The organism is Paraburkholderia rhynchosiae (genome assembly GCF_002879865.1).
GTDB lineage: Bacteria > Pseudomonadota > Gammaproteobacteria > Burkholderiales > Burkholderiaceae > Paraburkholderia > Paraburkholderia rhynchosiae.
On record NZ_PNXY01000011.1, the window covers coordinates 172420 to 229545 of the forward strand.

The 57126-nt window shown below is 61.1% G+C and carries 51 protein-coding genes, 1 tRNA gene and 2 pseudogenes (1 of these 54 only partly in view); 15 read left to right on the plus strand and 39 right to left on the minus strand.

Annotated features, from left to right (window positions below):
* Positions 1-129: 129 nt before the first annotated feature.
* Together C0Z16_RS17505 and C0Z16_RS17510 are read left to right on the plus strand one after the other, a co-directional pair.
* Complete coding sequence (locus C0Z16_RS17505; RefSeq protein WP_102633437.1) at positions 130-1839, plus strand: ShlB/FhaC/HecB family hemolysin secretion/activation protein; 1710 nt, start codon at positions 130-132, stop codon at positions 1837-1839.
* A gap of 257 nt (positions 1840-2096) precedes the next feature.
* Entirely contained in the window at positions 2097-2582 is a 486-nt protein-coding gene (locus tag C0Z16_RS17510) for a DUF2147 domain-containing protein (protein WP_102633370.1), read from the plus strand.
* Positions 2583-2695: 113 nt separating this feature from the next.
* On the opposite strand, the gene C0Z16_RS17515 is transcribed toward C0Z16_RS17510, so the two are convergent.
* From C0Z16_RS17515 to typA, 6 genes are all read right to left on the minus strand, one after another.
* The gene (locus C0Z16_RS17515) at positions 2696-3151 is read right to left on the minus strand and encodes a transposase (RefSeq protein WP_102633371.1); all 456 of its coding nucleotides are present in this window, start codon (positions 3149-3151) and stop codon (positions 2696-2698) included.
* A gap of 173 nt (positions 3152-3324) precedes the next feature.
* Positions 3325-4422 (minus strand): cell division protein ZapE, encoded by a 1098-nt coding sequence (zapE, locus tag C0Z16_RS17520; RefSeq protein WP_102633372.1) that lies wholly within the window; start codon positions 4420-4422, stop codon positions 3325-3327.
* 95 nt (positions 4423-4517) lie between these two features.
* Entirely contained in the window at positions 4518-5948 is a 1431-nt protein-coding gene (gene lpdA / locus C0Z16_RS17525; protein ID WP_102633373.1) for a dihydrolipoyl dehydrogenase, read from the minus strand.
* Between the two features lie 148 nt (positions 5949-6096).
* On the minus strand, positions 6097-7374 hold the full coding sequence (odhB, locus tag C0Z16_RS17530) for a 2-oxoglutarate dehydrogenase complex dihydrolipoyllysine-residue succinyltransferase (RefSeq protein ID WP_102633374.1): 1278 nt from the start codon (positions 7372-7374) through the stop codon (positions 6097-6099).
* A gap of 143 nt (positions 7375-7517) precedes the next feature.
* Positions 7518-10379, minus strand: a complete 2862-nt coding sequence (locus C0Z16_RS17535) for a 2-oxoglutarate dehydrogenase E1 component (protein WP_102633375.1) — start codon at positions 10377-10379, stop codon at positions 7518-7520.
* Between the two features lie 383 nt (positions 10380-10762).
* Positions 10763-12589 (minus strand): translational GTPase TypA, encoded by a 1827-nt coding sequence (gene typA, locus C0Z16_RS17540; RefSeq protein WP_102633376.1) that lies wholly within the window; start codon positions 12587-12589, stop codon positions 10763-10765.
* Between the two features lie 331 nt (positions 12590-12920).
* On the opposite strand from typA, the gene C0Z16_RS17545 reads away from it, so the two are divergent.
* The 4 genes from C0Z16_RS17545 to C0Z16_RS17560 all read left to right on the plus strand — a co-directional run bounded on the left by C0Z16_RS17545 (position 12921) and on the right by C0Z16_RS17560 (position 17991).
* Positions 12921-13436: a MarR family winged helix-turn-helix transcriptional regulator gene (locus C0Z16_RS17545; RefSeq protein WP_102633377.1), complete on the plus strand. Its 516-nt coding sequence runs from the start codon at positions 12921-12923 to the stop codon at positions 13434-13436.
* A gap of 49 nt (positions 13437-13485) precedes the next feature.
* Positions 13486-15054, plus strand: a complete 1569-nt coding sequence (locus C0Z16_RS17550; protein WP_102633378.1) for an efflux transporter outer membrane subunit — start codon at positions 13486-13488, stop codon at positions 15052-15054.
* An 89-nt stretch (positions 15055-15143) separates the two neighbouring features.
* The gene (locus tag C0Z16_RS17555; protein ID WP_102633379.1) at positions 15144-16397 is read left to right on the plus strand and encodes an EmrA/EmrK family multidrug efflux transporter periplasmic adaptor subunit; all 1254 of its coding nucleotides are present in this window, start codon (positions 15144-15146) and stop codon (positions 16395-16397) included.
* A gap of 31 nt (positions 16398-16428) precedes the next feature.
* Entirely contained in the window at positions 16429-17991 is a 1563-nt protein-coding gene (locus C0Z16_RS17560; RefSeq protein WP_102633380.1) for a DHA2 family efflux MFS transporter permease subunit, read from the plus strand.
* Between the two features lie 105 nt (positions 17992-18096).
* Here the strand turns inward: C0Z16_RS17560 and C0Z16_RS17565 are convergent, their stop codons facing one another.
* From C0Z16_RS17565 to C0Z16_RS17580, 4 genes are all read right to left on the minus strand, one after another.
* Positions 18097-18828 carry an enoyl-CoA hydratase gene (locus tag C0Z16_RS17565; RefSeq protein WP_102633381.1) on the minus strand — a complete coding sequence of 244 codons (732 nt, stop codon included), beginning with the start codon at positions 18826-18828 and terminating at the stop codon, positions 18097-18099.
* Between the two features lie 16 nt (positions 18829-18844).
* Positions 18845-20005, minus strand: coding sequence for an acyl-CoA dehydrogenase family protein (locus C0Z16_RS17570; RefSeq protein WP_102633382.1), 1161 nt, complete (start codon positions 20003-20005; stop codon positions 18845-18847).
* A 78-nt stretch (positions 20006-20083) separates the two neighbouring features.
* Positions 20084-21295: an acyl-CoA dehydrogenase family protein gene (locus C0Z16_RS17575; protein WP_102633383.1), complete on the minus strand. Its 1212-nt coding sequence runs from the start codon at positions 21293-21295 to the stop codon at positions 20084-20086.
* A 23-nt stretch (positions 21296-21318) separates the two neighbouring features.
* Complete coding sequence (locus tag C0Z16_RS17580; RefSeq protein WP_102633438.1) at positions 21319-23235, minus strand: AMP-binding protein; 1917 nt, start codon at positions 23233-23235, stop codon at positions 21319-21321.
* 358 nt (positions 23236-23593) lie between these two features.
* Between C0Z16_RS17580 and bktB the strand changes: the two genes are divergently transcribed.
* Positions 23594-24775: a beta-ketothiolase BktB gene (gene bktB / locus C0Z16_RS17585; protein ID WP_102633384.1), complete on the plus strand. Its 1182-nt coding sequence runs from the start codon at positions 23594-23596 to the stop codon at positions 24773-24775.
* 154 nt (positions 24776-24929) lie between these two features.
* Here bktB and C0Z16_RS17590 read toward each other — a convergent pair whose 3' ends face one another.
* Both C0Z16_RS17590 and C0Z16_RS17595 read right to left on the minus strand, forming a co-directional pair.
* Entirely contained in the window at positions 24930-25322 is a 393-nt protein-coding gene (locus tag C0Z16_RS17590; protein WP_244201260.1) for a carboxymuconolactone decarboxylase family protein, read from the minus strand.
* A 42-nt stretch (positions 25323-25364) separates the two neighbouring features.
* Positions 25365-26366 (minus strand): NAD(P)H-dependent flavin oxidoreductase, encoded by a 1002-nt coding sequence (locus C0Z16_RS17595; RefSeq protein WP_102633385.1) that lies wholly within the window; start codon positions 26364-26366, stop codon positions 25365-25367.
* A gap of 261 nt (positions 26367-26627) precedes the next feature.
* On the opposite strand from C0Z16_RS17595, the gene folE reads away from it, so the two are divergent.
* The gene (folE, locus tag C0Z16_RS17600; protein ID WP_102633386.1) at positions 26628-27260 is read left to right on the plus strand and encodes a GTP cyclohydrolase I FolE; all 633 of its coding nucleotides are present in this window, start codon (positions 26628-26630) and stop codon (positions 27258-27260) included.
* A gap of 75 nt (positions 27261-27335) precedes the next feature.
* Here the strand turns inward: folE and C0Z16_RS17605 are convergent, their stop codons facing one another.
* From C0Z16_RS17605 to C0Z16_RS17630, 5 genes are all read right to left on the minus strand, one after another.
* Positions 27336-27899 (minus strand): nuclear transport factor 2 family protein, encoded by a 564-nt coding sequence (locus C0Z16_RS17605; protein WP_102633387.1) that lies wholly within the window; start codon positions 27897-27899, stop codon positions 27336-27338.
* A gap of 9 nt (positions 27900-27908) precedes the next feature.
* Positions 27909-28214 carry a hypothetical protein gene (locus C0Z16_RS17610; RefSeq protein ID WP_102633388.1) on the minus strand — a complete coding sequence of 102 codons (306 nt, stop codon included), beginning with the start codon at positions 28212-28214 and terminating at the stop codon, positions 27909-27911.
* Between the two features lie 637 nt (positions 28215-28851).
* Entirely contained in the window at positions 28852-29640 is a 789-nt protein-coding gene (locus tag C0Z16_RS17620) for an SDR family NAD(P)-dependent oxidoreductase (RefSeq protein ID WP_102633390.1), read from the minus strand.
* A gap of 259 nt (positions 29641-29899) precedes the next feature.
* Complete coding sequence (locus C0Z16_RS17625) at positions 29900-30799, minus strand: LysR family transcriptional regulator (protein ID WP_102633391.1); 900 nt, start codon at positions 30797-30799, stop codon at positions 29900-29902.
* Between the two features lie 170 nt (positions 30800-30969).
* Positions 30970-31353, minus strand: a complete 384-nt coding sequence (locus C0Z16_RS17630; protein WP_102633392.1) for a hypothetical protein — start codon at positions 31351-31353, stop codon at positions 30970-30972.
* Between the two features lie 245 nt (positions 31354-31598).
* Here C0Z16_RS17630 and C0Z16_RS17635 point away from each other — a divergent pair, with 245 nt between their 5' ends.
* The 3 genes from C0Z16_RS17635 (at position 31599) to C0Z16_RS17645 (ending at position 32999) form a co-directional block, all read left to right on the plus strand.
* Positions 31599-32042 carry an Hsp20/alpha crystallin family protein gene (locus tag C0Z16_RS17635; protein ID WP_102633393.1) on the plus strand — a complete coding sequence of 148 codons (444 nt, stop codon included), beginning with the start codon at positions 31599-31601 and terminating at the stop codon, positions 32040-32042.
* A 270-nt stretch (positions 32043-32312) separates the two neighbouring features.
* Positions 32313-32876, plus strand: coding sequence for an Hsp20/alpha crystallin family protein (locus C0Z16_RS17640; protein WP_102633394.1), 564 nt, complete (start codon positions 32313-32315; stop codon positions 32874-32876).
* 47 nt (positions 32877-32923) lie between these two features.
* Positions 32924-32999: transfer RNA gene (locus tag C0Z16_RS17645), tRNA-Lys, on the plus strand.
* 41 nt (positions 33000-33040) lie between these two features.
* Here C0Z16_RS17645 and C0Z16_RS17650 read toward each other — a convergent pair.
* The 5 genes from C0Z16_RS17650 to C0Z16_RS17670 form a co-directional block, all read right to left on the minus strand.
* Positions 33041-33421 (minus strand): hypothetical protein, encoded by a 381-nt coding sequence (locus tag C0Z16_RS17650; RefSeq protein WP_244201261.1) that lies wholly within the window; start codon positions 33419-33421, stop codon positions 33041-33043.
* A complete protein-coding gene (locus tag C0Z16_RS17655) occupies positions 33418-33786 on the minus strand; it encodes a hypothetical protein (RefSeq protein WP_244201262.1) in 369 nt (122 codons plus the stop codon). The genes C0Z16_RS17650 and C0Z16_RS17655 overlap by 4 nt, the downstream gene beginning before the upstream one ends.
* Positions 33783-35003 (minus strand): NRAMP family divalent metal transporter, encoded by a 1221-nt coding sequence (locus C0Z16_RS17660; RefSeq protein ID WP_102633440.1) that lies wholly within the window; start codon positions 35001-35003, stop codon positions 33783-33785. The genes C0Z16_RS17655 and C0Z16_RS17660 overlap by 4 nt, the downstream gene beginning before the upstream one ends.
* 253 nt (positions 35004-35256) lie before the next feature.
* A complete protein-coding gene (locus tag C0Z16_RS17665; protein ID WP_102633396.1) occupies positions 35257-35931 on the minus strand; it encodes a response regulator in 675 nt (224 codons plus the stop codon).
* Between the two features lie 10 nt (positions 35932-35941).
* Complete coding sequence (locus C0Z16_RS17670; protein ID WP_102633397.1) at positions 35942-37312, minus strand: sensor histidine kinase; 1371 nt, start codon at positions 37310-37312, stop codon at positions 35942-35944.
* Between the two features lie 565 nt (positions 37313-37877).
* Here C0Z16_RS17670 and C0Z16_RS17675 point away from each other — a divergent pair.
* Positions 37878-38999, plus strand: a complete 1122-nt coding sequence (locus tag C0Z16_RS17675) for a YncE family protein (protein ID WP_102633398.1) — start codon at positions 37878-37880, stop codon at positions 38997-38999.
* Between the two features lie 346 nt (positions 39000-39345).
* Here the strand turns inward: C0Z16_RS17675 and C0Z16_RS17680 are convergent, their stop codons facing one another.
* From C0Z16_RS17680 to C0Z16_RS17735, 12 genes are all read right to left on the minus strand, one after another.
* Positions 39346-39819, minus strand: a complete 474-nt coding sequence (locus C0Z16_RS17680) for a VOC family protein (protein ID WP_102633399.1) — start codon at positions 39817-39819, stop codon at positions 39346-39348.
* A 138-nt stretch (positions 39820-39957) separates the two neighbouring features.
* Positions 39958-40167 carry a DUF2905 domain-containing protein gene (locus C0Z16_RS17685; protein ID WP_102633400.1) on the minus strand — a complete coding sequence of 70 codons (210 nt, stop codon included), beginning with the start codon at positions 40165-40167 and terminating at the stop codon, positions 39958-39960.
* Positions 40168-40305: 138 nt separating this feature from the next.
* Positions 40306-41967 (minus strand): cation acetate symporter, encoded by a 1662-nt coding sequence (locus tag C0Z16_RS17690; protein ID WP_102633401.1) that lies wholly within the window; start codon positions 41965-41967, stop codon positions 40306-40308.
* Positions 41964-42269: a DUF485 domain-containing protein gene (locus C0Z16_RS17695; RefSeq protein ID WP_102633402.1), complete on the minus strand. Its 306-nt coding sequence runs from the start codon at positions 42267-42269 to the stop codon at positions 41964-41966. Before C0Z16_RS17695 ends, C0Z16_RS17690 begins: the two co-directional genes overlap by 4 nt.
* 476 nt (positions 42270-42745) lie before the next feature.
* Positions 42746-43009 carry a hypothetical protein gene (locus C0Z16_RS17700; protein ID WP_102633403.1) on the minus strand — a complete coding sequence of 88 codons (264 nt, stop codon included), beginning with the start codon at positions 43007-43009 and terminating at the stop codon, positions 42746-42748.
* A gap of 116 nt (positions 43010-43125) precedes the next feature.
* Entirely contained in the window at positions 43126-43965 is an 840-nt protein-coding gene (locus C0Z16_RS17705; protein ID WP_102633404.1) for an IclR family transcriptional regulator, read from the minus strand.
* A 71-nt stretch (positions 43966-44036) separates the two neighbouring features.
* Positions 44037-45578, minus strand: coding sequence for an AMP-binding protein (locus C0Z16_RS17710; protein ID WP_102633405.1), 1542 nt, complete (start codon positions 45576-45578; stop codon positions 44037-44039).
* Positions 45579-45604: 26 nt separating this feature from the next.
* Positions 45605-47386 carry an ABC transporter permease subunit gene (locus C0Z16_RS17715; RefSeq protein ID WP_102633406.1) on the minus strand — a complete coding sequence of 594 codons (1782 nt, stop codon included), beginning with the start codon at positions 47384-47386 and terminating at the stop codon, positions 45605-45607.
* An 11-nt stretch (positions 47387-47397) separates the two neighbouring features.
* Positions 47398-48486 (minus strand): ABC transporter ATP-binding protein, encoded by a 1089-nt coding sequence (locus tag C0Z16_RS17720; protein ID WP_102633407.1) that lies wholly within the window; start codon positions 48484-48486, stop codon positions 47398-47400.
* Positions 48487-48496: 10 nt separating this feature from the next.
* The gene (locus C0Z16_RS17725) at positions 48497-49558 is read right to left on the minus strand and encodes an ABC transporter substrate-binding protein (protein WP_102633408.1); all 1062 of its coding nucleotides are present in this window, start codon (positions 49556-49558) and stop codon (positions 48497-48499) included.
* A 65-nt stretch (positions 49559-49623) separates the two neighbouring features.
* On the minus strand, positions 49624-50385 hold the full coding sequence (locus C0Z16_RS17730) for an enoyl-CoA hydratase/isomerase family protein (protein ID WP_102633409.1): 762 nt from the start codon (positions 50383-50385) through the stop codon (positions 49624-49626).
* Between the two features lie 413 nt (positions 50386-50798).
* Positions 50799-51104: an NIPSNAP family protein gene (locus tag C0Z16_RS17735; protein WP_102633410.1), complete on the minus strand. Its 306-nt coding sequence runs from the start codon at positions 51102-51104 to the stop codon at positions 50799-50801.
* A gap of 211 nt (positions 51105-51315) precedes the next feature.
* Between C0Z16_RS17735 and C0Z16_RS17740 the strand changes: the two genes are divergently transcribed.
* Positions 51316-52080 carry a glycosyltransferase family 2 protein gene (locus tag C0Z16_RS17740; RefSeq protein ID WP_102633441.1) on the plus strand — a complete coding sequence of 255 codons (765 nt, stop codon included), beginning with the start codon at positions 51316-51318 and terminating at the stop codon, positions 52078-52080.
* 181 nt (positions 52081-52261) lie between these two features.
* Here the strand turns inward: C0Z16_RS17740 and C0Z16_RS38755 are convergent, their stop codons facing one another.
* The 3 genes and pseudogenes from C0Z16_RS38755 to C0Z16_RS17760 form a co-directional block, all read right to left on the minus strand.
* Complete coding sequence (locus tag C0Z16_RS38755; RefSeq protein WP_244201263.1) at positions 52262-52840, minus strand: carbonic anhydrase; 579 nt, start codon at positions 52838-52840, stop codon at positions 52262-52264.
* Between the two features lie 320 nt (positions 52841-53160).
* Positions 53161-53265 (minus strand): annotated as a pseudogene (locus C0Z16_RS38760) (aliphatic nitrilase); the annotation flags it as partial.
* A gap of 64 nt (positions 53266-53329) precedes the next feature.
* Positions 53330-54133, minus strand: a complete 804-nt coding sequence (locus tag C0Z16_RS17760; RefSeq protein WP_102633442.1) for a transglutaminase-like domain-containing protein — start codon at positions 54131-54133, stop codon at positions 53330-53332.
* Between the two features lie 223 nt (positions 54134-54356).
* Between C0Z16_RS17760 and C0Z16_RS37780 the strand changes: the two genes are divergently transcribed.
* A complete protein-coding gene (locus C0Z16_RS37780) occupies positions 54357-54608 on the plus strand; it encodes a hypothetical protein (protein ID WP_158244497.1) in 252 nt (83 codons plus the stop codon).
* 1059 nt (positions 54609-55667) lie between these two features.
* On the opposite strand, the gene C0Z16_RS17765 is transcribed toward C0Z16_RS37780, so the two are convergent.
* On the minus strand, positions 55668-56126 hold the full coding sequence (locus C0Z16_RS17765; RefSeq protein ID WP_102633411.1) for a YybH family protein: 459 nt from the start codon (positions 56124-56126) through the stop codon (positions 55668-55670).
* Between the two features lie 311 nt (positions 56127-56437).
* Between C0Z16_RS17765 and C0Z16_RS37430 the strand changes: the two are divergent.
* Positions 56438-56614 (plus strand): annotated as a pseudogene (locus C0Z16_RS37430) (IS5/IS1182 family transposase); the annotation flags it as partial.
* Positions 56615-56866: 252 nt separating this feature from the next.
* Here the strand turns inward: C0Z16_RS37430 and C0Z16_RS17775 are convergent.
* Positions 56867-57126: the end of a WD40/YVTN/BNR-like repeat-containing protein gene (locus C0Z16_RS17775; RefSeq protein ID WP_102633413.1), read on the minus strand. The gene runs 907 nt beyond the window's last position; only the last 260 of its 1167 coding nucleotides appear in the window; its start codon lies off the right edge, out of view; the stop codon is at positions 56867-56869.

The window sequence follows — 57126 nt, forward strand, 5'->3', positions numbered from 1 at the left end:
GTGACGTAATACATGCCGGGATGGCACGATGCGGCCGGCCACACACAAGCGAGCGCGGTCCAGCGGCCCGGCCAGGCCACGCAAGGGCACACGCTCGTAAAAACAAGAACGGCATACGAGGACAATCCGATGAAACTCGGGTACCGCAGCACATGGACGCTGGTGCTCGCCGTGCTTGCGGCGAGCGCAATGCAGCCGCCAGCGCACGCGCAGTCGCGCCCCGGGAGCGCGGCGGCAGGCGGCAATCCGCTGGAGTCGCTACCGCAAATCAAGCCGCCCGATAAAGGCCCCAACGTCACGGTGCAAGTCGCACCGCAGGCACCTCAACTCCAGCAACTTCTCGCCCGCCATCTCACGCCAACGCGCGTCCAGGTGGAAGGCGTAAAGTCCATTCCTTTCGACGACGTTGCGCAGCGCTTCACGCCGCTTGTCGGCAAAGACTCGACGATCGGCGAGCTGATCCAGGTGGCCAACGGCGTGACGAAGCTCTACCAGGACCGTGGCTTCGCGCTCTCTTTCGCGTTCATCCCGGCGCAAACATTCGAGGACGGCGTCGTGCGCGTGACGGTAGTGGAAGGCTATGTCTCCGGGGTCAAGGTGACGGGCAACGCCGGCGCAGTGGAAGACAGGATTCGCGCGATCGCCGATCACATCACCGCCGACCGGCCGCTGCGACGCGCCACTTTCGAGCGCTATATCAACGTGCTGGGGCTATTGCCTGGCGTGAAAGTCGCGGCAAACGTGCCGCCGCCGCAGAATACCGACGGCGCGACCACGCTCGAACTCAACGTGGACCGCAAGCCTTTCGACGTGAGCAGCGGCATCGACTTCAATCATCCCGGCGTGCAAGGTTTGCTGACCGCGACCGAGAATGGCCTCACGGCGCTCGGTGAACAACTGAGCGTGTCGGCGCTGCTGCCGAAGGGCCGCGACCACGTCACCTATCTTGCCGCGCATGCCTCCGTGCCGATCGGCAGCAACGGACTGATTTCCAGGATCGACGCGTCGCACTACCGCGGCAATCCAGTCGACAATCCGGGCTTGCCACCGTACGTCGAGCGCACAGTCATCAATGACAAGATTGGCGGCTCACTCGCCTACCCGATTCTGTTGAGCAATACCCAGAGCGTGATCGGCACGGCTTCTGTCTATGCATCGCACGACGAGGACCGCTATCACAATCAGCAGAACGGCGCGCAGATCGGTCTGCGCTCGCAAGTGCGCGTAATGCAATTGCAAGCGGACTACACCAGTGTGCAAACCGGCCAGGTGCGCCGCGCGAGCCTGAATGTGGCGAAGGCGTTCGATATTCTGGGCGCGTCGAAATCCGGCGATTCGAACCTGGCTGGCGCGCCCGTCAGCAATCCGGCTTCGGTCAACTTCGTGCGCACCGGTGCAAGCTTTTCGCAAACCAACGAGTGGCCACTGAGGATCGGCACCGCTATCTCTCTGACCGCACAGTACAGCCCGGTCTCACTGCCGACCTCCGAACAGATCTCCTTCGGTGCCCAGCGTTTCGCGCAAGGTTATCAGCCGGGCGAAGCGTCCGGCGATTCCGGCTGGGGCGCAATGTTCGAAATCAATCGCCCCTTCACGCCAGGTTTCACGTATCTGCACACGTTCACGCCGTATATTTCCTTCGACATGGCGCGCGTCTATCTGCATGCTGGCACGCCCTCCCCGTCGAGACTTTCGTCCGTTGCATTAGGCTTTCGCATCAGCGACGGCAGGTATTACAGCCTGGATCTCTCGGTCGCGAAGGCGGTCGGGGACGCGCCGGTCGAAAGCGCGTCGCGCAGTCCGCGCATCAACGCAACCTTCTCGTATCAGCTCAATTGATTCTCAAAGTGCCGCGGCCTGATTAGAGGTTCCACTATCAAACAGTGCGCGCGTTTTCACGCACACTAGGCATTCTGCCCTGACATACGACGCGGCCGGACGAGAGCCCGCACGAGAGCCGCGGCGGGCCCTCGCGTTGGGAGCCGTGCGAAGGAGAACCGGACAGCACCACGCGACATCACCGGCCTTATGCCTCAAGGGACGTCAATAACGCCGCGCGACCATGATCGCGCCGTCTTTTACCAAGGAGGAAGACAATGATGCAGTTCACCCAACATGCTCGCGCGATCGCGCTTCGCACAGCGAAACATGCGGCGCTCGCCGGCATCCTCGTGACCAGCGCCCTTACCGCAATGGCGCAAACCGATACGCCGGTCGGCACCTGGCAAACCATCGACGATCACACCGGCCAGCCGAAAGCACTCGTGCAGATCGCGCAGGACGGCAACGGCATGCTCAGCGGAAAAGTGATCAAAGGTCTGGGTCCGAACGACCAGCCGGATCGCCGCTGCACCGCGTGCACCGACGCACGCAAGGACCAGCCGATTCTCGGCATGACCATTATCAGCGACATGAAAAAGGACGGCGACGCGTGGGATCATGGGCAGATCCTCGACCCGGAAAACGGCAAGCTCTACAAGTGCAAGATGCACCTGGAAGACGGCGGCAACAAGCTGGTGGTGCGCGGCTATATCGGCGTAGCGCTGCTAGGCCGCTCGCAGACGTGGGTTCGTCAGCAATAAGTGCAGCCAGGCATTCCGGCCCGCCAGCCGCAGTAACTGCGACCAAAAATGAAACGGCCGACGAGGTTATCGTTCGGCCGTTTTTTCTACGGGATGTTGCGTGATTTGAGTCGTCATGCAGCGTGTTTGAAAGGCGGCGTAAAAGCAAACGGAGAAGACGGCAAGGATTGGGCCGGTGCCGGGGCATACACCACAGGCACTACGGGAGCCGACGGCTTCTCTGCTGCAACGACGCTTTTGGGGTCTGCACTCACATGCGTGCGCATGCGTGCTTCCATCATTGCGCAAAGTTCTTCGCTCGCCGCGCCGAACAGTTGCTCCATGACGCGCTTCAGTACGCCGGATTCGTACCACGCCTTGAAGCGGCGATGACAGGTTTGATAGGACGGGTATTTGCGCGGCATGGCGGACCATGTAGCGCCGCTGTACATCACCCACAGCACGCCGTTGAGGACGGAACGTGTATTGGCAAGCGGGCGGCCACGCAATTCCGCGCGCGGACGCAGTTCAGGCAGTAACGGCGCAATGCGTTGCCACTCTTCGTCGTTGATGTCACGGTATGGGTTCATCGGTTTCTCCTTTGTCAGATGCTTGACAAAGATAGCCAGTCGCCCAAAGCCGCAACATCAGAGCAATCCGAATCCTGAAAATACGCCCATCGACCTTGTCCGTTCGGCCGAGGCCGCGTGATCTATCGCAAAAGCCTCGCCGGCCGCCTGCATGCGCTCCCCGACCCGCTCGCTCAGGTCAGCGATGTATCGACGATCCGGCGCGGCGCATCCAGATACTCCTTCGATTGCATTTCGACGATACGCGACACCGTACGCGTGAATTCGTTGGCCATCGGACCATCCACATAGAGTTGCTCGGATGGCACCGCGGCCGACATCAGCAGCTTGACTTTATGGTCGTAGAACACGTCGATCAGCCACGTAAAGCGGCGCGCTTCCGACGCCATGCGCGCCGACATCTGCGGCACGGCGGACAGGATCACAGCATGGAAACGGCTCGCCAGCTCCAGATAGTCGTTCTGCGAACGCGGGCCGCCGCACAACGTCGCAAAATCGAACCACACGACGCCGTCCGCGCGACGCAGCGCTTTCAACTCGCGCTTTTCAATGTGCAGAATCGGGCTCTCATCGGGCACCGCGGCGAGCCTCGCGAACGCGTCGCGCAGCGCCTTGTCGGCGGCCGCGCCGAGCGGCGTGTGATACACCTCGACCTGCGCCAACGTGCGCTGCCGGTAGTCGATGCCCGCATCGACATTGACCACGTCGAGCTGGTCCTTGATCAGCTCGATTGCCGGCAGCATGCGATCGCGATGCAGGCCGTCCGGATACAACGTGTCCGGATCGTAGTTCGACGTCATCACAAACTGCACGCCGTTCTCGAAGAGTTTGTCGAGCAGGCGGTAGAGGATCATCGCGTCGGCAATGTCCGATACGTGGAATTCGTCGAAACAGATCAGCCGGTAGCGCTTCGCAATGCGGCGCGCGAGTTCGTCGAGCGGATCGGCCGTACCCTTCAGCTCTTCCAGCTCTCGATGCACCTCGCGCATGAATTCGTGGAAGTGCAGCCGCGTTTTGCGCTGCACCGGCACGATCATGTAGAAGCTGTCCATCAGGAAGCTCTTGCCCCGCCCTACGCCGCCCCACATGTATACGCCGCGCGGCGGGTCCGGGCGATTGATCAGCTTCTTGAACGCATTCGAGCGACGCGATTTGTACTCGACCCACTCTTCGTAACACCGCTGCAGACGGTCGACCGCCGCGCGCTGCGCCGGGTCGGATTGATAACCCCGCGTCTGCAGTTCTTTTTCGTAGTATTCGGTGACGTTCATGGTGTTGCTGCAAAAAGAAAGGCGGGTGGGAGTGAACCCGCCCGCCTTGTGATGCCAGAATTGCCGGAGTTACGTGCAGTCAGGCGTGCGCGCGATTACATGTTCAGCGCGCGCTTGTCCACGGCCAGTGCCGCTTCGCGCATGACTTCCGACAGCGACGGGTGCGGATGGCAAATGCGGCCCAGGTCTTCCGACGCCGCCTTGAATTCCATCGCCACCACGGCTTCCGCGATCAGGTCCGATGCGTTCGCCGAGATGATGTGCACGCCCAGCAGTTCGTCGGTCTTCGCGTCGGCGATCATCTTGACGAAACCATCCGCCTTGTTGATGCCGAGCGCGCGGCCGTTCGCCATGAATGGGAACTGGCCCGTCTTGACTTCGCGGCCTTCCGCCTTCAATTGCTGTTCCGTCTTGCCGACCCATGCGATTTCCGGTTCGGTGTAGATCACCCACGGAATGCAGTTGTAGTCGATATGCGGCTTCTGACCGTCGATGATCTCGGCAACCAGCACGCCTTCGTCTTCGGCCTTGTGCGCGAGCATCGGGCCGCGCACCACGTCGCCGATCGCGTACACGTTCGGCACGGCCGTCGCGCAATGATCGTCCACGTCGATGAAGCCGCGCTCGTTGGCCTTCAGGCCGATCGCTTCGAGACCGAGGTTGTCGGTGTTGGGCACGCGGCCGATCGACACGATCAGGCGATCGGATTCGAGCTTTTGCGCGTTGCCGTCCTTGTCCGTGTAATTGATCGTGACGCTGTTGTCCGTGGTCGTCACTTCGCCGACCTTGACGCCAACCTGGATGTCGAGACCCTGCTTCTTGAACTGCTTGGCGGCCTCTTTCGAGAGCGCCTGGTCAGCCGCGCCGAGGAATTCCGGCAGCGCTTCGAGCACGGTCACTTCCGCGCCCAGACGGCGCCACACCGAGCCCAATTCCAGACCGATCACGCCTGCGCCGATCACGGCCAGCTTCTTCGGTGCCGTGTCGAAAGCGAGTGCGCCTTCGTTGTCGGCGACGATCTTGTTGTCGACCGGAATGTTCGGCAGATGACGCGCCTTCGAACCGGTTGCAATGATCACGTTCTTTGCCGTGACCACATCCGTTTCGCCCTCGCCGCTCACTTCGATCTGCACGCCGGCGTCCGTCTTGCCGGTGAACTTGCCGTGACCCTTGAGCCACGTGATCTTGTTCTTGCGGAACAGGAATTCAATGCCCTTCGTCATCTTTTCGACGATGCCGTCTTTGCGGGCCATCATCTTCGAGATATCGACCTTCACGTTTTCCACGAAAATGCCGTGGTCGGCCAGGTGATGCGAGGCGTTTTCAAATTCTTCCGACGACGCGAGCAACGCCTTCGACGGAATGCAACCCACGTTCAAACAGGTGCCGCCGAGCTTCAGCGTGCCGGCCGGGTTCTTCCATTTTTCGATACATGCGACGGTCTTGCCGAGCTGCGCTGCACGGATGGCGGCGATATAACCGCCAGGGCCCGCGCCGATCACGACGACGTCAAATTCTTTGGACATGACAATCCTTTTTTTTTGACGGAACGGCGCGGCCACGCTTCGTGGCGCGTCGGTCCTGTACTGCGGAATGCGAAAGACGTGATGCCTGCCTGATCTCTATATGGCGCCGGCTCGCGCGATGGCAAGCCGGCACCGCCGAAGCGGCGTTTTACAGGTCGAGCAGCAGGCGCGCCGGGTCTTCCAGCGCGTCCTTCATGGCAACCAGCGACAGCACGGCTTCACGGCCGTCGATGATCCGGTGGTCGTACGAGAGCGCCAGATAGTTCATCGGACGGATCACGATCTGGCCGTTTTCGACCACAGCGCGTTCCTTCGTGGCGTGCACGCCCAGAATCGCGGACTGCGGCGGGTTGATGATCGGCGTGGACAGCATCGAACCGAACACACCGCCGTTCGAGATGGAGAACGTACCGCCGGTCATTTCCTCGATCGACAGCTTGCCGTCTTTCGCCTTCTGGCCGAATTCGGCGATCTTCTTCTCGATTTCGGCGAGGCTCAGCTGATCCGCGTTACGCAGGATCGGCACCACCAGACCGCGCGGCGAACCGACAGCGATACCGATGTCGAAATAGCCGTGATAGACGATGTCGTTACCGTCGATCGACGCGTTCACCAGCGGGAACTTCTTCAGCGCGTGAACGGCCGCCTTCACGAAGAAGGACATGAAGCCGAGCTTCACGCCATGTTCCTTCTCGAACTTGTCCTTGTACTTGTTGCGCAGGTCCATCACCGGCGCCATGTTCACTTCGTTGAACGTGGTCAGGATGGCGTTGGTTTGCTGCGACTCGAGCAGGCGCTCCGCAATACGTGCACGCAGACGCGACATCGGCACGCGTTGTTCCGGACGGTCCTTCAGCCATTGGTCGGCCGAAGCCGGACTCCTGACGTCCGGCAACGACGGCTTGGCAGCCTTCGGTGCTGCAGCCGGTGCGGGTGCAGCCTTCGCTGCCGGGGCGCCTGCGGTTAGCACGTCGCCCTTGGTGATGCGGCCGTCGCGGCCCGTGCCGGCGACGTCGCCCGAGGACAGGCCCTTCTCCGCCATCAGCTTGCCGGCAGCCGGCGAAGCAGCGGTATGCGCACCCGTTGCGGATGCAGCTTGAGCAGCCGGTGCCGCGGCCGGCGCCGGAGCGGCGGCGACAGGCGCCGGCTTCACTTCGGCTTCGACAGCGGCGGCGCCTGCCGTGCCTTCGGTGTCGATCTTGGCGATCACCTGTTCAGCGGTGACGGTGTCGCCGTCGTTCGCGATGACTTGCGCGAGCACGCCGGCCGAGGGTGCCGGCACTTCGAGCACGACCTTGTCGGTCTCGATTTCAATGAGAATTTCGTCTTGAGCAACAGCCTCGCCGGGCTTCTTCTTCCACTGCAGCATCGTGGCTTCCGAAACCGACTCGGAAAGCTGGGGGACCTTGACTTCAACAATAGCCATTATGAATATCCTGAATACGTATCGGGTGACGGCGCGGTGAACGACGACCGCCTGCGAACCATGATTGCCGCGCCTGAACCTTGACGGGTCACGGAACGCGGCACGGGAAAGCGCATCGCGCTTTCCCGGTTCGTCTGTTCTGTTTATTTAGCGATCGACGCGCTCTTGAGGCGGCCGAAAGCGCCTTCGATCAGCGCCTTCTGCTGCTCGTAGTGCTTCGCGTAGTAGCCGACTGCCGGCGAAGCCGAAGCCGGACGGCCGCTGTATGCCAGCTTCTGTCCTTCCTTCATGCCTTCCTTCAGATGGTGCTCGATGTAGAACCACGGGCCCTGATTCTGCGGCTCGTCCTGCACCCAGACCACTTCCGTCGCGTTGTCGTACTTCTTCATTTCCGCTTCGAACTGCTTATGCGCGAACGGATAGAGCTGTTCGATACGGATGATGGCGACGTCGTTCGACTTCGATTCGCGGCGATGCGCGAGCAGGTCGTAGTACACGCGACCCGAGCATGCCACCACGCGCTTGACCTTCTTCGCGTCGATGGCCTCGTCGATTTCGCCGAGGATCGGCTGGAACGCACCCTTCGCCAGCTCCGACAGATCGGACACGGCTTCCTTATGGCGCAGCAGCGACTTCGGCGTCGCGACGATCAGCGGCTTGCGGAACAGGCGGATCATCTGACGGCGCAGCAGGTGGAAAATCTGCGCCGGCGTGGTCGGCTGAACGACCTGCATGTTGTGGTCTGCGCACAGTTGCAGGAAACGTTCGATACGCGCCGACGAGTGCTCCGGACCCTGGCCTTCATAGCCATGCGGCAGCAGCATCGTCAGGCCAGAAACGCGGCCCCACTTCACTTCGCCCGACGAGATGAACTGGTCGATCACGACTTGCGCGCCGTTCACGAAGTCGCCGAACTGCGCTTCCCATGCGACGAACGTGTTCGGTTCAGCCGTCGAGTAACCGTATTCGAAGCCGAGCACCGCTTCTTCCGACAACACGGAGTCGATCACGGAGAACTTCGCCTGACCTTCGGCGATGTTCTGCAGCGGCACGTACGTGCCGTCGTTCCAGCGCTCGCGGTTCTGATCGTGCAGCACCGCGTGACGGTGCGTGAACGTGCCGCGCCCCGAGTCCTGACCGGTCAGGCGCACTGCATAGCCCGATGCGACCAGCGACGCGAATGCAAGGTGTTCGCCCATGCCCCAGTCGAGCTTCGCTTCGCCACGGCCCATCGCGCGACGGTCGTTGATGACGCGCTCGACCAGCGGGTGAACCTTGAAGTTTTCCGGGATCGTGGTGATGCGCTCAGCAAGGCGCTTCAGTTCGGCGAGCGGCACGGCCGTGTCAGCCGCGTCTGTCCACTTGCGGTTCAGGAACGGCACCCAGTCCACCGCGTACTTGCTCTTGTAGTTCGAGAGCACCGGGTCGACCGTGTGATGGCCTTCGTCCATCGCCTTGCGGTACGCCTTGACGAACTCCTCGCCTTGTTCGGCGGTGATAACGCCTTGTTGCACCAGCTTTTCCGCGTACAGCGCGCGGGTGCCGGGGTGCTTCGCGATCGTCTTGTACATCAGCGGCTGCGTGACAGCCGGCGTGTCCTGCTCGTTGTGGCCCAGCTTGCGGAAGCAGACGATGTCGACGACGACGTCCTTGTGGAACTGCATCCGGAAGTCGATAGCCAGTTGCGTGGCGAGAACGACCGCTTCGGGATCGTCGCCGTTCACGTGCAGCACCGGCGCTTCGATCATCTTGACGACGTCCGAGCAGTACAACGTGGAGCGCGAGTCGCGCGGGTCCGACGTGGTGAAACCGATCTGGTTGTTGATGACGATGTGCAGCGTGCCGTGGGTGCCGTAACCGCGCGTTTGCGCGAGGTTCAGTGTTTCCATCACGACACCCTGGCCGGCAAAAGCCGCGTCGCCGTGGATCTGCACCGGCAGCACTTGCAGGCCGCTGTCGTCGCCGCGACGGTCCATACGCGCCTTCGCGGAACCTTCGACCACCGGATTGACGATTTCGAGGTGGGACGGGTTGAACGCGAGCGACAGGTGAACCGGGCCGCCTTCGGTCGAGACGTCCGACGAGAAACCCTTGTGATACTTCACGTCGCCGGCCGGCAGGTCGTCGACGTGCTTGCCTTCAAATTCGGCAAACAGGTCAGCCGGCATCTTGCCGAGCGTATTGACCAGCACGTTCAGACGGCCGCGGTGAGCCATGCCGATGACGATCTCCTGCACGCCGCGGGCGCCGCCGTGACGCACGACCTCGTCCATCGACGCGATGAAGCTTTCGCCGCCTTCCAGCGAGAAGCGCTTCTGACCGACGTACTTGGTATGGAGGAAGCGCTCGAGGCCTTCTGCGGCCGTCAGGCGATTCAGGATGTGCTTTTTCTTCTCGTTCGAGAAATTCGGCGTGGAGCGGATCGACTCCAGCTTTTCCTTCCACCAGCGCTTCTGTTCCGGATCGCTGATGTACATGTACTCGGCGCCGATCGTGCCGCAGTACGTGTCACGCAATGCCTTGACGATCTCGCGCAGCGACGCGCGCTCGAATCCGAAATACAGATTCGTGGCGCTGAACTCCTGGTCCATGTCGGCTTCGGTGAAGTCGTAGAACGCGGGTTCGAGTTCGGGGATAGCGGGACGTTCGCGGCGCTTCAGGGGATCGAGATTGGCCCATTGCGAGCCGAGGAAGCGATATGCGCCGATGAGGGACTGCACATAGACTTGCTTTCGCGCGGTAGCGAGGTCTTCGCCGCCGGTTGCCGTGCGCGGGATGAAGGCGTTGGCCTTGGCCCGTTGTGCAAACGATTCGACGATCGGGCCATGGGCCACGTCGTTGGCATTGCTGCCATCCGATGCAGGAACGTTCTGCAACGCGTCAAAATAGCTGCGCCAGTTCTCGGGCACTGACGCCGGATTGTCGAGATACGCTTCGTACATTTCTTCCACGTACGGAGCATTGCCGCCGAACAGATAAGAGTTCGACTGGAATTGCTTCATCATTTTTACGCTCACCTTTCTTCGAGTTTCTCGAGAAATAGCGGGTTACAGAACCTTCCGCGACACGGCCTGACCGTTTAGCGGATTGCGCGAATCAAGTCTTGCTTGGAAGGACCTAAAACTGGCACCCGGGGAGCATATCACAGAACCGATAGTCCAGATAGCAGACCGATTGCCGCTCGGGCCCGCAGCGACGGGCTTTCGCGGCGATTGCCGCGCGCACCGACAGCCTTCTGCAATAAACGGGGACAAACGCGCATCAACGAATCACGAATCTGCGGCAACTGCATATAACGCGATCGCGGCGCGCAAAAATGGAAAAAGCCACCCCGGAAGGTGGCTTTTCCTAACAGCTAAAGCGAAACGGCGAAAAGCGATGCGCCCGCTTAATCCACTGCGCCCTTACGGCTCGCGCTGCGGCGCTCGTGTTCCTTCAGGTAGCGCTTGCGCAGACGGATGGATTGCGGCGTGACTTCGACGAGCTCGTCCTCGTCGATGAATTCGACCGCGTATTCCAGCGACATCTGGATCGGCGGCACAAGGCGCACCGCTTCGTCGGTACCCGACGAACGCACGTTGGTAAGCTGCTTACCCTTGATCGGGTTCACGACCAGGTCATTGTCACGGCTATGAATGCCGATGATCATGCCTTCGTACAGCGGCTCGCCCGGCGACACGAACATACGGCCGCGATCCTGCAGCTTCCACAGTGCATAAGCGACGGCCGCGCCATCGTCCTGCGAAATAAGTACGCCGTTGCGACGCTCGCCGACCGCGCCTTCCTTGACCGGCTGATACGAGTCGAACGTGTGGCTCATCAGGCCCGTGCCGCGCGTGAGCGTGAGGAATTCCGACTGGAAGCCGATCAGGCCACGCGCCGAAATGCGGTACTCGAGACGCGTGCGGCCACGGCCGTCCGACGCCATGTCGAGCATTTCGCCCTTGCGGCGGCCCAACTCTTCCATCACGCCGCCCTGATGCGCGTCTTCCATGTCGACGGTCAGGTTTTCGTACGGCTCGTGCTTCACACCGTCGATTTCCTGCATCACGACGCGCGGACGCGACACGGCCAGCTCGTAGCCTTCGCGGCGCATGTTTTCCACGAGAATGGTCAGGTGCAGTTCACCGCGGCCCGCTACTTCAAACGTGGTTTCGTCGCCGGTTTCTTTCACGCGCAGCGCGACGTTGTGATTCAGTTCCTTCATCAGGCGGTCACGAATCTGACGGCTCGTGACGAACTTGCCTTCGCGGCCGGCCAGCGGCGACGAATTGACGAGGAAGTTCATGGTCAGCGTCGGTTCGTCGACAGTGATCATGGGCAGCGCTTCCGGCTGTTCCGGCGAGCAAATGGTCACGCCGATACCGATTTCTTCGATGCCGTTGATCAGCACGATGTCGCCGGCTTCGGCGGATTCTACCTGCACCCGCTCAAGGCCCTTGAACGACAGCACCTGGTTGATCTTGCGGTTCAGAATCGCGCCGTCCGGCCCCGAACGCACCGCGACGGCCATGCCCGGCTTGATGCGGCCGCGCGTGATACGGCCGACGCCAATACGGCCGACATACGACGAGTAGTCGAGCGAGGTGATCTGCAATTGCAGCGGGCCTTCCGGATCCGCTGCACGCACCGGCACATGCTGGAGCACGGCTTCGAACAGCGGGCGCATGTCGCCTTCGCGCACGTCGGGGCTCAGGCCGGCATAGCCGTTCAGGCCCGATGCGTAGACGATCGGGAAGTCGAGTTGCTCGTCGGTCGCGCCCAGCTTGTCGAACAGGTCGAACGTCTGGTTGATCACCCAGTCGATGCGCGCGCCCGGACGGTCCACCTTGTTGATCACGACGATCGGCTTCAGACCGAGCGCCAGTGCCTTCTTGGTCACGAAGCGCGTTTGCGGCATAGGGCCTTCGACGGCGTCGACCAGCAGCAGCACGGAATCGACCATCGACAGCACGCGCTCGACTTCACCGCCGAAATCGGCGTGGCCCGGCGTGTCGACGATGTTGATGTGGGTGCCTTCGTATTCGACCGCGCAATTCTTCGAGAGAATCGTGATGCCACGTTCTTTTTCGATGTCGTTCGAGTCCATGACGCGCTCGGCGACTTGCTGGTTGTCACGGAACGTGGCTGTCTGGCGGAGGAGCTGGTCGACGAGCGTAGTCTTGCCGTGGTCGACGTGGGCAATGATGGCGATATTGCGTAGGGCGCGGGTCATAGGAAACCTGGAGACAGTTGAGTGCGCCGCTTGCTCATGCCGCTTACCTTCACGAGGACAAAACCACGACAAGCCCAAAGCGCACTTTTGGGAACCCAACATTATAGCACGCGCCGGTGACGCCTTCTGGGTATTCCCGTATATCCGACGCCACCACACTGCATCCCGGGATGCAAAAGCTCGTCACGGACTTCCATCGACCCTACGTGAAAACGGGCCGATTCTCGCTTGAGTAAGGAAAATTCCTTGCCTAAGCTGTAATAACGCTTGCCCAGTCAATCATCCGGCTCTTATAATCCTGCTTAGTCAACCATTGCATCGCACGAGAAACATGACGGAGCCGACCTCAACTCCCGCGCCGGAGCTCAGCGAGTACCAGCTAGGCGAAAGCGTCGGCTATCTCCTCGCCCGTGTGAAATCGACCATGTCCAACCTGGTCACCCAGCGCAGCATGGCCGAACTCGGCATCACGAGCCAGCAGGGCAGCATCCTGTTTATGGTGGCGAGCGGCAAATGCCTGCTGGCGGCCGAACTGGCCCGCGAATACGGCATAGACGCCAGTGCGGTCACACGCCTGATCGACCGCCTGGAGAAGCGTGGTCTGCTCACGCGAGTGCGCAGCAACGAAGACCGGCGGGCCGTGCGCCTCGCGCTCACGCCGGAAGGCCATGCCATCGCGGCGAAGATGCCGAAGATTTTCAACGGTGTGCTGGATAGTCTGCTGAGCGGCTTCACCCCGGAAGAAGTGGGGTTTCTGAAGAGCATGCTGCGTCGCGCGTTGATCAATTCCGGCGAACACACGGGATTGACTCGTGATGCGGCAAGCAACTCCGACAGCAAACCGTAAGAAATTGCTTGCAGCGTCCATCATTACCTTCCACTCAAAGAGCCGAGCAATGAAATCCCTTTCCCTGTCCGCGCCTGGGCTTTCGAGCCGGGCCGCTGTCGCCGCTGCGGTGGCAGCGCTCGCCCTCTCGGGATGCGCGAACTACTTCGGCGTCAAAAGCGACAAGCAGATCGCGTCGCCGGGCCAGTACGAGTCCACGCAGAGTCTGGCCGGCCAGGGCGGCCAGTGGCCGTCGCTCGATTGGGCCAACCAGTTTGGCGATCCCCAATTGCCGAGGCTGATTTCAGAAGCGCTGGAAGGCAGCCCGTCCATCGCACAGGCGCAGGCGCGCCTCGCGAAGGCGTCGTCGTATATCGAGAGTTCGCGCTCGGCGCTTTATCCGAAAGTCACCGGCAGCTATTCGTGGACGCGCGAGCTGTTCTCCGGCAACGCGCTCTACCCGCCTCCGTTTGGCGGTACCTGGTATAGCGAAAACAACGTGCTCGCGAGCGCGTCGTGGGATCTCGACCTGTGGGGCAAGAACCGTCAGCGCCTCGGCCAGGCCGTGTCGCAGGAAAAGGCAGCCGAGGCCGACATGCAGCAGGCGCGTGTCACGCTCGCGGCTTCAGTGGCCAGCACCTATAACCAGCTTGCCCAGCTTTACGCGTTGCGCGACATCGCCGCGCGTGAGATCGCCAACCGCCAGGATATTGGCCGCATCACGAATGGCCGCGTCGCTGCCGGCCTCGACACCAACGTCGAGCGCCAGACCGCGAACGGCAATATTGCGACGAGTCAGGCGAGCTTGACAGACCTCGACGGCCAGATCACCGTGGTGCGCTATCAGTTGGGCGCGCTGCTCGGCAAGGGCCCGGATCGTGGCCTGCAGATCGCTCAACCGGCGCTGACCACCGGCGACACGGTCGCGCTGCCGGGCAATCTGCCGGCCGACCTGGTCGCGCGCCGCGCGGACATCGTCGCAGCGCGCTGGCAGGTCGAAGCGGCGATGCACGACGTGAAGGAGGCGAAGGCCGAGTTCTTCCCGGACGTGAACCTCGCGGCCGGCTTCGGCTTCGACGCGTTCGGCTGGGGGCGCTTCCTGAAAGCCGGCAGCCGTCAGATGCAATTCGGCCCGGCGGTTCACCTGCCGATCTTCGACGCGGGCGCGCTGCGCTCCCAGTTGAAGGGCCGTTATGCCGACTTCGATCTGGACGTGGCGAACTACAATCAGACGCTGATCAACGCTTTGTCGGATGTGGCCACGCAGGTGTCGTCGATCCGCTCGATCGACCAGCAATCGGGCGACGCACAACGCGCGCTCGACGCGTCGACGAAAGCCTATCAACTGGCCGTGATCCGCTACAAGGCAGGTCTGTCGCCGCAATTGCAGGTGTTGACCGCCGACCAGAACCGCCTCGCGGCCGAGCAGACGGTCACGACGCTGAAGATGCGCCGCCGCGACATGCAGATCGGACTCGTCAAGGCGCTCGGCGGCGGTTTCGACGCGACGCAGACCGGCCTCGTGGTGCCGACCGATGCGCCGGCACCAGCCGCCGCGGCAGGAGCCGCCCCGGCATCGGGCGCGACCGCGACTGCGGCTGCGGCTGCGGCTGCGGCTGCGGCTGCGGCTGCCAACTGATCGTGCCGAACGCAACTGAGCCGACTGCAGCAGACCACACACGAACATCCGAATAAACGACGACGTTAGAAAGAACCCGGAGCACATCAATGAGCACCCCCCAGCAGCCCGCGGCTAACAATCAACCGGCACAGCCAGCCAAGCCGGCACAACCGGCGAACAACGGCAAACGCAAGCGCATGATGACGCTGCTCGTCATCGTGATCCTGATCGCCGCGATCGCTTACGGCCTCTACTATTTCCTCGTGGCGCGCTTCCACGAAGACACCGACGACGCCTACGTGAACGGCAACGTCGTGCAGATCACGCCGCAAGTCACCGGCACGGTCGTCGCGGTGAACGCGGACGACACGCAAACCGTCAAGGCCGGCGACCCGCTCGTCGTGCTTGATCCGGCGGACGCCCGTGTGGCGCTCGAGCAGGCCGAAGCGAATCTCGCGCAAACGGTGCGTCAGGTGCGCGGCCTGTTCGCCGACGACAACCAGTATCAGGCCCAGGTGGCGCAGCGCCAGGCCGATTTGTCGCGTGCTCAGGACGACCTGAAGCGCCGTCTGACGGTCGCGCAAACCGGCGCGGTATCGCAGGAAGAAATTTCGCACGCACGCGACGCCGTGAAGAGCGCGCAAGCCGCCGTCGACGCCGCCCAGCAGCAACTGGCGTCGAACCGCGCGCTGACCGCGAACACCACGATCGCCAATCACCCGAACGTGCAGGCTTCCGCCGCGAAGGTCCGCGACGCGTATCTGAACAATGCGCGTAACAACCTGCCCGCGCCGGTCACCGGCTACGTCGCGAAACGCTCGGTGCAGGTCGGCCAGCGCGTGTCGCCGGGCACGCCGCTCATGGCCATCGTGCCGCTCGGCGGCGTGTGGGTCGACGCCAACTTCAAGGAAGTGCAGCTCAAGCACATGCGCATCGGCCAGCCGGTCGAACTGACGGCGGACGTCTACGGTTCGTCGGTCGTTTATCACGGCAAGGTGGTCGGTTTCTCGGCCGGCACGGGTTCGGCGTTCTCGCTGCTGCCCGCGCAGAACGCGACCGGCAACTGGATCAAGGTGGTGCAGCGCCTGCCGGTGCGTATCGCGCTCGACCCGCAGGAACTCGAGAAGCACCCGCTGCGCATCGGGCTGTCGATGCAAGCCGACGTGACCATCAAGGACGATGACGGCGGCCAGCTCGGCCAGGCGCAAAACACCGTCTATCAGACGAACGTGTTCGCCAAGTACGGCGACGAAGCCGACGCGGAAATCGCTCGCATCATTTCGGAAAACGCAGGTCCGAACGGCGGCACGCAGAAGTCGGCGCAATCCGGCGCTGCGAAGCCCGCTGCAAAACTGATGTAAGCCGCGCGGCGATTTCCATAAGGCTTTTTGAATGGCTCAGGCTCAGGCGCAACTCCCTCATCCGCCGCTCGAGGGCGCGCAACTGGTGATCGGCACCATCGCGGTGTCGCTCGCCGTTTTCATGAACGTGCTCGACACGTCGATCGCGAACGTTTCGATTCCATCCATTTCCGGCGACCTCGGCGTGTCGGCCGATCAGGGCACGTGGGTGATCACGTCGTTCGCGGTCGCCAACGCGATCTCGGTGCCGTTGACCGGCTGGCTGACTGAACGCATCGGCCAGGTGCGCCTCTTCATGGCGTCCATCGTGCTGTTCGTGATCTCGTCGTGGCTGTGCGGCCTCGCGCCCACGCTGCCCTTCCTGCTCGCCTCGCGCGTGCTGCAAGGCGCGGTGGCCGGCCCGATGATTCCGCTGTCGCAAACGCTGCTGCTCGCGAGCTATCCGCGCGCGAAGGCGCCAATGGCATTGTCGATGTGGGCGATGACCACGCTGATTGCGCCGGTGGCCGGACCGATTCTGGGCGGCTGGATTTCCGACAACATCTCGTGGCCGTGGATCTTCTACGTCAACATTCCGGTCGGCGCGATCGCCGCGGCGGCGACGTGGATGATTTTTCGCAACCGCGATTCCGTCATCAGGAAGGCGCCGATCGACGGCGTCGGTCTCGGCCTGTTGATCGTCTGGGTCGGCTCGTTGCAGGTCATGCTCGACAAGGGCAAAGACCTCGACTGGTTTTCGTCGACGACCGTGGTCGTGCTGGCGCTGGTCGCGGTGATCGCGCTTGCGTTCTTTATCGTGTGGGAATTGACGGCCGAGCATCCGGTGGTCGATTTATCGCTGTTCAGCAAACGCAACTTCACGGGCGGCACGATCGCACTGTCGATCGGCTATGGTCTTTACTTCGGCAATCTCGTTCTGCTGCCGTTGTGGCTGCAAACCGATATCGGCTATACGGCCACTGAAGCCGGTCTCGTGATGGCGCCGGTCGGCATCTTCGCCGTGCTGCTATCGCCGATCACGGGCAAGATCTTGCCGCGCACCGATCCGCGTTATATCGCAACGTTGTCGTTCCTCGTGTTCGCGCTGTGTTTCTGGATGCGCTCGCGCTATACGACGGGCGTGGACACGTACTCGCTGCTGCTGCCCACGCTGATTCAAGGGATCGGCATGGCCGGGTTTTTTATTCCGCTCGTGTCGATCACCCTGTCAGGATTGCCAGGCAATCGGATTCCAGCGGCATCCGGCTTGTCGAACTTCGTGCGGATCATGTGCGGCGGTATCGGCACGTCGATCTTCCAGACGGCGTGGGACCATCGCACGATCATGCATCACGCGCAACTGGCCGAGCGCGCGAACGCTTACAACCCTGTCTTCGATCAGTCGATCCGGCAGATGGGCGCCGCGGGCTTCAGTCAACCGCAAGCGTACGGACTGTTCAATTCAATGGCTACGCAACAGGCCGCGCAGTTGGGCGTGAACGACCTGTTCTTCGTTTCCGCCGGCATTTTCGTGGCGCTGATCGCGCTCATCTGGATCACGAAGCCGGAGAGAGCCGGCGGAGATGCAGGGGCGGCTGCCGCAGCGGCGCATTGATCTCGCGTTTTATTCACGAATAGACAGGCAATGCAAAAAGGATGGATGCCTCCTTCTTCGCACCGTCTGCGCGACGCTTGCAGACAAATCCCCTGCTCTTTCAAATTACGGCGCTGTCTGCCACGCCATGGGCGCCTTTGCCTTGCGTTCAGCCAGCGCAGCCTTCTCTATTTTCAGCGCTTCGCTCAGCGAAGCGTGCGCTCCGGCGTCGATAACACGCTTGACCGTACTGATTAGTTCCGGCGAACGGCTCGCTATGGTTGCGGCAAGCGCACGAGTGCGTTCGAGCAACGTCGCGTGCGAAGTCACCTCGTTGACGAGACCGATCCGCAGGGCTGTCATGGCATCGAACGGCTCGCTCGTGAAACTGATCTGCTTGGCCCAGCGTGAGCCCACAATGTACGGCAGACGCGCAGTCATCCCACCGCCCGCAAGCGCGCCGATCTTCGTATGGGTGTCGGCAAAACGAGCGCGCTCCGAAGCGATGATGAAATCGCAGCCCATCGCAAGTTCCAGGCCGCCAGTCACCGCAGCCCCATTGCACGCGGCAATGACTGGCTTGCTCAGTCGCGGCCATAAGTCGATCATGGCCGCGACTTCGCCGCGTGGCGCGTCCGGAGCGGAAAACTCACCAAGGTCCAGCCCTGCGCAGAAAGCCGGATCGGCCCCGGTGACGATCAGAACACGGAGGCTGTCATCGCCCTCGAAGTGCGTCAAGGCATCGACAAGCGCCCTCGTCAATGCAAGGTTCAACGCGTTGCGGACATCGGGCCGGTTCAGCGTCAATGTCAACACACCGCTGTGAACATCAGTTAGCAGTACCTGAGATTGCGTCATGTTCTCCGTCCTCGAGTCATGCGGCCAAAGCGCGGGCGTCCGCCTGAATTTGCTGCGCGTAACGTTTCAGGTGGTACTCCATATTGCCGAACAGCACATCGGAGATTAACGTGCGCCGATAGTGGTGACCCACCTTATATTCGTCCGTGATGCCGTAGCCGCCATGCAACTGGATGCCCTGCTGCGTGACGAATTTACTACTTCGGATGGTTTGAGCCTTGCAACCCGACACCTGAACGCTGCGGGTCGCATCGTCTTCGGCGAGCGCACGCAACGCGCGGTGCAGCGTGGCTCTGGCCTGCATCGCCTCGATTGCCATATCGGCGATGCGGTGCTGCAGCGCCTGAAAGCTCCCAATCGGCACGCCGAACTGCTTGCGCGTCTTCAGGTACTCAGATGTCAGCTCGATTGTGTCGTCGATATCGCCCAACAACTCCGCGCAACTCGCGACGATGGATTCGTCGACCGCAGCCTGCAGCCCCTGCAACGCGTCACCGGGCATGCCGATCACCGCGCTTGCATCGAGCGTCACGCCTACAAGCACCAGGTCCGCCGCGGGCGTGCCGTCGAGCAATCTGCATGGCTCGAGCGTCACGCCATGTGCCCGTGGATCGACCACAAAGAGCGCGAGTCCCGCATCATCACGCGCACCGCCGGCGACACGCGCGACGACAATCAAACGATCAGCCACCGGCGCCCCCACAACGAGCGTCTTCCGACCGTCGAGCCTCCAGTTGCCGTCTGCCATCTGGCTGGCAGTTGCCGTCACATGGGAGACGACGCCTCGTGCATCGCGCTCGCTGTGCGCGACGGCAACCACCACTTCTCCCGAGATGATTTCCGCGAGCAGATTGTCGCGTTGTGCGCCGCTCGCGCAATGGGTAACGAGCGCGGCTGGGAACACGCCGCACATGACGTAGGGCTCGAGCACCAGTGCCCGCCCTAGCTGCTCAGTGATCAGCGCGCTTTCCACAGGAGTAAAACCCAGCCCGCCGAATGCTTCCGGCACCGCGACGCCGAGCCATCCCATTTCGCCGAACATGCGCCACATGTCGCGCGAAAAGCCGTCTCCATGAGCAGCCAGCGAACGGCGGTGCTCGAACGTATAGTTTTTCTGCACGAAGCGCTGTGCGCTGTCCTGCAACATCTGCTGTTCATCGCTTAGATCAAAGTTCATGCTGCGTCCTTTCGTGCCCGCCGGAAAAGCGATGCCCTATCAATCGGAGTGAGTCGCGCCATCGCGCGATATCGCCCGTCACAGTCCAAACAAAGCCTTGGCGATAATGTTCCGCTGAATTTCTGCCGTGCCGCCGTAGATCGTGCATGCGCGTCGGTAGAACACTTCGGCCGCGAGACCCGGCGCGTAATCCGGTCCCACGAAGGTCTGGCCGCGGAGCGCGTGATCTTCGTTCGGATCGCCATAAAATACAGCGCCGTAGTCGCCAATCACTTCGAGCAGCATTTCAGTGAGCTTCTGATGCAACTCGGAACCTCGGACCTTGAGCATCGAGCCGATGGCCATGCCACCACTGCGCTCGTCCAATCCTTGATGCAAGATCTTCTGCACGGCCATGTCGATGGCGAGCACTTCGAGTTCGTATTGGGCAAGTCTTGCCGCAAACGTCGCATCTTCGATCAAGGGCGTATTGCCGGCACGTTCCTTCATCGCGTAGTGACGAATCTTGCGCAGATAGCGTTTTAGCGCCGGGGCTTCCGCACCAAGGAACGCTCGCTCGTTGAACAGAAGAAATTTTGTATAGCCCCAGCCCTTGTTTTCCTCGCCGATCAGATTTTCGACCGGCACGCGAACATTGTCGTAAAACACTTCGGCGAGATGGTTGCAACCGTCGAGCGTCGCAATCGGCCGCACGGTCACGCCCGGCGACTTCATGTCCAGCAGGAGAAAAGAAATGCCCTTTTGTGGCTTGGCTTGCGAATCGGTCCGGACAAGCACGAAGTTCCACTGTCCATAACTTCCGAAGCTGGTCCAGATTTTCTGGCCGTTTACGACGTAATGGTCGCCGTCGCGGACCGCCGTCGTACGCAGCGAGGCGAGATCGGAACCCGCTCCGGGCTCGGAGAAGCCCTGAGCCCAGAACACTTCACCACGCTGAATAGGCGGCAGAAAGCGGCGCTTCTGCTCGTCGTTGCCGAATTCACAAATCACCGGCCCCACGAGCGACACTCCCGCCTGATTTTGCGCGGGTGCGCCCGCCAGGTAGCATTCCTCTTCAAAGATATAGCGTTGCGCCGCAGTCCATCCCGTTCCTCCGAGTTCGGCCGGCCAATGCGGCACGGACCAGCCGCGTGCTTCGTGCAGAATACGCGTCCAGCGCAACGCGTCGTCGTCGCCGGCGAGAAATCCTTGCTGACCGCGCCAGGCGAGATCAGAAGGCAGATGCGCCTTGAGGAACTTCTGCACCTCTTTGCGGAAGGCTTTGTCCGCGGAATCGACATGAAAATCCATCGGGTGGCTTCCTTGTTTTCAATTCATCGGATCGGGCTGGAAGCTTTGGTAAGAGAGCCTCTTTGGGCAACCAGCGTGCGGCGCGTGGGAACCGCTTCGTACAGTTCTGCGACCACATCGCGTCTTCGCGCGAGAACGTTGGCCTGACTGATGGCGCCCTTCGCGCTCAATTCGCCGTTGTCCAGCGTCGGTTGCGCGCTTTCCAGTACGATCCGCTCGATCCGGCTCGAACTCCCGCCGGAGCGCGTGGCCAGCAGATCGAGCCCGCGCTGGAAGTGTTCGCGCACGCCGGCGCTGGCCAGGATCTGTTCAGCGTCGGGCGTGGACTCAAGCAGGTCGCCGCACAATGCCCGGCACGCTTGCAGATCAGGAAAAACCAGCGCAGCAAGAAATCCCTGATCATGACCGGCGATGACTACGTCGCGCGCATACGGCGAAAATGCGTTCAATGCGGCGAGTCGCAGTTCAGCCACATTGACCCATGTACCCGAGGACAATTTGAAGTTCTCGGCGAGGCGGCCATCGAATCGCAAGCCGAGTTCACGACGCTCCGGATCGATGAATGCACCGGCATCGCCGGAGCAGAAATAGCCCTCTTCGTCGAAAGACGCGCGCGTGCGCTCCGGGTCCTTCCAATAGCCGGGCGTCACGCAGTCGCCCGCATAACGAATTTCCAGCTTCTCTCCAACCGGCACGACCTTGACCTTCACGCCGGGTACCGGCAGCCCGGCAATGGCTTGCCGTCGCGGATCCCACGCCGCCGACATCGGCGTCGGTCCGGCTTCGGTGCCGCCGAGCCCGGACATGATCAACACGCGCTGTCCGATCGTCTTGACCGCGAGTTCGTCGAGTGCTGCCCAGATGTATTCAGGCAGACTCGCGCCGCCGTAGTAGATCAGTGCCAGCTTGCTGAAGAAGTTCTCGCGTAGCGCGTCGTCCGAGCGTAGATGCGGAATCAGCGCTGCCAGTCCTTGAGGCGTATTCAGGTAAATGACCGGCGCGATTTCGCGCAACGCATCCAATGTCGGACCGATCTGCTCAGGCGTGGGCTTACCCGGATCCAGGTAATACGTCCCTCCGCCATAGAGCACCATGCCGAAGTTATGTGTTCCGCCAAATGTGTGATGCCACGGGAGCCAGTCCACCAGCACCGGCGGTGCGTCCTGAAGAAAGGCGAAAGTCTGCGCGACCTGTTGCCGGTTACTGCACAGCATCCGCTGCGAGTAAATCACTCCCTTCGGCGCGCCGGTCGTGCCGGACGTAAACATGATCTTGCCGATCGTATCGGGACCGACTTTATCGAACGCCTGATCGACCGCGGCGGTGACCGGCGTGTCAAGCCAGTCGAAAAACCACGAGGCCGTGCGCCCTTCCGGCAACTTCCCGCTCACCACACATTCGACATCGCCGAACACGTCGCGCAGCGCTCGACCGTAAAGCTCGCCGTCATCCGCGAACACGAGCCCTGGCGTGCACACTGACGCCAGACGTTTCAACTTCGCGAAGTCCTCGGACAGCAACGAATACGCAGACGTAACCGGAACATACGGGACGCCGACGTGCAACGCCGCAAGCGCCAGCAGCGCATGCTCAAAGCTGCGGTCTGAAAGGATCATCAGCGGCCGCGCGGGCGACAGCCCTCGGGCAAGCATCGCCTCGCCTAGCGCACGCGCGCCGTCGAGCGCTTGCCGATACGTCAAATGCTCCCAACTGGCGCCATCGGCCGTTCGCCGTGCGAGCAACGGCTGATCTGGTGCGACCGCGGCCCACTTCACGAGACACTCAGTAAGCCGCGCGGGGTAGGAGTCCAGCGGTTCTTCAAGCTCATAGACGACGCTGCCGTCAGGGCGCTCTTCAACAGTGGCCTTTACACCGCCAAGCCGCAGCGGCCGAAACGGCACATCCATCAAAGGGTCGTGCGAAAGCGGACCTGCGTTCATCTCCGTCATCCTGTCGTTAGCTTTTTCCGTTCATCGATCTGCCACTTTGAACGCCTTTACCGACCATCGCCCGCAGCAGTCAACATGAACCAATAAATGAACAACGATCGAAAACAGGAACAAGCGTATCGTGAAATTGCGTAGGCGTCTATCCAGCATCACCCGATGTAAAGCTATGCCAGCGCGGCGCGCGAAGCATCCGCCGATCACACGAGCGCGCGTGCGCTGGTCGGCAAATGTCCTGGCGGCGCGGTCGTGAACCGACCATGGACATTCACGCAAATTTGAGCTACTTTATGAACAGCGTTCTACATTTCAAACGCTAGTCAAACAGTATCAGCTTGTTCGGGAGAGCGGAATGGAGAGAGAAGTCGTAGTTGCCAGCAGCGTTCGCACTGCAATTGGCGATTTCGGAGGCGCGCTTGCCTCCGTCTCGCCAACGCAGCTTGGTGCGACAGTTGTCCGGGAAGTCCTGTCGCGAGTGCAGTTGCAAGGCGATGCAGTCGGACACGTCGTGTTCGGCAACGTCATCCACACTGAGCCGAAAGATATGTATCTGGCCCGCGTCGCTGCGATGGAAGGCGGCGTCAGTACAGATGCGCCGGCGCTCACGCTGAACCGCTTATGCGGCTCGGGTCTGCAGGCCATCATTTCGGCAGCGCAGGCAATCTGGCTTGGCGACGCCGACATCGCGATTGGCGGCGGTGCCGAGAATATGACGCGCGCGGCCTATCTGGCCACGGGCGCACGCTGGGGCGCGCGAATGGGCGACATCCGGCTGACCGACATGATGGTGGGTGCGTTGACCGATCCCTTCAGCGCCTGCCACATGGGCGTGACTGCTGAAAACGTCGCGGCGAAATACGGCATCTCGCGTGAGGACCAGGATGCGCTGGCGGTGGAATCGCATCGTCGGGCAGGACGCGCGGTCGAAGAAGGCCATTTCAAGGAACAAATCGTTCCGGTCGCGGTGCATAGCAAAAAGGGCGCGACGATGTTCGAACTGGACGAACATGTCCGTCCCACCACGACAGTCGATGAACTGGCCAAGTTGCGCCCGGCGTTTCAGAAAGACGGCACCGTGACAGCCGGCAATGCCTCGGGCCTGAACGACGGCGCGGCGGCCGTACTTCTCATGGAGCGCCGCGAGGCCGAAACGAGAGGTATCCGGCCATTGGCACGGCTGGTTGCCTATGCTCATGCCGGCGTTGACCCACAATACATGGGTATGGGCCCTGTTCCCGCGACCCGAAAGGCACTGCAAAGGGCTGGCCTCACCGTTGCGGACCTCGATGTCATTGAGGCTAACGAAGCGTTCGCTGCCCAGGCCTGCGCCGTGGGGAAAGAACTGCAGTTCAATGCAGCGCGTGTCAACCCGAATGGCTCCGGCATATCACTCGGGCATCCGATTGGCGCGACTGGCGCGATCATCACGGTCAAGGCTCTCTATGAACTGCAACGGATAGGCGGCCGATATGCGCTCGTCACGATGTGCATTGGTGGCGGTCAAGGGATCGCAGCCATCTTCGAGCGCATCTGATCGCAGCTCGCAGCAGGCTGGCTGGACTCGCCCATGCTGGGCACATGAAGGAAGTCGCCTTCTCAGCAATTGACGACAACTTCCGTTGGAAATCGATCCAGTTAAAAGCAAGGGGCGGAGTCAACCGCCCTCGCTTCATCAATGCCCACACAAACTACTCCTGAACGGTGGCAACCTTCTCGCCCAATACGTCCTTGCAGGCTTTTAACGCGATGCTGACGGCCGGAAAGCCCACATACGGAATCGCATGCAGGACGACCTCTTCCAGTTCCTTCTCGGTCAGACCATTCGCTAGCCCGATGCGGACATGATTACTGAATTCCCACGGCGTGCGCTGTGCGATCAGCATGCCCAGCGTCACGAGACTTCTCGAACGGCGATCGAGGCCCGGGCGCGCCCATGCGTCGCCAAACGCGTTCTCAAGGGCGAGTGAAGCCGCATCTGCACCAAACCCGCCGGATGCCGCCGCTGCGTCCATTGCGCCCAGAAACTCTTCGCCCAACATCTCGCGAACAACCTGACGTCCCTTCTCACGACTTTCTGACACGGTCTGCTCCTTTCGTCATAGACAGTTGTACTCAATTGCCATTCAAGGCACGCAGGCTGTTTCGTTTCCTGCCTTATCCATCATCGTTGCCAGCCTTCGGTGAATCAGTTCGCGCGCCTCTGCGACCATGCGGCTCACCAGCTCGTCGCAGGTGGGGATATCGTGAATCAGGCCAATCGCAAGGCCTGCGGGAAACGTACCGTCGTCGGTATCACCGGTTTCGTAAATGCGCTTTCCACGTTCTCCGCTCACGAGCGGCTTCAGGTCCGCAAATGTCGTTCCCTCCTGGCGCTCCAGATCGAGTACTTGCTCCGCCACGGCATTACGAAAAATACGCGACGTATTCTTGAGCGTACGAAAAATCAGCGCGGTATTTCGCTCGTCATGTTCGAGCAATTGGCGTTTGACGTTTTCATGGATGGGCGCTTCACGCGTTGCCATAAAGCGTGTGCCCATATTGATGCCGTCAGCGCCGAGCGCGAGCGCCGCGACCATGCCGCGCGCGTCGGCAATGCCACCCGATGCCAGCATTGGGACACGCAATTGCGCGGCGGCAGCCGGTACCAAAACGAGATTGGGCACGTCGTCTTCGCCCGGGTGGCCCGCACATTCGAACCCGTCGACACTGACCGCGTCGCAGCCAATCGCCTCTGCTTTCAATGCATGACGTACCGACGTGCACTTGTGAATCACCTTGATACCCGCCGCCTTGAACGCAGGCAGATATGGCTCAGGATTGCGCCCCGCGGTTTCCACAATCTTGACACCGCTCCCGACAATAACCTGCACGTATTCGTCGTAAGGAACCGGCTTGATCGTAGGCAAAATGGTCAGGTTCACGGCAAACGGTTCGCTCGTCATCGACCTGACGCGATCGATTTCAACGCCCAACGCTTCGGGCGTGGGCTGCGTCAATGCGGTAATGGTGCCAAGCGCGCCGGCATTGGACACCGCTGCGGCCAGCTCCGCACGCCCCACCCACATCATGCCTCCTTGCACAATGGGATAGCGGATGCCCAGTAACTCGGTGATGCGTGTCTTCATTCTTTGACCTCCGTAGAGCGAAGCATTGCTCGCGCTGCAGCCCTAATCGCTTACAGGGAGTTGTCCCTTCCGCCATTCTGCTACGTTCTTATTTACGAACGATGTGCAATTATATACACTTTTATGCGTATAACCAACATTCGCACAGTCAACACGCCGCCACGTTGGCGGCAAGACGTGATCCCGGTTTCGACCTTTCTCGTAGTGACGCATGGGTTAGATGGGAAAACGCAAAGCAGCGCATGGCTTTAAGGAGGCTAAGTGAATCAGCGCGATAGCAACGACAATCTATCTATCAGAGAACGTCCCACTAAAGCAGAGGCGGAAGAGGCGGTTCGAACGCTGATCCGATGGGCGGGAGACGATCCGCTTCGTGAAGGACTCATAGAGACGCCGGCCAGAGTTGCGCGCGCTTATACCGAGTTCTTTTCTGGCTATGTGTCCGACCCGATGCAGATTCTTGCTACCACCTTTTCTGAGGTGGATGGCTACGACGAAATGGTTGTGCTAAAGGACATTCGCTTCGAGAGTTATTGTGAGCATCACATGGTGCCGATCATCGGCCGTGCTCATGTTGCCTATCTGCCCGATCATCGCGTGGTGGGCATTTCGAAGCTGGCGCGACTCGTCGACACGTACGCAAAGCGGCTGCAGATTCAGGAGAAGATGACTGTGCAGATCGCCGACGCATTGAATACGGTACTGCAGCCTAAAGGCGTCGGAGTCATTCTGGAAGCGGCACATCAGTGCATGAGCACGCGCGGCGTGCACAAACCTGGAACGTCATTGGTCACGAGCAGAATGCTCGGCTCATTCCGGGACGACCCATCTACCCGTCGGGAATTCCTGTCGATTATCGGCAACGGTGCGATCGGGCAGTTACCTAATACCTGAAATGACAAAGTCGACGGAACTGGGTCGACTTTGTCATGGGAGACGTGGCAGCAACCTGCATCGTCCGCATCCGCCCTATTGTTCCTTACTGAATTCTCGCAAGTGCTCCGGATCGCGCGCCTTCAAAGGCCGGTCAAACGATATGTCGCTTCTGTCGCGCGTTCTATTGCCGTTACTCATCAACACCTCGCGCCACGCATCGGGCAAGTTGGCCGGAGTCGATTCGTTGACCGCCTCGGAAATGCATACCCGCGCAGCGATCGCCCACTTTCCGCCTCTCTTTTCAAAGCGGTCGATATACCGGCCAACCGCTAACGTGTCAGGCTTGGCCCGATTCTCGCCGAAAAAAAGCCAATACGTTTCGGTATGTGCGACGTCGCCCTGCAAATCGGCGCTGTGATTAAACACCATGTGATGATGCGATATCTGATGCTCGCCATGGTAGTCGAACGCCCAACTGACGAATTCTTCAGGATCGCCGACGAAAGTACCGTGGTCGTCGATTGCGTCAGGATGATAGGCCGACAGCGTCAGTTCGCGGTCCATCCGGTCGACGCCCCGGCAATAGCGGTGTATGCAGTCAAGAATCGCCTGTCTATCAAGCAATTCCTCGAGACGCTTTTCCAGTTCTGGTCTCATGTTCCCCGCTCAATTAAGAATGGCCACAAAGAATACGATCGCGCCGATCAATGCACCGAGGAAACAATAGCCCTCACTCTGCCCGTCCTCGCCCGCCTCGCGGCGTCGAGCAATGCAACTTACGACACCCAAGAACGCGGCGCCACCGAGCACGACGAAAATCATCACAATGTCGAAGATTGCCGAGAGGCCAAGTTCTTCCATTCGCCAATCCCGCACCAGGAAATACCCAGCCACCGCAATGATCGACAGCAGCAGGAGCGGAAGCATGATCCGGCGTTCGTCGCCGGAAAGTTTGTGCGCGATTCGACTCATGAACGCTCTCCCTTAGGTTTATCGGCTGGATGTAATGCGGCGCGATTCAGCAGACCGTGTGCTGGCCACAACGAATCGACCCTGCGAAGCAGCGTGATCCGTTGCGAAGGCGCTGCCGCGGCTTTGGCAGAAGCCGGCCCGCGCGCGTTCTCACGCGGGAGAGGTGCGTCCGCGCAAGAAGCTTCGGAACGAAGCGAATAGTCGGCGAGATCGCCGTTCAAATCGCTGTAGATGAGGTACATAGCTTGTCTCCGATCGGCCGAGGCCTGATGGGTGCTCGTAGACACCTCTTGCTGAACATCGTAGGCGAGGGCGTTCTGTTATGCAACTATCCGTTCAATTATCCGGATCGGTGTTTTCACTACCATCCGTTTTTTTCTGCCGGCGCAACATAGCGCGAAATTCCGGTGAATGTCCCCCGCAAAGCCAAGCGGCAAGGGAACTCTGCGTCGGTGGCCGACGCGAGAAACGCGCTGTCAATGCCGCGCTGCGGCGCGACTGCATAAAAAATCCCCGGCACCGAGCTATCGGCACCGGGGACAAAGGGACACCATGCATAGGCTTCGCATGCTGCTTACAACACGAGTGTTCGCCGCCCGGACTGCGGCGCATACGCGATCGACAATTTACGTATTCTTCAGGACACCTGAAATCCTCCGTCGACAGCGAGCAATTGGCCTGTCACATAGTCGGCAGCCGGAGAAGCAAAGAACAGGACCGCACTCGCGATATCCGCCGCGATCCCGATCCGACCCAAAGGCATGCGCCCCGGCTGGGTGATCGGCCCATGTGCCTGGTGGACTTTCGTGGATGCCGCTGCGCCCTCGGTTGCGACGCCGCCGGGAAGCACTGCATTGACGCGGATGCCGTCCGCGGCGAATTCGAGCGCGGCAACCTTTGTTAGATTATTCACGCCCGCTTTGGATGCGCCATAGTCACCGTTATCGAAAATCACGGGCTGCAGTGAGGCCACTGAAGAGATATTGATGATCGATCCGCCGGCCTTGCCGGCTTGCATCCGTTTGATGGCTTCGCGCATGCACAGGAAAGTGCCGCGCAGATTCACCCGCAGCACACGGTCCCATTTCTCCGCGGACGTATCGACAAAGCTCGTTTTCGGATAGATCCCGGCATTGTTGACCAGGATGTCGAGCCGGCCGAGCCTGGCATGCGTAGTATCGAACATCGCGCTAATCGAAGCTTCGTCTCCAATATCCACTTTGACCGCGATCGCCTTGCCCGACGCCTCTTCGATCTGCGCGACTGTGTGCAGTGCGCCCTCCTCGTTGAGATCGCCTGCGACGACAACCGCACCTGCTGACGCCAGCAGCAGTGCTGTCTCCCGTCCAATGCCCGACCCTGCGCCAGTGACGACTGCGACGCGCCCGTCGAGATTGAACAGGTCCGTTAACTTCGATGTACTCATTGCTCCTCCGGATGCTCGCCATGCGAACGGTTGTTTTATGAACGCCATTCGGAAACATAAACCGCCAGACAAGCAGTGTCAAGGCGGCGATGAGTGGCAGCAAGCAGAAGGAAAGAAAGTGACGGGAGAACACACCGCGTAGTGCGGTGTGGGAAAGGAGAGAAAAGAGAGTAAGGCGATCCGCGCGGCGGCTCGAGAGCGTTCGCCGGCCGCGCCGGCTCGCGAGCGATAGTTGCAAACGGCCCGTTGTTGGGGCGACTCAGTCGGGCGTGGGTGCCGCGAGTTCGCGAATGATATCGAGCATGGCCCGGTGGTAGGCCTTATGCGGTCGATCGGTCCAGACCAGGGAAACCTCGGTGTCGAACGATGTCGGAATGTCGTTTATGTCGACGAAAACAACCCCGTCCACCGGAAGGTGCCGTGCCGAATCCAGCATTAATCCGACGCCAAGCTCATTTGCGACGAGATTGAGCATCGTATAAGGATGCCGTGCCTGCTGGGTGACTTTGGGAGACAAGCCGGCTTCCCGCCGGGCGGCTTCGAACGCCGCGAACACGGGCTGGGACATTTGTTGCGGAAACATGATCAGGGGATACGCGGCGAGGTCGGCGACGCGGATACTGGCTTGCTGGGCCAACGGCCACCGTGCTGGAACGGCAGCCACCAACCTCATGCGTTCGATTGTGGAGCTTTCCAGACCTGACACGTCTGCCGCACTGGTGACGACCACCCCGAGATCGATGCTGCCGTTCTTGACGCTGGCTACCGTAAGCGCACTGCCGCGTTCGATCAAACGGACGTCGACGCCGGGCCATTGCCGACGCAGCGTCTGTATGGCGAGCGGCATGATGCGCATCGCGCACATCGGCACAAACGCAATGCTAAGGCTGGCCAACTCGTCCGCCGCCTGGCGCACGCGGCGCTCCGCTATTTCTGCTTGTGCGATCAAAGGTTTCGCTTCTGCGAGCAGCGCGGCGCCCGCAGTCGTCAACGAGACGCCACGCGGAGTACGCTCCAATAGCTTCGTTCCAAGCGACTCTTCGAGACGCATGATGGATTGGCTCAGCGGCGGTTGCGCCATGCCCAGCCGCGCCGCGGCACGGCCGAAATGCTGGGTTTCGGCGACGGCGATAAAGTGCCTGAGGTGACGCAATTCCATGACGTGATATCGCTTTGATATGACTCGACGTCAAGAGAATATCCTTTTTGGACTGACGCAGCTAACCGTCCCTTTTCCGCTCGCTGAGGCACTCGATTCGAACGACGTGCCGTCATACCGGATGACCTCCCTATCCCCGGCGATGCCTGAAGCCCGCCTGCCGCACCGCATCACTGGATCGGCGGCACCACCCCGAGCTTTTCGGCGAGCATCCTTTCGTAGACGCCGAAGTGCAGATCCACCTCCTCCTGCGTGACCACGGTCACGGAGATACTGATCTGTTCGGGCAGCAGACCCAGCACGGTCGCGATCGCCAGTTCCAGTTGCGGTGCACACAACCGGTCGTCGGCGAACGTGGTACCGACGGAAATCTCATAGCTTTTCTCCTGCCGCAACACCACTTCGACCAGCCGCGCCCGTGCGCTCATGTTGCTGTCGATCGCCAGCCGGATGACGTCCACCGCGATGCGCATCGTCTCAGTCGGAAAACCCTTCGTTGAGCGCAAGCGGATACGGTGCCGCCCAAGGGTGACCCAGTCGTTGTCGAATTCCATGATGTCCTCCACATGTGTTTTGGATGTCGCGAAAATAGGGGTACGGCGATCGAATTCAAGAACAGAAAGTCGCGACCAACCCTTGAAATTTTCGCGCGAAGTTCTATCTTGAATTCCGCCAAGGCAGCCGCGCCAGCCAGTACCGGCGCGCTGCGTGTTTCGATTTGTTTGCCGGCATGGTGGCAGACGGACTGGAGCGCACAGGCTGGTCCGTCTTCCTGCTCGGATTGAAAGGAGGAACGACCATGAGTGATCTCACCTTCGGGGCCGACCTTTTCAGCGAGTTCGACCGTCTGCAACGGCAGATGGCGAGCCTCCTGGGCGGCTTCCCTTTCAGCATCCGTTCGGGGCGTTTCGGCGCCTTCCCGCAGGTCAACATCGGCTCGACCGACGACTCGATTGAGATCGTCGCATTCGCGCCGGGTCTGGACCCGGCGAGCCTTGACGTGTCGATCGACAAGGGATTGCTGACCATCAGCGGCGAGCGCAAACCGGTTTATCCGGACAAGCCCGGCGACGACACACGTGCCTACGCGCAGGAGCGCTTCTCCGGCTCATTCCGGCGCGTGATTGAACTCCCGCAGCATGCGGACCCGGACAAGGTTACCGCGCAGTACACCAACGGCTGCCTGAGCGTGAGCATGGGTAAGCGGGAGACGTCAAAACCCAAGGCCATCACTGTTCAATGAAGCCGGTCACATAATTTAGGAGGCAATCATGAGCGACACGATGGAAGTAGCCAGAAAAGAGGAAACGGCGGAAGTTCGGCGGCGGCCGCAGGGTCGCCGTCCGCCTCCGGGAAGTACGGGTGCAGCAAACCTTGGCGCGAGCGGGTTTGCGCGCCCGTCAGCCGGGGTCCGCACGGCCGGTTCCGGTGGGAGGACGGCAGGGCCGCTAGCCGCTCGCCGCCGCCAGTAACTGAACTCACGAATCCTTGTCATGACGTTAAGGAGGTTGCGATGAATACCGATCTGAAGAAGTGGAACCCGTTCAAGTTCCTTCGTCGAACGGATCGCAATGCCGATCCCAACAGTGGGGAAAGTGCGCCCGCCGGTGAACCATGGCGCGCGTCGTGGCCTGACATTCCACGGATTTTTTCGCGCGAGCCGTGGCGCGCCGTGGAGGAATTTTTCCACGACCCGCTTGCGGGCCGCGGCGCGCTGGAACGATGGTTTGGCGATTTCAGCTCGTCGAGATTCCAGCCGCGCATCGACGTTGTCGACGACGGACCGGTGCTGCGTGTGACAGTCGAACTTCCGGGTATCGAGCGGGAAGATCTTAAAGTGAGCGTCGAGGACGGAGCGATCGTACTGCGCGGTGAAAAAAAGCAGGACGCGCGCAGCGAGGAAGACGGCTGCTACCGGCTCGAGCGTGCTTATGGAAGCTTCATGCGCACCATACCGATGCCGGAAAACGCGGAACCCGAGCGTGCTCTCGCGAAGTTCGAGAACGGGGTGCTCACGTTGACCGTACCGAAATCGGAGCCGCCGCGATCCGCGAGCCACACGATCGATATCGGCTAATGTGGCGCGGCGATGCACCGCTCGCGCGGTGAACGACAGAGTCAAGTGGGCCGTTAGCTCAGCTGGTAGAGCAGCGGACTTTTAATCCGTTGGTCACTGGTTCGAATCCAGTACGGCCTACCAGACTCGCACGACTTGCCGCATCGGGCGAAACCGGATTGCCTCTACTTCTCGCCGGACCGGTCGCTTTCACTGCGCCTTCTCGACACCGCTTCCCGCTCGTTCGCAACATCCTGAGCGCTGTCCTGAAGCTCGGCGTCACTGCACACCAGCCGCGGATGTCGCGGATCGTTGACGTCGATCTGGTGCCACGCGATCCGATGGCGCCGCGAGCGGCTTTTGCGCTGCACCGCCTCACGCAGCAGTCGTGGGAGCAGTCCTAGCGCGAGGCGCTCAAGCAACGCGTCAGGACCGATGTGAAATTCGCTGATGACCCAGGCGTCGCCGTCACGCATCACTTTGATCGCTTCTATGCGTCCGAGTGGCGTGCCCTCTCGCGACAGTACCTGCCGGCCGAGCAGGAGATCGACATTGAACTGCGTCATGAGCGCGATCCCGGAATGCGCCCGACAATGTGGTCGCTCAGCCAGCGCTGCCAGCGGCCAAGCGGGGTATCGAGTACATCGACGTCCACCTGGATGTCGATCTTTATGGAGCGAACGCGGCTCCAGGGAATCCGGTACGGCTCGGCGTATCGTGCGCCGCCAATCCTCGCGGCGAGCCGCGCGACCCAACGTGCTGCGCGCTCGCCGATGCGCCGCGCCATCGTGACCGAGCCTGTCTCTATCGCAATCACTTCCGGCGGCCGGCCCGGGCGCAGTTCGGCGACGATACCGTCGACCCGCCCCATCTTCGCGCCGTGGCGATCCACCAACTGTTTATCGAGCACATCCCGCACAAGATCCATCATGTCCCCCCGACTATCTGCAGCGGCACCGTAACGATTGCCAGCACAAAGCTGAGCAAGACAATCGCGATGACTACGGCATTCGAAATCACGCCGTTGCGGTGCCGTCCGACATAACTCTCGTCGTTCATCAGCGACAGGAATGGAACGACGGTAAGCGGTAGGCTCATGGCGGTCAGCGCCATGGAGAATACGGTCAAGTTCAGCGGGTCGACGCCGGCAGCAATCGGGATCGCACTGATTGCCAGTGCGCACGTGTAGACGAGGCTGAACGCTGGATCTTCGCGGGGCTTGCGGTTCTCACCCCAGTTCCAGCCGAAGCCCTGCGCAAAGAAGTACGCCTGCTCCAGTGCGATCTCCAGCGTCGCGCCGAAGCAGGCAAAGGCGAGCGACGCGACGAACAGCACGAAGCCCCAGAAACCGAAGACCGCGACGAGCGTCAGCGGCAAGTGCTGATAGTCGTCGACGCGCGTAATGCCGTACGCTGGAAATACACACGCGGCGGCAATCAGTACGGCGAGCGAAATACTCCCGCCAAACGCCATGCCGAGACCTGCGATGGCGCGGTTCGCGCCGAGATAGCCGCGGTCCCAGCGATCCTCGACCGCGCCGGACGAATAGAACAGGAACAGGGACGGCGTGATCGACGCGCCGAGGATGCTCACAGCAGTGAACCAGTAGTTCGCGGGATCGTGATGCGGCAAACTGGGCAGCATGCCCGCCGTCACCTGATGCCAGTCGGGCCTGAGCACGACAGCCGCGGCCACGAAGCTCAACGTGACGAGGCCGAGCAGCGACATGCCCTTTTCGATGAACCCGAATGTGCTGCACCACAGCACAAGCCACGCGAGCATCGCAACGGGCAACGCCCACCATGGGTGCTTTATTCCTGTGGCCATCTCCAGCGCCACGCTGACGCCTCCGATCTCCGCCGATAGCACCAGCATATTGACGATCAGCGTCGCGACGAATGGCAACATGAAGAACTTGATGCCGAACCGGTGGCGAATGCCGTCGGCGATCGTATGCTGGCTCACCGCTGCGAAGCGACCCGCCATCTCGGCGAGAAAGATGATGCACACCGTGCCGAGAACGATTGGCCAGCCGAGCTGGAAACGAAACGCTGCGCCGCCCTGCGCCGCTGTCGACAGCGATCCCATCTCGAGAAAGCCGCCGACGCTCGTCACGATGCCGAGGGATATCTCGAGCAGCTTCTTCATCTGTTCCGGCTCCGGCAGGACACAGCCACGCTGCAGCATATGCCGTTCCCGGTGGCACAGCGGCGTGCAGCTGGAGCGACGGCACCGCGGCGACGCGGTAATGGCGGTGATCGGCGCAATGCCGCGCATGGAGCTTGGCAAGGCGACTGGCATCGCCCGAACACACCGGCTGCGGCTGCCAGGGCAAGCTATCTTTTCTTTAAGTTCGTCCCCTCAAAGTTGCTGCGTTGAAAATCTGATTGTTCAGCGCTCGTTATTCAGGATCTTTCCGCCGGAGGATGTAGCCCAGGCCCCGCAGCGTCGTGATCTGCGCGCTCGAGTTGATGAGATGCTTGCGCAAACGGTGAATGTAGATGTCGATGGCATCCGCACTCGGTTCATCATCCAGACTGAACACGCTTTCCATCAGCATGGATTTCGACACGGTCTTGCCCTGTCGCAACATCAGCGTTTCGAGGACGGTATGTTCGCGGCGCCGCAGCGCCAGTCGTGCTTCGTTGTGAAAGAACTCTCGCGTGTCGGATATGTACTGCAGGTCGCCACAGGTGAGACACGAGGACATGCCCCCCGATTGCCGGCGGATGAGTGCCTTGATACGCGCAACCAGCTCGCGCGCGTCGAATGGCTTGACAACATAGTCGTCGGCACCTGTAGTGAAACAGTCGACCTTGTCCTCGGTCGAACCATGCGCCGTCAGCATGATCACCGGCACCATGTCGCCGCGACGGCGCAATCGTGCGAGCACCTCCCTCCCATCCATTCGTGGCAGACGAAGATCCAGCACCACTACGTCGTAGCGTTGCGTCGTGAGAAGTGCGTCCGCACGTTCGCCGTCAGGGACGCAGTCGACCGCGAAGTTCTCGAGGCGCAGCAGGTTGACAGTCCAGTGTGCAAGCTCAATGTTGTCTTCGACCAGCAGTAACTTCATCGGACATTCCTCAATCGCGCCACGCCGGCAGGCGGACCGTAACGACGAGACCCGCCTGTCCGGCCTCCGGCCTCAACTCGACAGTGCCACCATGTGAGTGCGCGACTTCGCGCACGATCGACAGACCCAAGCCCGTCCCCTCGGCGGCAGTCGCCCCGCGATAGAAGCGTTCGAACACGCGGGCGCGCGCTTCGGCCGGAATGCCGGGACCGTTATCGATAACCTGCAGTACAACTTCGTTGTCTTCCTCCCGGCAGATAGCGGTAACCCTTCCTCCCTCCTGTGTGTAGCGAATGGCGTTATCGACCAGATTCGCGAGGAGTGCCGTCAACAGCGTTGCACTACCCGGGACATACGCCGTTCCGCTGAGCTCCGCACCGAGATCGATCTGGCGCCGCTGTGCGGCCCCCACGAGTTCCTCCATTACGCATGACACGACAGCGGCGAGGTCAACCCTGGCCCGTGTGCAGTAAGGTGGTGACGACTCGGCCTGGGCCAGTAGCAGCAGCTGATTGGTCATTTCGGTCATCTTCGCGGTGCTGCGGCGTATTCCCGCCAATGCATCTGTCAGCAACGGCCCACAACGCCCGCAGGGGCGGGCGCACTGAATCTGCGTTCGCAGCAGCGCAAGCGGAGTACGCAGTTGATGCGCGGCGTCCGCGATGAACTTGCGCTGTGTCGTCGCGTGCAGTTTCAGGCGCGCGATACATAGATTGATCGCGTCGACGACGGGTCGTAACTCGGAAGGCAAGCGCTCGATGCGGATAGGCTCGAGTTGCAACGCGTCGCGATCGGAGACGTCATCCTTTAACCGGATGAGCGGTCGCAACTCAAAGGTCAGACCGAGCAGGACAAGGGCGACCACGAGCGCCAGCATCAACCCCTGACGGACCAACTGGGGACGCCACAGATTCTCCACCATGGCCCGATACGATGCCTGAGTCTTGCCGACAACAACGGTGACCGGCTCAGTTGCGCCCGAGTCGTACAACTCGCGCTCATACGCGACCGCGCGAACCGGGTGGCCATCGAGCACGGTGTCATAAAACATGGGACCTTGCGTTGCATGAGAAGGGAGTGCGAGTTCGGGATTACCTCCCAGCAGACGGGCACGCCCCTTCACAACTCTGTAAAACACCTGATCCTGGTAGGGCGACTCGAACATCTCAAGCGCCGCGGGCGGGATCCTCGCGATCAGGGCGCCATCCTCCCAATTAACTTCTTCACCGATGATTCGTGCAGACGCGAGCAATGCGTTGTCCTGCAGAAGACTGGCAGTCTCGCGAGCCGCGTCAAACGACATCAGGCCGGTGACGAACATAAATACGGCGACCGGCACCAGCAGCCACGCGAGCAGCCGTGCACGCAGGCTTCGCATCATGACCGGCCTCCCCTCGCATGTTCCGCACGTACTGCAATTGCGATCGGTGTCGCGGTTCCCTGTAGAGACTCATCGGAAAACACTCGGAACGCCGCACACCTTCCTTTCAATAGCCGCCTTTGCAGCATGGCAAACGACAGCCTGCCGTAAGCATGCGCCGAGGTGCACCGATATCCTGCCGCTCCCAATGAGCCTCGCGTGTTGCCAGGTGTTGCCTGGTATTGGCCAGCAGCGCGATCCGTTTCTCACTGGCAGTCTGCACCAACGGCGCGATTATGAGAGGACAAATCCTTCTCCCCGCTTTCACGGCAATGCGATTTTCTTAGGGGAAATCCATGAGGCGGGCGCCTTTACTGCACAACCGCAACAGTCACTGCATGCTCAGGCAAGCTTCAGATTCATTACACGTATAGCGTCCGCCGAATGCACACCATAAATAACTTTTACTTTCCGATTCACCGTTGCGCAGCCATTGTGTGAACCGTACTGCCGGTCCATAGCCTCCATTTCTTAAGATTCCTTAAGGAATGAGTGGCCAGGCCAATAAACAGAAAGGAGACGAATAATGGAAATGCGCCTGATGACCTTGATGTTCCTCGGTGTGACCGCGTTGGCCGGCTGCGGAGGCGGCGATAACGTCAGCGGCCCCACCGCGCCGAAGCTTCTGACGAACATTGCCGTGCCGAATGCCTCGAGCCCATCGTTCAGTTTCGACATCGGCTACGTTGAGGCCGGCACGTACTTTCTGGCCGACCGCAACAACAAGGCAGTGGATGTCGTCGATACGAAATCGAACGCACTGGTCGCCCAGATCCCCGGACCGTTCACCGGTGCGGGCGCAACGACGAACGAGTCGGGTCCCGACGGAATCGTGGGCATAACCGGCACGAACACAATCTATGTGGGTGACGTCGACTCGGTCAAAGTCATCGATACGGCTGCGCGAAAGACGGTCAACACCATTGCCATCAGCACTTCCGGATCGCGCGTCGATGAGGGCTGCTACGATCCTGACGACCATCTCGTGTTGTATGCGAGCCCTGGCGACACGCCGCCTTTCGCCACGTTCATTTCCACGCTGACGCAAAAAGCCGTGGGAAGACTTCCTTTCAACGGTTCGTCCGGGCTCGAAGCGTGCACCTACGATCCTGCCTCGAAGAGCTTTCTGATCAACAATGATGGGACCGCGGCTAATCCCGACGGCGAACTCGATGTCATCACCGCAAGTTCGGCGGTGGCGGGGAGCCCGTCTGTCAGCAAGTCGTTTCCGCTGGGAAAATGCGCACCGACGGGGATCGTACTTGGGCCGGGTAACGACGTGCTGGTTGGATGCGATCCGTCAGCAGGCGATCCGCTCATCACGCTCATTCTGGACCGTACGAGCGGTGCCATTCGGGCCAGCCTGCCATTTGGCGGCGTGGACCAGGTCGCTTACGACCCGGCGTCCAACCGCTATTTCCTGCCGGCCCGGCACTACGTGACGAGCGGTACTGCTGCAGCGTCAGGCTTCAGTCCGCAGATGGCGGTAATAGATGGCGCGTCACGGCAGTTGCTCTTCAAGATTCCAGTCGGCACAGGCGCGCATTCTGTCGCCGTCGACAGCACGCTTGGGCAAGTGTATGTGCCGTTCCAGGGCGGCGCGGCCGGATTTGCCAACGGCGGCATCTCGGTGTTCTCGACCCACTAGCGATGTCCGCTCTGTTCGGCGCGATGTTTGGTTTGACGCTCGGTGTCGCCAGCGAGAGTCGATTGCGGGACGATGCTGCAAAGGCGGATATTCACGGGTCCTTCTGTTTCGCCCGCACAACTCCCGTGGTGCTGGACTAGAACCTCGAATGGAACGATAGTAAGGCGGCGCTCAGAGTTTAAGTTCGAGAAACCCCGTAAGGTCCAGGCCTTACGGGGTTTTTATGTCTGTACGCCTGTCGCCTTCCGCCGACGCCTACGCCCATGCCCATGCCTACACCCACGCATCTTGGCCCACACCAACCGACCGCCGGCGCCATCGCGCATCCCTGCGCAGCGCGCTTCGATTAACCCGTCGACCCCGAAAAAGCCGATCTCAGCGTGGCGATATCGAACTTCACCATTTTCATCATGGCCTCAGCGGCGCGCCTGGCCTTTTCCGGATCGGGGTCGCCCATCATCCGAATTACATCGTCTGGAGCGATCTGCCACGAGACGCCGAAGCGGTCTTTCAGCCAGCCGCACGCCTCGGGACTGCCCCCGCCTTCCAGCAGAGCATCCCAGTAACGGTCGACTTCTGCCTGATCGGCGCAGTTGACGAGAAGCGATACCGAGTGGTTGAACGTGTCGGCTCCTCCGGAGCTCATGGCGATGAAGGGCTGCCCGAAGAGTTCGAACTCGACAACCTTCGTGGAACCGGCGCTCGGCACCGCCGTGACCCGCACTATGCGCGAGTCTGGAAAGATGTTGGTATAGAAAGCCGCGGCCTCCTCCGCTTCGTTGGAATACCAGAGAAAAGGCGTGATCTTTTGAACCGTCATGGCAAATCTCCTGTCAGTGTCGGCCAGATGCGCGGGCAAGCCGCATGCTGCCATTGAGACGACGAAGGAAGAGCATCAGGATCGACACGTCGGGAAGAGATTTTTCATTTTCCCCGACGTCTGCCGTGCGGGGATGACTCAGCCGTTCCAACGCCGCAACAACCAGAAGAGCGCGGATACCACGACCGAAATCACAATGCACGTGACAATCGGCAGGTAAAAGTTGAATCCGTCCCGGGCGATATGGATGTCGCCAGGCAGCCGGCCGAACGGGATGCGCGCGAGCCAGTGCCACGCGAGGCCGGCAACAATACACAGCAGACCGAAAACGATGAGGAAACGGTTCATTGAGCGCAGTCAGTCCCAGTAGCCGATGAGAACATCATAGGACGACTCTGGCGGACCGGCCAAGGGCTGCTGGGGGCGACCTGCGGGGACGACCCGCTGGGAACGACAGCGGGCCCGCCCTCAGATGCGCAACGCCGCTCAATGGCTCGCGCCCTCCACCGCGCCGATGCCCGTTTCCGAGCGCACGGACTGTGCCTCGAACCCGGCTCGGTCGATGCGCGCGCGAGCGGATTTGTCCGTCAGCGAGAAGACCCAGATGCCGGCGAAGCCGATGGTCATCGAGAAAAGCGCGGGCGACGCATACGGAAACGGTGCGCTAGCGTAGTGGAACACATCGACCCATACCGCCTTCGAGAGCACCGTCAGCAACACTGCGGAGAACAGCCCGAGGAAGCCGCCAATGGCCGCACCGCGCGTCGTGCAGCCGCGCCACAACACGGACATGAACAGCACCGGGAAGTTGGCCGAGGCCGCCACCGCGAAAGCGAGCGAGACCATGAATGCGATGTTCTGCTTCTCGAACACGATGCCGAGCACAACAGCAATGATCCCCAACACGACAGTCGTGATGCGCGAGACAAACAGTTCGCTCGCGCTCGACGCCTTGCCATGCTTGAACACGGTCGCATACAGATCGTGCGACACCGCCGACGCGCCCGCGAGCGTGAGGCCCGCCACAACAGCGAGAATCGTCGCGAACGCCACGGCCGAAATAAAGCCGAGGAAGACGTTGCCGCCCACGGCGCTCGCCAGATGTACGGCCGCCATGTTGCTGCCGCCGAGCAGCTTGCCGGCAGCGTCCTTGAACACGGGGTTGGTGCTCACCAGCACAATCGCGCCAAAGCCGATGATGAAGGTGAGGATATAGAAGTAGCCAATCCACGTGGTCGCCCAGAACACCGACTTGCGCGCTTCCTTCGCATTGGGCACGGTAAAGAAACGCATCAGGATATGCGGCAGACCCGCTGTGCCGAACATCAGCGCGATGCCAAACGAGATCGCCGAAATCGGGTCCTTGATGAAGTTGCCCGGGCCCATGATCGACGCCTTCTTCTCATGCACCTCGACGGCTTTGGCAAACAGTGCCTCGGGACTGAAATGAAATTGCCAAAGCACCATGAACGCCATGAACGACGCACCCGCGAGCAGCAGACACGCCTTGATGATCTGCACCCAGGTGGTCGCGGTCATGCCGCCGAAAAGCACGTACACCATCATCAGCGCGCCGACGATCACCACCGCGATCCAGTACTCCAGCCCGAACAGCAGCTTGATGAGTTGTCCCGCGCCCACCATCTGCGCGATCAGGTAGAAGGCCACGACGACGAGCGTGCCCGATGACGCAAATGCGCGTATCGGAGCTTGCTTGAAGCGGTAAGCGGCCACATCGGCGAAGGTGAAGCGGCCGAGATTACGCAGTCGTTCGGCCATCAGGAACGTGATGATCGGCCAGCCCACCAGAAAGCCGATCGAATAGATGAGCCCGTCGTACCCATTCGTGTAGACAGCGGCCGAGATGCCGAGGAACGAAGCGGCGGACATGAAGTCGCCCGCAATCGCGAGGCCGTTCTGAAAGCCGGTGATGCCGCCGCCAGCGGTGTAGAAGTCGGCTGCGGATCGCGTCCTGCGCGCCGCCCATTTGGTGATGAACAGCGTCCCGATCACGAACGCGACGAACATGCTGATCGCGGTCCAGTTCGTTGGCTGCTTGACCGCCTGGCCGAGATCGGCGCCGGCAGCGAAGCAACTGGCTGAAGCGGCGAATAGCGCGCCGACGGCAATGAATCGTCCGGCCTTCATGCGGCCTCCCGCTTGATCTGTTCGGTGAGTTCGTCGTAAGCGCTGTTCGCGCGACGCACGTAAAAGCCGGTGATGAGCACAGTAAATACGATCACGAAAAGTCCGATCGGCATGCCCCAGGTCATCACGCCCGCGCCGGTCTTCGCGGCAAGAAAGTCCTTGTCGAACGCGATGAGCAGCACGTAGCCGTAGTAGACGACCAGCACAAGAGCGGTCAGTGTCCAGCCTAGTCTCGAACGCTTTCGCACCAGTTCGCGGTATGCCGCGCTCGATTTGATTTTCTCTGCGAGTTTCAGGTCCATCTACGTCTCCTGCATGGGTATCTTTCGCTGCCTGACAAAATGCTCCCGTTCCGGCAGGGCCGAAACGATGTGCAATTCCTGTGCGCTGGGGTATCCCCGTTGGGAACGGGGCCAATGCTCTCGCGCAGACGCTTTGAATTCGTCGTTCTGTTGATGCGCTCGACCGTACGTTAAAAGCAGCCGCTTACCCGGTTCTTACGGGAGGCGATTTCTTTTGGCGGGGTTTACGCGAGGCATGCGCGTCCACGCCGGATGGGCGTGACCGCTATTCCATCAGGAGAAAGCTCGCGCGGACCGCTCCAACGGCGGCTCTTGAAGATAACGAAGCATGAAGAGGCCCGCGCGCGGCCGCACGGCTTCCGCCACGCTTCCCGAAGCGAAGAACCAGCGACGGCATGCCTTGGATAGAAAGCGGCGCAGACGCACACCGTTGCGCGCCGGCCCATCCGCGCGGCCGATGGCCGTCGCGATTGCCGCTACTGCTTAACCTCACCCGTTCGGGGCGACGACGCACCCTCCGGCGACAGCGCGTTCGCGCGCTTGTCCATCAGGCTTCCGGGCTTATTGCCCGGAGCGCCCAGCGCGGCCGGCTCGTCCACGGTCCGTCCGGCCTGTCCAGGCTGGACCTCCTTCCCGGTTTGCGCGCCGCTGTTCGCCGGCGCGTTACCGCTTTGTTGTGCGCAGGCCGCGCTGCTCATGCAAAGTACCAACGCGACGCCGGCAACTTTCAAGGTGTTCATGACTGTCTCCCGGTTTCACGGCGCTTGCCGCTTTCGGGTAGACAAGCATGGCGCGTGCCGCGAGCGAACGACGGTGCGCAGCGCTATTGAGCAACGAACACCATAGGCATGCGTCGTTATTCCACGCGCCGCCGCGTGGAAATGGCCGATGCGGTCGAAATGACAAGGTCGGCAAAGCGCTTTTCATCGCGGTCGGCCTGCCAGCGCGAGCGCGCCACGGCAATGTTGACCGCGCCGATGCCACGCCCATGCGCGTTCGTGATCGCGGCCGCCGTCGAGATATCGCTCACGAAATATTCGTCTTCCGTATGCGCGTAGCCTTGCTTGCGGATCTGTACGATGCGCTCCTTGATCTTGCGCGGCTGGTATACAGTGGACGCCGTATAAGACACGAGATTCGTGCGCGAGAGAATGTCGTCGATCTCGCCATCGGGCAGCGTCGCGAGAATCGCAAGGCCCGGCGCCGTGCAATAGGCGGGCAGCCGCGAACCGGTAATGACGTGCGCATTGAACACGTTGCGGCTCACAATGCGCAGCACGAACACGATGTCGGTATCGTCGAGCACGGTGAGGTTGGTCGCCTCTTCCGTCTCCGAGCCGAGTTGCTGGAGATACGGCGTCGCGCGGCTCACCAGATCGTTCGACGTCAGGTAGTGGTACGTGAAGTCGAGCAGCCGCGGCGACAGTTCGTACTTGCGGCTGTCCGGGTCCTTGAAGAGATAGCCGAGCGCGGCGAGCGTGTAAGTGAAACGCTGCGTCGCACTCATGTCGAAGCCCGTGAACGACGAAATCTCCGACAGCGACAACTGGCGCTTGCTGCCGTCGAACGCGGTGAGCACTTTCATCGCCTTCTCTACGGACTGCACATAAAGCGAGGACGCCGTCGGGTCGACTGCTCCGGGCGGTTTCGCTGGGGAAGTCTTGCGCTTGCGCGGGGCTGTGGGCTCGTCGCTCATTACGTCAATGTCTATCCGGATTTGAACGACGAATTATTGCATAGCCCTAAAACGTTACCTATATACGATACCTATCCGTTCACACTCGCGAGCCGATCCCATGCGTCGTCGACACTGCGCGGCAGCAGATGTTTTCTGACGCGTTCGCTCGCCGTCAGCTCGAATCCGGCCACGGCGCGGTAATAGCGCGGCAACTGAAAACTCGCGAGACGTTCGCGCGCCCACGCGTGCAGCGCTTCCCATTCAACCGGCTCGTCCCTGAACTGGACGTTGAGCAAAATGTCCTGCTCGCCGATGTCCGACGCCACTCCAATCGCCGCGCTCGCGCGTATCGCCGGATGCGTCGAAAAAATGCGCTCGATCTCCCAGGCGGACACGTTTTCGCCGCGCACACGCATGCTGTCCGTCTGCCGGCCGATGAAGAACAGATCGCCGTCCGCATCGCGGCGCGCGCGGTCACCAGTATGAAGGCGGCCGTTGCGCAACGCGGCTCTCGTCGCATCGGGATTCTTCAGATACGTCGGTAAAAACGTACCCTCCACTTTGCTCGACAGCACGATCTCGCCCGCCTCGCCTTCCTTCACGGGCAGGCCGTTTTCATCGAGCAGTTCGATCTCGATCCACGGCAATGCGCGGCCGATCGAACCGGGCTTGCCGGTGATGTTCGCGGCCGCGAAACTCGAGCCTTCGGTCATGCCGTAGCACTCGCGCAGCGACACCTTGAGCCGCGTCTGAATCGGCTGCCACGACGAAGCGCTCACGCCCGCGCCCCACGCGACGCGCAACGTGTGCGCCGCAGGCTGTGCGTCCTCGGGCAATTGCATCAGGATATCGAGCACGCCGCCGAGGTAATGCAGTTGCGTCGCGCCCGCGCGCTCGATCTGCGCCCAGAACTGCGATGCCGAAAAGCGCGGCACCGCATGCAGCGTCACGTTGTCGAGGAACGGCAATAACAACATTTGCGCGCCGCCGATATGACACAACGGCTCCCACAGAAATAGCCGGTCGCCTGCACGGACGTCCGCCACCCGAAGCGCCGCCTCGCTCGCGATCCGCATCATCCGGTGCGTGAAGACAACGCCCTTCGGCGCGCCTGTCGTGCCTGATGTGTAGATGATGCAGAGCAGGTCGTGCACGCCGATCTCGGGCGTCGCGAACTCTGCGTTCGTATCGCTCGCATCGAACGCCGGCAGCCGCATGCGCCGGGCCGCGCCGCAGTCGAGCTGCGCCGTCACCGCGTCGAATTCGTCGTCGATAACAAGCAGCTTCGGCTCCGCATGTTGCAGCAGATATTCGAGGCCCGCCGCGCGCAGCTTCGTGTTGACCGGCACCCACACCAGACCGCTCAGATGCAGCGCGTAGATCAGATGGATGTGCTCGGGACTGTTGCCGAGCATCACGGCGACGCGGTCGCCCTGCACGAGCCCCCGCTCGGCAAACCAGCGCTGCAACTGCGCGATGTGCCGCGCGGCGTCCTCGCACGTGATCGCGCGATCCTCGAAATGCACGACGGCGCGCGCGGGCTCGCGGCGCAATCCCGCCGCGAGCAGCGGCACACAGTCGAGTTCGTCGTTCGGGTGCCGGTGAGCAAAATATTCTGGATAACGATGCATGTTTGAACCGATTGAGAGCCTGCGATTTAGCGCGTCTTGCGCTTGAGCCAGGAAGAAACCGCGACGACGAGCGCGATCAGAATGACGAGCGTCGTCGAGACGGCTGCGAGCGTCGGCGTGATAGCCAGTTGGATGTCGTCCCACATCTGCTTGGGCAGCGTCGAGTTGATGCCGCCGGAGACGAAGATCGCGATAGTCAGGTCGTCGAAGGAGACGAGGAACGCAAACAGGAACGCGGCGGTCACGCTTGCCATCAGAAGCGGCAACACGATCGATGTGATGCGCCGCAAGGGCGACGCGCCCATCACGCGCGCGGCGTCGTCCAGACGCCAGTCGAAGCGCTGGAAGCCCGCGGCGAGCGTCACCACCACATAGGGAATCGCGAGCACCGTATGGCCGATCACGAGGCCGAGATTGGTACCCGTGAGCCCGAAGCGTCCGAACAGATACAGCAGGCCCACCGCCACCACGATACGCGGCACGATGAGCGGTGCCACCAGCAACGCGAACACGGGCTTGCTCGCGCGACGCGGCATGCGGGTCATTGCGAGCGTCGCGCCGAAGCCGAGCAGCAGCGACAGCAGCGCGGTGCCGAGTCCCACTTCGAACGAGCGGATGATTGCGCTTTGCCACACCGGCGAGTCCATGAACGTGCCGAACCAGCGGGTGCTGAAGAGCTTCGGCGGAAAGGCGATGTAGTCGCTCTTCGTGAACGCATAGGGAACCACGGAAAGCACCGGCACGACGAGCGCCACCATGATCACGCATGTATAGAAACCGAGCGGGCTCACCGCGCGTGCACCCTCCCCGGCGTGCGTCTTGCGGCGCATCACGAAGGGCGCGAAAACGCGGCCCGCCGTCATTAGAAGCGCGAGCTTGAACCCTTGCGCGCGTGAGCCGCGCTGACGCTCCGCCACTTCGCCCGTGAGCGACGTGAGGCCCACCATGCGGTCGTACACGAAGAAGATCACGATCGAACAGACGAGCAGCACGGTCGACAGCGCACCGGCAAAGCGCATGTCGAAGAGTTCGAGCACCGACGAGATCACGAGTTGCGCGATCATCGTTTCCTTCGGCGAGCCGAGCAGCGCCGGCACGATAAAGAAGCCGAGGCTCGAGATGAACACGAGCAACCCCGCCGCCGCCACGCCCGGCGAGGACAGCGGCAGAAACACCGTGAAAAAACTCGTGCTGCGTTCGGCGCCAAGCGTTTCGGCGGCTTGCGTCAGTCGGTCGTCGATGCCGCGCATCACGGGGAGCATGGTCATCACGGCGAGCGGCAGCATCGAATGCACCATGCCGATCAGCACGCCGGTAAGCGACGGAATGGTGCCGCTGGTTTCGCGCACGAGGCCGAGCGACAGCGCGATGGTCGACAGCACGCCGGTCTTCGAGAGCAGCAGCATCCACGCGTAGGTCTTCACGAGATAGCTGGTCCAAAACGGCAGCATGATCCATAGCAGCCAGCGTTCGCGGGCGCGCTCCGACAGGCGGCTCAACATGTACGCGACGGGATAGCCGAGCAGGATGGACAGCGCCGCGGTCAAGAACGAAATGCCGAAGGTGATCCACAGCACCTTCGCGTAGACCGGCGTGCGCGCGATGCGCTCGAACTGCGCGAAGCCGATCTGCCCTTCGGCGCTGACGAGTCCGCCCTGCAGAATCTCGCCGACCGGCACGATGAAGAACACGAGCAGGAACAGAAGCGTCGGGACGATCGGCAGGAAGCGCATGCAGCGCGCAAGCCAGACGGACCGGCCGCGCCGCGAGGCTTCGTTTTCGCGGTGCGCGTGGAGAGCGATGGTCATCGTGGTCCCTTTCAGACGTGCAGAAGCGTCGTGCGATACGGGTCCCACACGAGGCCCACCTTGTCGCCGATGCGTGGCGACAGACTGCGTTCGCAACGCACCGTGAGTTCGCTGCCGTCGTTCATCGCGAGTTGCACGCGCGTGTCGCTGCCGAAGAACACGACGTCCGCAATCGTGCCGTCGACAAAGCCGCGCTCAGGCTCGACGAGGCGCGGCGCTTCGGGACGCACCAGCAGCGTATGGCGCGCGCCGGGCGCGACCGACGCGCCACCTGCGAGCGATGCGCCAATCGCGTTGATCGGCAACGGAATACGGCCGCCCGCCGCAAGCAGAATCGGTTCGCCGCTTGTGCCGCGTGCGTCGTCGAGCGCGCCTTCGAGCAGATTCGAATGACCGATGAAGCCCGCCGCGAAGCGCGTCGCGGGACGGTCGTAGAGATCGGCGGGCGTGCCCACCTGCTCGATGCGCGCCTGGTTCATCAGGCAGATGCGGTCGGACAGCGTGAGCGCTTCGTCCTGATCGTGCGTCACGTACACGAAGGTCGCGCCGAGTTCCTTATGCAGACGCCGAATCTCGGACTGCATATGCTCGCGCAATTTCTTGTCGAGTGCGCCGAGCGGTTCGTCGAGCAGAATCACCGAGGGCCGGTATGCAAAGCAGCGCGCGAGCGCGATACGCTGCTGCTGGCCGCCCGACAACTCCTTCGGAAAGCGCTTCGCGTATTCGGTCATGCGCACCATCGAAAGCGCGTCGTCGACGGCCGCGCGCACTTCATCGCGCGACTTGCGGCGCATGCGCAAACCGTACGCGACGTTGTCCCACACGCTCATGTGCGGAAACAGCGCATAGCTCTGAAACACCATGCCGATGCCGCGCTTGCCCGGCTCGACATGCGTCACGTCGCGTCCGTCGATCTCGATGCGCCCCGCGCTCGGCGCGACGAGACCCGAGATCATCTGCAACAGCGTGGTCTTGCCCGAACCCGAGGGACCGAGCAGCGTCAGGAATTCGCCAGCTTGCACGACGAGGTCCGTCGCTTCCAGCGCGACCGCGTCGCCGTAGCGCTTTGCAATGCCAATCGCCTCAAGTTTCGAGCTCATCGCGCCGCCCTCAGGAAATAACCCACGAATTGAACCGCTCAGTGACCTTCTGCCGGTTCGCTTCCCACCATTGCGGGCTCGGCAGGCGCATGTCGCGGATGTTGTCCGGTGCCGTGGGCAGAAGCGTCGCGCGCTCTTTCGAAATCGTCTCGAAGGCCTTCTTGTTGGTCGGGCCATACGCGAGCGTGCGCGTGAGCAGCGCCTGGCGCTTCGCGTCGGCGCAGAAGCGCACGAACTGCTTTGCGGCATCCGCGCGCGGCGTGCCCTTCGGAATGCCCCAGCCTTCGATCGAGTACAGCCCCTGATTCCACACGATGCTCACCGGCGCACCGCCATCCTTCGCGGCTTGCGCACGGCCGTTCCACGTCGAGATCATGTCGACGTCGCCGCTCTGGATCGCCTGCATGGCTTGCGCGCCCGAGGTCCACCAGATGTTCACATGCGGCTTGATCTTGTCGAGGCTTTTGAATGCGCGATCCACGTCGAGCGGATAGAGCTTGTCGAGCGGCACGCCGTCGGCGAGCAGCGCCTGTTCGAGCGTGTCGAGCGGGCTGCGCCGCAGGCAGCGGCGGCCCGGAAAGCGCTTTACATCCCAGAAGTCGGCCCACGATTTGGGGCCGCTGTCCTTGAACTTATCCGCGCGATAGGCAAGCACGGTCGAGTACACATCGACGCCCAGCCAGTTCGGCGTAATCGCCTCCGCCATGATGTCCGGATAGTCGCTCGCCTTCAGCCCGATGGGCTCGAGCAGGCCTTTCGATTCGAGGTACGGAATGTCAGCGGACAGCGTGAGCGTGGTGACGTCCCACACATAGTTCTTCGTCTGCACCATTGCCGCGAATTGCGCGACCGGCTGCGATTCGCGCGCGACGCTCACGACCTTGATGCCCGTGGCTTTTTCGAACGGATCGTAGAACGCTTCGCGATACGCGGTCGTATAAGGACCGCCCGGGTCCGACACCACGATCTGCTTCGATTGCGCACGCGCGGCGAGCGGCATGGCGCCCGCCAAGGCAAGCGCGCCCGCGCCGTGAAGGATGCGGCGGCGCGCCGCGTTGAAGTCTTGCGTCATTGTTCAGGTCTCCCGCAGCAGGTTTGAGAATGAAACGGCTCGACTTGGCTTCGACTGACGACCGGCTACTTGCCGCGCTTGCGGAAGAACTCTTCCATCATGCGCGCCGGCTCCCCCGAGTCGTACGCTTCGCGCTGAATGCGCACGCCCGCTTCGATGCAGTCGACGAAACCCGGCTCGGTCATTTCGCGAAAACGCTGCTTGTCCAGACGCATCGCGACGGGTGGCTTGGCGGCGAGTTCGGTGGCGATTTCCAGCGCTTTTTCAAACACCTTCTCTTCGGGCACGAGGTGATGAATGAGGCCGATGCGATGACATTCGTCAGCGTCCATCAGACGGCCCGTAAGCGTGAGCTCGATGGTGCGCGACATGCCGAGCATCGCATTCATGATCCACGGGCCAGTCGTGCTGGCGATGCCTGCGTTGATTTCCGGCTGCCCCATGCGTACGCCCGGATGGCCCACGCGGATATCGCCGAGCAGGGCCACCTGGAAAGCCGAACCTGCGGCGGTGCCGTTCAGCGCCATCACGAGCGGCTTCTTGAGGCTGCGCAGCACGGTGTAGTAGCGCTGCCATTCCTTGACCCACGCGACCGCGCGCTCGCCATCGAAATCATGCGCTTCCGACAGGTCCTGGCCCGCCGAGAACGCCCGATTGCCAGCGCCGGTCATGATGATCGCGGCCACGTTGTCGTCAGTGTTGAAACGCTCCAACGCCTCGATGATCGTCTCACGCATCGGCGTGGTCCACGCGTTCAGACTCTCGGGACGGTTGAGGGTAATGACCGCGACGCGGCCGTGGTTGGAGAACAGCACGTCATTGTTCATGAGTTATCGCATCGCAATAGTTGATGGTGTATAGCAATATAGACCCATCAAAAACCTGGTGCAAGCGGGTTTACGCGGGGAGCAAACGGGGCCGAAGCTGCCCCGTACACGCGGGCGAGAAGCCGTGTGTTCTGACGAATCGAGGGAGCGGGGAACCTGCAGGTGCGGAGGTGGATTCAGCCGCGCTTAAGGGGGCACGCTGCCGCGGATGAAACGGCAGCGCTTCAACGTCGTGCTGAAAAGCACACTGGCGAGCGAGCTAGCTAGCGCTCGCGTGTCAATCGTCGATCTGGCGAAACGCGCTTTGCTGCGACGGGCTTCACGTCGCCTGACTGAGCGCGCTGAGCGGCGTCCGGGTCGCCGGGGCGACGCTGCATTTCGCCCTGCCGCTTACAAGTGTCACGATCAATACGCTAGCTGAAAACCGGCCTGAAGAAACTGCGCTCATAACTAATGATGCATCGCGTTTCCTCCGCATATCTGAAAGCCGCGCTACATTCCGCGTCGGTTTTCGAGCGCGTCCGATACGCTTCATATTCTGCCAGGCTCGGGAACGAGAACAGCGCCAACGCGATGTTGTTGGCTCCCTCGTCCGGCAGGAAATATCCGTGATGTTTACCGCCGAACTTCTCAACGAGCGGAATCCACATCTTCCCGTAGATTTCAAACTCCTTGAGTTTCGATGCATCCAGCACGTAGCGTAGGTAGCAGGTGATCATTGCGGACTCTCTCCATTAAAATGGCGTAAGGCTACTTACCCACCGCAAGCTAGTCAACGCTGGAGATGCGGTACACGCCTTGCTATACGCAGGCTGCGCGATGAAACAGCGCTCGCGCTCGATGCCATGCTGCGACTATTGCTCGGGAGACGAGCATCGGCAGGCGGACGGCAGAGCCCCATGGTCCGACAGACTGCCCTCAGGTTTTCAATTGACTCCACTATCCGTCTATATCCTCACCTACAACAGTGAACGCCATCTGGAGAAAGTTCTATCGGCCGCAAAGCGGGCCGCCGATGATCTGTTGATCGTCGACAGCGGCAGCAGCGATGCGACGCTCGCCATTGCCGCAAAACACGGCGCAAGAATAGCGCATAGAACATTCGACAACTTCCGCGCGCAACGACAATTTGCAAACAGTCTGTGCATGCACGAGACGGTGATGTTCTTCGACAGCGATGAGATAGCGAGCGACGCGTTGATCGACGAGATCGCCGCGCTAAAAGACGCCGGCTTCGTTCACGACGCGTATGCCGTCCGGAGGGAATGGGTCGTCATGGGCAGACTCGTCCACGCGCTGATGCCCGTCTCGTGTCCTGACTACCCGATCCGCATTTATCGACGCGACACTCTGCATTACAGCGGCCATACCGTTCATGAGACTTTGATGGGCCATACGAGCGGCGGGCGTATCGAATCGCCGTTGATCCACCATACGTTTGAAACGAAAACAGAGTTGATGCACAAGCTCGATCTATACACGGACCTCGCGGCGACCGATCTGGCGCATCGAACAGAGTCCGTTGCCGTGCTCCGGCTCAAGGGATGGCTCAGTCCACTAGGCGCATTTTTGAAGTGGTATATCCGTAAGGGCAATATCCGCGATGGTCGTGTCGGCTTGATGTTGGCGTTTTACGCTTCGGCTTACACGCGCCGCAAGTACCGCGAAGCGCTTGTTTTGAGGTATCGCGATTGATGGACACCATCGCGAGCGAAGTGAAAACCCCGCCCATACTGAGCGGTGTCATGCAATGCAGCACATCGCGCTTCGTCTTGGGAAGAGGTGCGGTTATTGCACCGTCAAGCTGAAGCGGCCGCGCAAGATTGCCAAACGCCGCTGCGGCGATCAATTGCACGGCAGCCTGCCGATCGGGAGTTCATATGATCGTATTGTTAAATACGGATTTCAATGTTCCCAGCGGCTTGCGTGCGGCGACCGTTGGCTTCGCATTGACGCTCTGCGTGTCGAGCGTCGGCGCCGTGCCGGCTTGCCCCAAAGTGATAACAACGCCGGCGGGCAGCGCCTTCGACATGGCCTCGCTCATTTCGGACAATGGTTCGCCGGAAGCAGCGCTCAACAGGTTGCGCTCGGTATTGTCGAAGCTCGCTTGGGGCGCTCGTTGCAATATGCTTCGAGACGTCGCGGCATGCGACGAAACCGTCGAACTCGCGAAACGGGCGGTCGTTGCGCTCGAAGCCTGCGCAGTCCCGACGTCGGGCAAACGGGCACAGAGAAGCGAGAGCAAAAAAACTGAGGTCGACGCCAGTCCACACGAATAGCTTAATGAACTCTCATGTTTCGTGCGGGTGCTATCTGTCTCACGCGGACGGCCGCAAGGGTGCCGGGGGACGACGGTCTCTATCCGGCCGGTTTTAACATCGTAGACCAGTCCCGACACGATCAGCCCATCGGGCAGCTCGCTGTTTGCCCTAAGCGCTGCGACATCGAGGGCCACCGCCTTTTAGGGCTCCGTAATCGCAAGATCATCGCGTGCAGCCGTCTCGACACCCATACACCTGGCGAGCAACGCAGGTGCATGCTGGTGGCAACCGATGATCCCGCAGTCCGTGTGCTGGAGCAGGACGAGATTGCGCGCACCATCAGGGCGCCCCGCTGCTTTCGCGTCGACGCTCAACACTGCGAGCGTCTCGGAAATCGGCGTTGCGCTCCAGCATGACGTCATTGAAGTCCATGTTCTCTACTCCTGCGTATGAGAGCGAAGTTGCCCGGTTCAATTCCATGCGTCGGGCGTATCACATTTCTGGAGGCGCACACCATCAACGCATGACGCGCAAGCGGGTTGTAGTGCTCCCAGCACGCGAGCTGACCTACCTGGCGCACGGCGGTATCGATGGCGCGCAAGCCCGAGCCGTCGCCGCGCAGGAACGCCCGGCGCGAACCGGTTGCTGGCGGGTGAAATCTGTTCGCTTGTCGCGGGTGTCCGTCACTCCGGCGCGCAGTGGACCTCGAATTTGATGAGCTTGGTGGGACCGAAGGTGTTGCTGATCGCAACGTCAGCGGCATCGCGGCCGCGTGCCATCAGCACCCGACCGATACGCGGCACGTTGTTGCGCGGATCGAAGGTCTGCCATGAGCTGCCGACATAGGCTTCGAACCAGGCCGCGAAGTCCATCGCGCTCCACGGCGGCGGCACACCCACATCGCTGATGTAGCCGGTGCAGTAACGCGCCGGAATATTCATCGCGCGGCACAGCGCCACGGCCAGATGAGCGAAATCGCGGCACACGCCCTTGCGTTCCTGCCACGCCTGAAATGCGGTCTTGGTCGGTCGTGCAAATTCGTATCCAAACGTGATATGGCGATGCACGTAGTCGCAAATCGCCTGCACCCGGGCGCCGCCCGCTGGCGTATTGGAAAACAGTTTCCATGCAATGTCGGAGAGCAGATCAGTTTCGCAATAGCGGCTGCCGAGCAGAAACGCCAGACATTCGTCCGGCAGCGTTTCGACGGCATGCTGATAGTCGAACGGCTCGCGCGTCTCCGGTTGATCGGAAACGTTGAGCAGCGCGCTTGTGGAAAGCGAAATGAGCCCCTGCGGCGCGACCAGGCGGCTACACAGATTGCCGAAGCTATCGCGATACTGCGTGATCACCACCGGGGGATCGACCGCCAGCAGATCGGCGGATAGTACATCTTGAGCGCGGGAAAAATGCGTGTTCAGCATCAACATCATCGGTGTCGGCTGTGCGCACTCATAAATCAGTTCATAGCCCACGCGAAGTTTCATCTGATCATCCCTTCCATTGATAAAGCGCGTGACGCGCTGGCACTCAAGGCCCTTCGGTACGCTCACGTCGACTAGAAGACTGCGGAACGAATGCATCGCACCGTGCCCTATGCTCCAAAGCGGCAGCTTCTGATCGATGTAGCCCCTCAATGGACAACCCACCGCGACACAACAAACTGGAGCGGCAACGGGTAACGACTCGGACACGCTGAAAACGACCGCAATGAAAGGCAACAAGGTGCAGCGCGAATCCCGGCGACGCTGTTTCTCGCGGGCCGCTATACACCTTGTCGAAAAGTGCGCGCAGGTGGAGCGAGACGATCGCTCGTCACATGCGCGTGTCGGTTACTTTTTCTTCGCCACGCTGCTCGGCGCGGAAGCCTTCGAGGTAGGCGTCTTGAACAAATCCGTTCCGGGCGATGGCAACTTTTTGGGTTGTTTAGGCTTCTTTGCCTCTCGATTACTACGCAGTTGACCTTTTGCCATTTCACTCCCCGTTTTGGCGGCCACGGAAAGGCCGCTCTCCGAACATTCTGGGCGTATTTTTAATTGCTGTCGCGATGTATTTGAATCCCTCTATAAACCGCGCCTGGAGCGTGAATGGACACAGGAGTTTGCTGGCGGGCAAGCTCCCTCCATGCGGTTGGCCGCCGCCTGGATGGCCGCTCTTGCTTTGTGTCGTTATGCGGCGCGTCGCAGAGGTCAAGTGTGCTTTCTGGCCCTGATCACCATTGGCGTGAAGATGGCGATGGCGCTGCGGGGATAAGCCGCAGGATTCGAACGCCCTTGCGCCTGATCACGCAGCAGCGCGGCCTCCACCAAGCTGCAGACACTGCAGAACCGAACCCGGTTGCCTCGTGCGGCTTTAGTGTCGCCAGGGCGGAAATTTCGATACCGTCGACGATACCGACATTCCCGTCTGGCATTATCCAGATCACAGCAGACCCACGCCGGACAGGAGCTTCATGCTTTTAACGCAAAAACATAAAAATACCGGGCTCCCGGAACGAACTGGAGCAGTGAGCTCACTCCCACTCGATTCTAAATCGGGGCCTTGGGGCCAAGGCCGGCGGACGGTGGGGACGATCCGTGCGCACATGATACCGTAAAGGGTACCGTCACACGCCCTGCTCTCGCTTACATTATGGAAGCCGAATCGCGCCAAAAAATTCTCCTGGTACGGCCCATCTGTCTACGACGGTCTGTCGGCGTCCAGGCATCGACCAATGAACTCGTGTGTCGCACCGATTTTACCGACAAAACCCTCCCGCGACGCTGAATGACGGTAGCGCGAACTGCAATGATTTGCTGGATCAACCCGAACGTTCATGGAAGCAACTATCAGCAGCGGTGCGCCGCGCGTGCCGCGGAACAAAGACAAGCTACCCGACAAAAGTCGGCGCTGAAGCTTGAGGAAATCTGGCCCACCGCCGTACGAAAAACGTTCAAGCAGTCCAGTTGCTGCTCGGCCACCTCACTAGCAAGTGGTCGGGCGCTTACCGTCGAGTGTCAGCACATAGCGGTTGCTAATGCTTTATTGTGGTGCGGTATTCCAGATGTGCGATATAGAGCGCCACCGTCCATCGGCATCCTTATGGAACACGTTGACGAGAACGCCAGTGAACTGCGGACTCTTTCCGTCCTTTTCCGGCCCGGCCGCATGCCACGTCGCTAATTCGTACGCCATATTTCCATTGCGTCTGGCGTCGATGACTTCGATCGAATGATCGTGAAATCCATTCTCCAACGCACCCTTGAAAAGCGCCTCTATCTCGGAGCGACCTTCAACCGTTTTCCCGTTGCCGGGTGAAACCTTGGCCGTCTCCTCGTATAGCGCAGCGAGAGCCTGAGCGTTATGGGTGTTGAACGCTTGATTCCAGGCAGAGTTAATGCGCTCTACAATAGCGCGTGCGTCGGCTGCCTGTGCTAATGCAGAAGATGACAGGACGATCGCCACCAGTCCGACGATGACATGTTGTGCATGCTTGCCCATTCCCGACCTCCAAAGATTAGACGGCTGCAGCATACGGACGTCGGCGTGTCGCAGCCCGAGCACGCTGCCGGATTAGCCGCGCGCTGGATAGTGAGAAAGTCCGCAGCGGCCACCCGATAAATTTAAAACAAGGTGAGCTAGGGTGTGGTATGGCCGATCGGAGACGCGGCGGCGCTCCGTTCCAACGATGTTATTCTTCGCTCTGAATCTATCGAGAATTCGAGGTGACATTGCCGAGCGCTTACGAAGCATAGGGGCGTGTCATGGTATCAATCGGATAATTGCTAGCATTGAGCTGCCAATGACGTCGTCTCGATGACTGTATTGGTGAAGACAACACTGTGCGGATTATCGACGCGTTCGTCGAGGAACTGGACCTTGCATCGCTCGGGTTCGAAGAGACCAATGCTGCGAGCACCGGACGGCCTTCTTACCATCCCGCAGTACTGCTCAAGATTTATATCTCCAGCAAATCACAGGAGAGAGAGCAGCGGACTATGCCGAATGCGCCGCATGACTTGCAGATTCAACGCACATCGGCGCATGCGAAAGAACATCGCGCTTTTCATGTCCCATACGTTGCCGGATACTTGAGTTCGGCTCGTCGGTTACTGCCTGCGTGCTTTGGGTATTTAACGGTAGAACGGCGCAAAAAATCTATTGTCACGCGAGTATCTGCCCTGTCAAAACGGCATTGTCGAGAGGCTTATGTACCAGCCGCCTTACCCGGCGCCTCGGCCTCATGAAAACCGAACACAGTAAACAGGCGGCAAATGCGCTGACACCAATTGCCAGTTTTCGCCTCCGTCGTCGGACGTCCATAGCGCGCCAGTAGTAGACCCCATCGCGAGGCGCATGCCCGACTCATCCACCGCAAGCGCATGCCGATACACGAGGTCGTACGCCGGTGCGGGCGGCAACCCGTTAGAGAAACGCTCAAATGTGCGGCCACCGTCGCGTGTGCGCGTGACGACGAGCTGGCCGTCCACCGGGATGCGGC

Excerpts from the sequence above, each read along its gene's own strand:
- C0Z16_RS17505 (WP_102633437.1), top strand. The coding sequence starts at position 130 with ATGAAACTCGGGTACCGCAGCACATGGACGCTGGTGCTCGCCGTGCTT.
- C0Z16_RS17510 (WP_102633370.1), top strand. The coding sequence starts at position 2,097 with ATGATGCAGTTCACCCAACATGCTCGCGCGATCGCGCTTCGCACAGCG.
- C0Z16_RS17515 (WP_102633371.1), bottom strand. The coding sequence starts at position 3,151 with ATGAACCCATACCGTGACATCAACGACGAAGAGTGGCAACGCATTGCG.
- zapE (WP_102633372.1), bottom strand. The coding sequence starts at position 4,422 with ATGAACGTCACCGAATACTACGAAAAAGAACTGCAGACGCGGGGTTAT.
- lpdA (WP_102633373.1), bottom strand. The coding sequence starts at position 5,948 with ATGTCCAAAGAATTTGACGTCGTCGTGATCGGCGCGGGCCCTGGCGGT.
- odhB (WP_102633374.1), bottom strand. The coding sequence starts at position 7,374 with ATGGCTATTGTTGAAGTCAAGGTCCCCCAGCTTTCCGAGTCGGTTTCG.
- C0Z16_RS17535 (WP_102633375.1), bottom strand. The coding sequence starts at position 10,379 with ATGATGAAGCAATTCCAGTCGAACTCTTATCTGTTCGGCGGCAATGCT.
- typA (WP_102633376.1), bottom strand. The coding sequence starts at position 12,589 with ATGACCCGCGCCCTACGCAATATCGCCATCATTGCCCACGTCGACCAC.
- C0Z16_RS17545 (WP_102633377.1), top strand. The coding sequence starts at position 12,921 with ATGACGGAGCCGACCTCAACTCCCGCGCCGGAGCTCAGCGAGTACCAG.
- C0Z16_RS17550 (WP_102633378.1), top strand. The coding sequence starts at position 13,486 with ATGAAATCCCTTTCCCTGTCCGCGCCTGGGCTTTCGAGCCGGGCCGCT.
- C0Z16_RS17555 (WP_102633379.1), top strand. The coding sequence starts at position 15,144 with ATGAGCACCCCCCAGCAGCCCGCGGCTAACAATCAACCGGCACAGCCA.
- C0Z16_RS17560 (WP_102633380.1), top strand. The coding sequence starts at position 16,429 with ATGGCTCAGGCTCAGGCGCAACTCCCTCATCCGCCGCTCGAGGGCGCG.
- C0Z16_RS17565 (WP_102633381.1), bottom strand. The coding sequence starts at position 18,828 with ATGACGCAATCTCAGGTACTGCTAACTGATGTTCACAGCGGTGTGTTG.
- C0Z16_RS17570 (WP_102633382.1), bottom strand. The coding sequence starts at position 20,005 with ATGAACTTTGATCTAAGCGATGAACAGCAGATGTTGCAGGACAGCGCA.
- C0Z16_RS17575 (WP_102633383.1), bottom strand. The coding sequence starts at position 21,295 with ATGGATTTTCATGTCGATTCCGCGGACAAAGCCTTCCGCAAAGAGGTG.
- C0Z16_RS17580 (WP_102633438.1), bottom strand. The coding sequence starts at position 23,235 with ATGAACGCAGGTCCGCTTTCGCACGACCCTTTGATGGATGTGCCGTTT.
- bktB (WP_102633384.1), top strand. The coding sequence starts at position 23,594 with ATGGAGAGAGAAGTCGTAGTTGCCAGCAGCGTTCGCACTGCAATTGGC.
- C0Z16_RS17595 (WP_102633385.1), bottom strand. The coding sequence starts at position 26,366 with ATGAAGACACGCATCACCGAGTTACTGGGCATCCGCTATCCCATTGTG.
- C0Z16_RS17605 (WP_102633387.1), bottom strand. The coding sequence starts at position 27,899 with ATGAGACCAGAACTGGAAAAGCGTCTCGAGGAATTGCTTGATAGACAG.
- C0Z16_RS17610 (WP_102633388.1), bottom strand. The coding sequence starts at position 28,214 with ATGAGTCGAATCGCGCACAAACTTTCCGGCGACGAACGCCGGATCATG.
- C0Z16_RS17620 (WP_102633390.1), bottom strand. The coding sequence starts at position 29,640 with ATGAGTACATCGAAGTTAACGGACCTGTTCAATCTCGACGGGCGCGTC.
- C0Z16_RS17625 (WP_102633391.1), bottom strand. The coding sequence starts at position 30,799 with ATGGAATTGCGTCACCTCAGGCACTTTATCGCCGTCGCCGAAACCCAG.
- C0Z16_RS17630 (WP_102633392.1), bottom strand. The coding sequence starts at position 31,353 with ATGGAATTCGACAACGACTGGGTCACCCTTGGGCGGCACCGTATCCGC.
- C0Z16_RS17635 (WP_102633393.1), top strand. The coding sequence starts at position 31,599 with ATGAGTGATCTCACCTTCGGGGCCGACCTTTTCAGCGAGTTCGACCGT.
- C0Z16_RS17640 (WP_102633394.1), top strand. The coding sequence starts at position 32,313 with ATGAATACCGATCTGAAGAAGTGGAACCCGTTCAAGTTCCTTCGTCGA.
- C0Z16_RS17650 (WP_244201261.1), bottom strand. The coding sequence starts at position 33,421 with ATGACGCAGTTCAATGTCGATCTCCTGCTCGGCCGGCAGGTACTGTCG.
- C0Z16_RS17655 (WP_244201262.1), bottom strand. The coding sequence starts at position 33,786 with ATGATGGATCTTGTGCGGGATGTGCTCGATAAACAGTTGGTGGATCGC.
- C0Z16_RS17660 (WP_102633440.1), bottom strand. The coding sequence starts at position 35,003 with ATGAAGAAGCTGCTCGAGATATCCCTCGGCATCGTGACGAGCGTCGGC.
- C0Z16_RS17665 (WP_102633396.1), bottom strand. The coding sequence starts at position 35,931 with ATGAAGTTACTGCTGGTCGAAGACAACATTGAGCTTGCACACTGGACT.
- C0Z16_RS17670 (WP_102633397.1), bottom strand. The coding sequence starts at position 37,312 with ATGATGCGAAGCCTGCGTGCACGGCTGCTCGCGTGGCTGCTGGTGCCG.
- C0Z16_RS17675 (WP_102633398.1), top strand. The coding sequence starts at position 37,878 with ATGGAAATGCGCCTGATGACCTTGATGTTCCTCGGTGTGACCGCGTTG.
- C0Z16_RS17680 (WP_102633399.1), bottom strand. The coding sequence starts at position 39,819 with ATGACGGTTCAAAAGATCACGCCTTTTCTCTGGTATTCCAACGAAGCG.
- C0Z16_RS17685 (WP_102633400.1), bottom strand. The coding sequence starts at position 40,167 with ATGAACCGTTTCCTCATCGTTTTCGGTCTGCTGTGTATTGTTGCCGGC.
- C0Z16_RS17690 (WP_102633401.1), bottom strand. The coding sequence starts at position 41,967 with ATGAAGGCCGGACGATTCATTGCCGTCGGCGCGCTATTCGCCGCTTCA.
- C0Z16_RS17695 (WP_102633402.1), bottom strand. The coding sequence starts at position 42,269 with ATGGACCTGAAACTCGCAGAGAAAATCAAATCGAGCGCGGCATACCGC.
- C0Z16_RS17700 (WP_102633403.1), bottom strand. The coding sequence starts at position 43,009 with ATGAACACCTTGAAAGTTGCCGGCGTCGCGTTGGTACTTTGCATGAGC.
- C0Z16_RS17705 (WP_102633404.1), bottom strand. The coding sequence starts at position 43,965 with ATGAGCGACGAGCCCACAGCCCCGCGCAAGCGCAAGACTTCCCCAGCG.
- C0Z16_RS17710 (WP_102633405.1), bottom strand. The coding sequence starts at position 45,578 with ATGCATCGTTATCCAGAATATTTTGCTCACCGGCACCCGAACGACGAA.
- C0Z16_RS17715 (WP_102633406.1), bottom strand. The coding sequence starts at position 47,386 with ATGACCATCGCTCTCCACGCGCACCGCGAAAACGAAGCCTCGCGGCGC.
- C0Z16_RS17720 (WP_102633407.1), bottom strand. The coding sequence starts at position 48,486 with ATGAGCTCGAAACTTGAGGCGATTGGCATTGCAAAGCGCTACGGCGAC.
- C0Z16_RS17725 (WP_102633408.1), bottom strand. The coding sequence starts at position 49,558 with ATGACGCAAGACTTCAACGCGGCGCGCCGCCGCATCCTTCACGGCGCG.
- C0Z16_RS17730 (WP_102633409.1), bottom strand. The coding sequence starts at position 50,385 with ATGAACAATGACGTGCTGTTCTCCAACCACGGCCGCGTCGCGGTCATT.
- C0Z16_RS17735 (WP_102633410.1), bottom strand. The coding sequence starts at position 51,104 with ATGATCACCTGCTACCTACGCTACGTGCTGGATGCATCGAAACTCAAG.
- C0Z16_RS17760 (WP_102633442.1), bottom strand. The coding sequence starts at position 54,133 with ATGAAACTTCGCGTGGGCTATGAACTGATTTATGAGTGCGCACAGCCG.
- C0Z16_RS37780 (WP_158244497.1), top strand. The coding sequence starts at position 54,357 with ATGAAAGGCAACAAGGTGCAGCGCGAATCCCGGCGACGCTGTTTCTCG.
- C0Z16_RS17765 (WP_102633411.1), bottom strand. The coding sequence starts at position 56,126 with ATGGGCAAGCATGCACAACATGTCATCGTCGGACTGGTGGCGATCGTC.